Genomic DNA, 57,671 nt, shown 5'->3' with positions numbered 1-57,671 from the left:
ACCCGTGGACCCTGAAGGGCCCGCAGGTGCGACTCTCCACCCCGGAGTACGACTGGGAGTGCATCGGCTTCAAGGTCAACGAGGGCCCGTACGTCCTCAAACGCAACGGCCGCCTCTTCATGACGTACTCGGCCAGCGCCACCGACTTCAACTACTGCATGGGCCTGCTGACCGCCGACGCCGACAGCCACCTCCTGGATCCCCTGAGCTGGACCAAGTCGCCGACCCCGGTCTTCACGAGCAACGACACGACCAAGCAGTACGGCCCCGGCCACAACTGTTTCACCGTCGCCGAGGACGGCCGCACCGACGTCCTCGTCTACCACGCCCGCCAGTACAAGCACATCAACGGGGACCCGCTGAACGACCCCAACCGCCACACCCGCGTCCAGAAGCTCGGCTGGAAGCGCGACGGCACCCCCGACTTCGGCGTCCCCGTCGCCGACACGCAGGCGGCAGGTGAATGACATGAGACGTGCGTACGCCGCCCTTCTCGCCCTGTGCCTCGGACTGTTCGGCGCCCTTGCCACCGCCGGCCCCGCCCAGGCCGCACCCCAGAAGATCACCAACGGCACCCAGTTCACGGACACCTCCGGCAACCCCGTCCACGCGCACGGCGGCGGAGTGCTGAAGGTCGGCAGCTACTACTACTGGTTCGGTGAGCACCGCAACGCCGACAACACCTTCCGGTACGTCGACGCCTACCGCTCGAGCGACCTGAAGAACTGGGAGTTCCGCAACCACGTCCTCACCGAGGCCAGTGACCCGGAGCTCGCGACCGCCAACATCGAGCGGCCGAAGGTCATGTACAACGCCTCCACCGGCAAGTTCGTGATGTGGATGCACAAGGAGAACGGCACCGACTACAGCGAGGCCCGCGCCGCCGTGGCCGTCTCCGACACCGTCGACGGCGACTACACCTGGAAGGGCAGCTTCCGGCCGCTCGGCCAGCACATGTCCCGCGACATCACGGTCTTCGTCGACACGGACGGCGCCGGCTACATGATCTCCGCCGCCCGCGAGAACTACGACCTCCAGATCTACCGGCTCACCGCCGACTACACCGGCATCGCGAGCCTGGTCGCCAACCCCTGGCCCGGCGGCCACCGCGAGGCCCCGGCGCTGTTCAAGCGGGGCGGCGTGTACTTCATGCTGACCTCGGGCGCCACGGGCTGGAACCCCAACCAGCAGCAGTACGCCACCGCCACCAGCATCGCCGGCCCCTGGTCGGCCATGAAGAACGTCGGCGACTCGACGGCGTACGGCTCGCAGACCGCTTTCGTGCTGCCCGTGCAAGGCACCTCGGGTACCTCGTACCTCTACCTGGGCGACCGGTGGGGCAACTCCTTCGACGGGACGGTCAACGACTCCCGGTACGTGTGGCTGCCGCTGACCTTCTCCAACGCGACCACGATGTCCATGTCCTGGTCACCCGAGGTCACGGTCGACACGGCCGCCGGGTCCGTCACCGGTACCGCCGCCACGTACAACACGCTGATCGCCCGCCACTCCTCCAAGTGCGCGGACGTCACGAGCCAGTCGCTCTGGGCGGGCGCGCAGATCAAGCAGTACGACTGCAACGGCGGCGGCAACCAGAAGTACTGGTTCAAGTCCGTCGGAAGCGGTTACTACCAGCTGATGGTCAGGAACAGCAGCCTGTGCGTGCAGGAGAACGCGAGCACGGTCACGCAGGAGAACTGCAACTCCTCCGCGACGAACCAGCAGTGGTCGCTGACCACCACCGGTTCGTACGTGAACGTCACGTCCCGCGCGAGCGGCGAGTGCCTCGACGTGAACGGCGCGTCCACCGCCAACGGTGCCGCGCTCATCACGTACACGTGCAACGGAGGCACCAACCAGCAGTGGACGCGCGGAACATGACGACCCGGGCGGTCCGGACGACGCTCAGGCCAGCAGGTCGATCGCGTCGACGGCCGTCCCCGCGCTGAGGAACCCGCTCGCCCCCGACCCGCTCACCACGTCGATCCTGAGCACGTTGTACTGACTCGTGTCCGTCCTCCAGGCGGACGCCGGGACGCTGTACGTGAACGTGTGGTTGTTGCCCCGGTAGGAACCGTTGGTCAGCGACCGGGTGTCCGGCTGGGTGGGCGGGGCGGGGATCGCCGAGGTCCAGGCGTCGTTGACGGTGACCTGGGGCCGGCCGTTGGCGTACGCCGTCGTCACCCCGATGCGCAGGGTGTGCGCGGCGGCCGCCTGGGCCCCCGTCAGCTTGAAGTACACCAGGATCCCGCTGTTGACGTCCTTCCAGAGGTAGCAGGGGAAGGCCGCCGTCTCGCCGTTGCCGACGACCACGTTCCCGGTCCAGGACGCGGCCCGTACGTCGGACGGATGCGCGTACGTCATCAGGTCCGCGTTCTTGAACCCGCCCGGCGTGCCGTTCCAGTCGCCGATTCGCCAGATCGCGGCCGCGTTCGACGGGTCGTTGGAGGACGGGATCGCGATCGTGTTCAGGGTCGTCGTGCCGCCCGCGGACACGCTCACCGACGTGGTGTACACCGCCAGCTCGCCCTTGTACACGGTCAGCGTGTACGTGCCCGGCAGCACACCGGAAAGGGAGAACCAGCCGTCCGAGGAACGCGCCGGACCCCAGTACTGCGCCGACGGGTTGGCGAGCCCGACGGTGTACGGGTACGCCGTGTTCCGCCCGGAGATCCCGACGCCCGACACCTTGCCCCGCCCGCTCGCCGGCACGTACCCCGCGATGCCGAGCGAGTCGGCCCAGGGCGTCGTCAGCGTGCCCGCGTACAGTGCCGAGGAGGGCGCCCCGCCGTCCGTGAAGGCGATGACGTACGGCCCCTGGAGGCCGAAGCGCTGCGCCTCGGTCTGGTTCTGGCCGTAGTGGAGGATCTCGTAGAGACCCCCGCCGTCCGCGCTCTGGTGGCGCAGCAGGGAGCGGTAGAAGGGGCCGCCGGCGGCCTTCTCGTGGTTGCTGCGCACCATCCACAGGCCGACGCCGCCGGCGGACCAGCCGATGTGGTCGTAGTCCATGACGCGCAGCTTGGAGTAGTGCTTGGAGCGGGTCTGGCCGTCGGACTTCCGGAAGACGTCCGAGGCCTCGATGGTGGTGGGCGCGTAGGTGTAGGAGTCGGGCTCGTCGTTGAGGAAGGCGCCCTTTCGCACCCGCACGATGTACCGGCTCGCCGTGACGGACGTGTCGGCCTTGTTCGTCCACAGGTAGACGTTGTTCTCGCCGCCGCGGGCCGCGTAGTAGTGCCTCAGCGTGCCGTGCGTGACGGAGATCAGGATCGTCGTACCGGACTGCTTGATGCTCACGGTGGAGGCGCCGAGGCCGGACTCGATGTGCGAGTTCATGCCGCCGTAGCCCTGGTACTCCGTGCCCCGGTAGACCAGGGAGGTCAAGTCGCCGGTGGACTTGGCGACCTTGAAGACGAGCTGGGCGCCGGTGTCGACGACGTAGTTCGCGCCGTCGTCGGTCCAGCCGAAACCGGCGGCGTGCGCCGGGCGGGCGAGGGCCGCGCCGACGGCACCGGCCGTGGCGGCGAGGACGACCGCGCGGCGGCCGACCGGTCTGTTCGTGGCTCCGGGCATGGGGGGTGCCTCCTGCGAAAGGTGGGGGGAGTGCGGTGGGAGCGAGGGTGACAGTTGAATCGATTTCGCGAAAGGGCTTTCACTCATCCCTCGCCGCAGATCTGGTGAATGCTGTTCGAGGTCTAGAAAGCGCTTGTCCAGAGGGGTACGGTCCCCCTCCAGGTCTTGTCATGTGCCGGGAGGAGCCTGGAGTGAGACGATTCAGCATCGCCGTCGTCGCGGCGGTGACCCTGGGGACCACGTTGTCGTCCGTACCCGCCCACGCGGACGCGAGGAGCGGGGGCCGGGGCCTCGCCCACTGCGCCGCCGGCACCTGTCACTTCGACGTCCCGCCGGGCACGTACGACGTACGGGTCACCCTCGGCGGCAAGGCGGCGTCCAGCACGAGCGTCACCGGTGAGAGCCGCCGCTCCCTGCTCCCCGAGACGGCCGCACCGGCCGGACAACGCGTCACCCGCAGTTTCACGGTGAACGTCCGCACCCCCGAGGGCGAGCCCACCGGCCCCGAGGGAACCACCGGCCTCGACCTGAGGATCGGCGGGACCGCCCCGGCCCTCGCCGGGATCGAGGTCAAGCGGGCCCGGCACGCCCGCCAGATCTTCCTGGTCGGCGACTCCACCGTCTGCGACCAGCCCGGCGACCCCTACTCCGGCTGGGGCCAGCAACTGCCGCAGTACCTCCGCGAGGGCGTGTCCGTCGCCAACTACGCCGATTCCGGGGAGAGTACGGTCACGTATCTGGGGAACCCGCAGCTGTGGGCCACCGTACGGCCCCTGATCCGCCCCGGTGATGCGGTCCTGGTCCAGCTCGCCCACAACGACAAGAGCACGGACGAGGCCACCTACCGGGCCAACCTGGAAGCCCTGGTCGCGGGCGTCCGGGAGCGGGGCGGACAGCCGGTCCTTGTCACTCCCATCGTGCGGCGCTGGTTCAACCCCGACGGCACGCTGAACAACGGGACCGCGCTTCTGGTCAACGGCCTCGGTGTCGACCACCCGGCCGTCATCCGCTCGGTAGCCGCTGCGCGGGACGTCCCGCTGATCGACCTCACGGCGAAGACCAAGGCGCTGGTGGAGTTCCTCGGGGTGGAAGGCTCCAAGGCGCTCTACCTCACCAACGAGGCGCGGGACAACACGCACACGTCGGTGCGCGGTGCGACGGCCTACGCGGGCCTCGTCCGCGACGAACTCGTCACCCTGCATCTGGTGCCGAAGGGCACGGTGCGGGTGGGATAGACCCCTGGGGCGCCCCGACCGGAACCGGGGCGCTCCAGGTCTGATCCGTATCCACCGGCCCGAGCACGAAAGACATCCGATGCAGCTGCCCCCCGCCGACCGCACGACGTCCCCGTTCACCGGCTACACCCGCGCCCACTGGGAGGCGGCGGCCGACTCCCTGCTGGCCGCGGTCGAGCCGTACACGACCGAGGACCGCGCGCTGTACCACCTGCCCGGCGACCGGGCCAGTTGGTCGGGCCGCCTCTCCGACGGCCTCGAGGGCTACGCCCGCACCCTGATTCTCGCCGCGTTCCGCCGCGACGAGAAGGCCCTGGAACGCTATGCGACCGGCCTCGCCACCGGCGTCTCGGGCGTCTGGCCCCGCATCGAGGACCGCAGCCAGCCCCTGGTGGAGGCGGCCTCCATCGCCCTGGCCCTCCGCCTCACGCGGGACCTGCTCTGGGACCGCCTGGACGACGGCGTACGCCAGCGGACGGCCGCGTGGCTGGGCGACGCCCTCACGGCCGAGCCCTGGCCCTGCAACTGGGAGCTGTTCCCGGTCACCGTGGGCGGCTTCCTCGCCGAAATCGGTTACGAGCCGGACGCCTCCCGCGCGGCGATCGACCGCGGCCTGGAACGCATCGAGCAGTGGTACGTCGGCGAGGGCTGGTACACCGACGGCGACGGCCGCAAGTACGACTACTACAACGGCTGGGCGATGCACCTCTACCCGGTGCTGCACGCCTGGCTGGACAAGGACGAGCGCCTGCTGGCGCTGTACGGCGACCGCCTCTCCCGGCACCTCTCGGACTACGCCCGCCTGTTCGGCGGCGACGGCGCCCCCATGCACCAAGGCCGGTCTCTGACCTACCGCTTCGCCACGACGGCCCCGCTGTGGCTGGGCGCGCTGACCGGCCGTACGCCCCTGCTGCCCGGCGAGACCCGGCGGCTGGCCTCGGGCGCGCTGAAGTACTTCCTGGACCGGGGCGCGGTGGACGATCGGGGCCTGCTCTCCCTCGGCTGGCACGGCTCCGACGAGTCCGTCCTGCAGGGCTATTCGGGCCCGGCCTCCCCGTACTGGGCGAGCAAGGGTTTCCTGGGCCTGCTCCTGCCCGCGGACCACGAGGTCTGGACGGCGCCGGAGGAGGCGGCCCCCGCCGAACGCGCGGACCGCGTCACCCCTGTCGGGCCGCCCAACTGGCTTGTGCAGTCCACCCGTTCCGACGGTGTGGTCCGCCTCCACAACCACGGCAGCGAGGACGTCCGCTACGACCCGTACTACACGCGGCTGGCGTACTCCACGGTGACGACGCCCTCGGACGCGTACGACAACAGCGTCCTGGTCGCCGGCGACCCGAGCCGTACCGGCATCGAACCGCTGGGCGTGGGCGAGGGCTGGGCGGCGTCCCGGCACACCGCCGGCGGGGGAGCGCGGGTGACGAGCGTGGTGCTGGCGCGAGGAGCGGTGGAGGTGCGGGCGCATCTGGTCGAGGGGGCGGCGCCGGGAACGGCGGTCCGGATGACCGGGTGGAGCGCACCGGACGGTGCCCGGGCCGAACTGCTGCCCGCCGTCGGCCTCGACGACGACCTCACCGGCGTCACCACCGGGGACACCACCCTGTTCGTCGCCCTGGCCCGGCTCACCGCCGAGGCCGACCCCGGCCCGCTGGCGGAAACGGTCGCCGTAACCGCTTCCGGGGAGGGCGAGCTGTCGGTTCGCTGGAGCGGGGGGCCTGACGTACGCGTCCGGCTGGACGGGTCCGGCGTGCACGTCGACTGAGGTCTGCCGCCCTCCGACCGCCCTCGGACCGCGCTCCGTCTGCTTCTCCGGTTCGCCGGCGTCCGCCGTACTTCGGTCCGCGCCGAAGCGAGCCGGGCCTAGCGTGGCGGCATGACCGCAGATCCGCAGCAGAAGCCGTCCGGCCCGGCGGCAGCCGCCACCGACTTCGCCGGCCTGCACCACGCCGGGAAGCCCCTGCTCCTGCCCAACGCCTGGGACCATGCGTCCGCCCGGGCCCTTTCGGGGCGGGGGTTCCGCGCGATCGGGACGACGAGCCTGGGTGTCGCCGCGGCCGCCGGTCTCCCCGACGGGGCGGCGGCGACCCGGGAGGAGACGCTGCGGCTGGCCATGGCCCTGGGGCCCGAGCCGTTCCTGCTGTCCGTCGACGCGGAAGGCGGATTCAGCGACGACCTGGACGAAGTGGCGCGGTTCGCCCAGGAGTTGTACGCCGTCGGAGCCGTCGGCATCAACCTCGAGGACGGACTCGGACCGGCCGCCCGCCACGCGGCGAAGATCGCGGCGGTCAAGCGGGCCGCTCCCGGCCTGTTCGTCAACGCCCGCACCGACACCCACTGGCTGGGCGACGGCGACGGCACCCTCGCACGCCTCGACGCCTACCGACAGGCGGGCGCGGACGGGGTGTTCGTGCCCGGCCTCACCGACCTGCACGCCATCGAGGCCCTGGTACGCCACCTGGACGTGCCCCTCAACGTCCTCTACTCACCCGGCGGCCCGACCGTCCCCCACCTCGCCGACGTAGGTGTCAGCCGCATCAGTCTCGGCTCGCTGCTGTACCGGCGGGCGCTGGGCGCGGCCCTGGAAGCGGTTGCGGACCTCAGCGCGGGCCGCACACCGACGGGGCGGACACCGTCGTACGACGAGGTGGCGGGGCTCGCTTCGCCGGGTCGCGGGCCCGGCCAGGGGCATCCACGGGGGGTGATCTAGCCGACGGCCGCACGCATCGTGGCCGCGGTGGCCGCATCCGCCGGGAAGAACGTCTCGATGGCGATCTCGTCCAGGGTGACGTCCCGGGGCGAACCGAACACCGTCGTGGTGTACAGCAGAGCGAGTTCACCGAACTCGGTCGACAGCCGCAGCGGAACCACGAGGTCGTCCTGCCATCCGGTCGAGGAGTCCTCTCCCGTGTCCCCTTCGGGCACGGGGTAGCTCTCCAGCTCCGCGAGCAGGTCCGCCAGGCCGGCGGCCGAGGTCCGGTCCAGTTGGCGGCGGACCCGGCGCAGCACATGCGCACGCCACTGCGTGAGGTTCCGGATCCGTCCGGCCAGGCCGTCGGGGTGCAGGGTCGCCTTCAGCACGTTGAACGGCGGCCCGGCGGGCTCCACCGCCACGTCTCCGAGAAACAGCCCCATGGCCCGGTTCGCGGCCAGCAACTCCCAGCGCACGTTGACGGCGAGGGCCGGGTTCGGCTCGTGCCCGGCCAGGACGGCCTCCACCGCGTGACGTGCCGCGCCCAGATCGGCCAGCGCGCGCTCGCCGTGCACCGGGGCGAACCCGGCGGCCAGGTAGAGCGCGTTGCGTTCCCGCAGCGGTACGTCCAGCTCGTCGCACAGCCGCCGGATCATGTCCCGGCTCGGGTTGGCGCGGCCGGTCTCGATGCAGCTCAGATGCCGGGTGGACAGCTCGGCGGCGAGCGACACGTCGAGCTGGGAGCGGCGGCGACGCTCGCGCCAGCGCCGCACCAGCGCCCCGACCGGCTCGGTGGTGGTCGTCATGGGCTCCAGGCTGCCCGGCCGCGCGTAGGGCGGCAATGACCTCGCAGGTCATCGACAGCCCGCAGCGTCGGCCGCAGAGTCGGAAGCCGGAAACACGACGCGCCGCGAGGCGCCCGACGAAAGGGACACCAACCATGACCGAGACGACAGTGCCGACCGAGCCCCTCACCGAGCACCGGCTCGACCGGTACGTGCGGTTCTGGAACGCCGGCACCGAGCAGGAGCAGCGCGAACTCGCCGCCGCCACCTTCACCGACGGCGTCGAGTACCGCGCGGAGATCGGCGTCCTCAGCGGGGCACAGGCGTTGATGGACTTCCGGAACCGGTTCGTCGCCCACATGGGCCCGGCCGCACTGCGCCTGCGGGAGCGGCCCCAGATCCACCACCAGCGCGCGAGGCTCCGGTGGCAGATCCTCACCGAGGACGGCGACGGCGCGCCCTTCGCCACCGGGACCGATGTGATCCACCTCGACGAGGACGGCCGGATCACCTCCGTCACCGCCTTCCTCGACCGAGCCCCCGCGGGCTTCGACCCCGGGGCGCACCACTAGGGCGGCCCCCGGGCGCGTCCCGCTCAGGGGGTGTCGAGCGCGGCGACCAGCAGGGACACGGCGGCGAGGTCGGGCACGGTGCGCAGGCAGGTCACGGTCTGGCGGGCCGCGAACTCACGCTGTTCGGCGGTCACGGCGGGGTCGACGGAGGTCTCGGCCTGCACGTGGACGTAGTTCAGGGCCGTGGCGAAGAGCATCGAGAAGGACTCCGGGCCGGTGAGGACGGCTCGGCCACCGGCCTCGCGGTAGGCCCGGGCCAGGCGCCGCGCGGAGGCGATGTCCACGTCGTTGCCGCCGGACCAGACGAAGAGGGCGCGTGCGAACTCCCGTTCCGCACAGACAGGTCCGGCGTTGTCCCAGTCGAGGAGGACCGGCCCGTCCCGGCCGACCAGGACGTTCTGGGGCTGGAGGTCGAGGTGTGAGGTCACCAGGCCGCCGGGCGCCGACGGGGTCACCCAGTGGGCCAGTGGAGGCGCGGTCGTGGCGATGAACCGGTCCAGTTCCTCCGACCACGGCAGGCCGGCGTCGCGCACCTTCTTGAGGACGTCCTCCCAGTCGGCGTCGTCGGGGCACCGCTCGTACCAGTCGACCGGGGCCTCGACGGCCCCTTCACCGGCCTGGTGGAGCAGGGCCATGGTCCGGCCGAACCAGTCCAGGACGTCGGGATCGCCGGGGTCCGCCCGGTCGCCGTCGATCCAGTCGTACAGCTTCACCCAGGTTCCGCCGCCCGGGGAGTCGAGGCGGGAGACGTGCGCGCCGTGCCGGTCGGGGTGGAGCCGGGGCGAGGCGATGCCCAGGGCGGCCGCGGAATCCCGTAACGCCGCCTCGCGCGCGACCTGGGCCGGGTCGCATCCGAAGAGGAGTTCCTTCACGGCGTACGAGCAACCGTTTCCGGAGAGTTTCCAGATCTGGCCGAGGGCGCCCCGGGTGACGGGCGTCAGGACCCAGGGGCCGCTGCCGAGGGAGTGCATCTCGGCTATGGCACCGGCGGTGTCGTCGGATCGGGCGTGATCAGCCATCGGATGTCCTCTTCTCACTGGTTCTCACTGGGCCAGTTCCGCAGCAGCACGTGCAGGGCGTCGATCGCCCTGTCCCACGAGACCTGCACGTCACGGGGTGCGCCGAAGGCGCCGCTGGACTCCAGGGCGCAGTAGCCGTGGAAGGTGCTGCGCAGCAGGCGTACGGCGTCGGTGAGGTCGGGTTCCTCCAGGCCGTAGGCGCGGAGCATGCCGTAGGTGACGTCGGCCGTGCGGCGCATCGCGGGGGAGTCGGTGACGAGCTCCGGGTCGATCCGGAGCTGTGTCGCCGCGTACCGGCCCGGGTGCTCCAGGGCGTAGGCCCGGTAGGCGGCGGCGAAGGCGGCCAGCGTGTCCCTGCCGGGCGCCCGGCCCTCGACCGCCTCCGCGATCCGGTCGATCATCTCGCCGCCGGCGAGGAGGGCCATCCGGATCCGCAGGTCCCGCAGACTCCGGACGTGGGTGTACAGACTCGCGTCCTTCACCCCGAAGCGACGGGCCAGGGCGGAGAGGGTGACACCCTCGAACCCGGCCTCGTCGGCGAGATCGGCCGCGGCCGCGACGAGGCGCTCGGGGGTGAGACCGGCTCTGGGCATGGGGGTTCGGGGTCACCTCTCGAAGAGGGGCCGTGTCGTCGGTCAGGGCCCACGGGAGCTGGGAGCGATCGTAGCCGCCGGTGAGGGCGTGCGGACGCCGTACCTCACCGCTCACGCCGCACGGGTCCGGCCTCACGGGTCACACCCCACCGGTCACGCCGCACGGGTCCGGCCTCACGGGTCACACCCCACCGCCACCAGCTCCTGCGCGCGTCGGCCCCCGGCCCCCCCCTCGTGAGGTTGCCGTCGGTGCGCCCCGCTCAGCGGATCGGCGCGTACACCACCCCCAGCTTGTCCAGCTCGTCGCCCGCGCGGCCCGTGAAGCCCACGATCTGCCGGCCGGAGGGGGCCGTGAAGGTCCTCGCGTCGGACGTGGCCGTGCCGGCGGACAGGGTGCGGTCGCGGTCCGTCGTGAACGAAGCCGAGAACAGACGTGTACGGCCGTCCTTCTGACCTTGCGTCAGCTTGACCGAGGTCAGGTGCTCACCCGCAGCCAGGGTCAGGGAGGCCGCGGTGCCGCCCGTGCCGCCGTGGGTGAGGGTCGTACCGCCGTCGTGGGTGAGGGACACGGCGTCCAGGCGGGTGCCGCCGCGCAGGGTGAGCGTGCGCGGGGACGGGACGGACGGCAGGTCGTCCGCGTCGTTGAAGGCAGTGCCGTGCGGGCCGCCGAAGAAGTCGCTCGCGCGCAGCGACGGATCGAGCGTGTAGGAGAAGTCGACCGCGTGCGGGAAGTGGTCGGAGAGGTTGCCGCCGGCCGGGTCCAGGAAGGACGCCCACGCGTTGCTGTAACGGGTCGCGTTCAGGCTCAGCAGTCTGCTGCCGCGGTAGAGGACTTTGTCCACGACCTCGCAGTCGTCCGGCGGTGCCGTGGTGGGGCAGACGAGAGCGGCACCGCCCTGGGCCGGGGGCGTCCCGCCCTTCACCCGCTGGACCCATGCGTCGGTCAGGCCGTTCTCGCTCACGAGCGTGCGGATGTTGTCGCCGGAGCGCGTGTACCGCGTGTTCGTGTCGCCCATGACGATCACCGCGTTGCCGGACGAGTTCGCCTGGATGAAGTCGGAGAGCTGCTCGACGTTGGCACGGCGGGCGGCGAGCGCGTCGTCGGTGTCGTCCGCGTTGGTGTGCACGTTGTAGAGGTCCAGGAAGACGCCCTCGGCGAGCCGGACCCGCGTCAGGGAAAAGCCCTTCGGGGTGAGGCAGTTGGTGCCGGTGCACTTGTTCCACTTCACGCGCTGGAAGTCTTCGAAGGGATGGTCCGAGAGGGTGTTGAGGCCATCTCCGAACGGGACGCCGCCGCTGGTCGCGGTGCGGTGAGCGTGGTCGTCGCCCGCGTACAGGGCGGCGTGGTAGTTGAAGTCCTCCTGCACGTTGACGATGTCGTACGCCCCGAGGCGCGGCGAGATCAGCGGGGTGTTCTTCGCGGGGTTGCCGGAGCTCAGGCCCTCGGGGAGGCCTGCGACGTTGTAGGTGAGGACGCTGAAGGAGCCGGAGTCCGCGGCGACGGCGGGTGTCGCGCTGGTGGTGGCCAGGCCCGTGACGGTCAGGGCGGCGGCCACGACGGTGCCGATCAGTCTCTTCATGGGGGGTGTCTCCGGTCGGAGAGGCGGGGGGAAGAAAGGTGAACGGTGCTCAGGTTCGAGGGCAACGCCCTTGGTGCGCAAGGGGAACAGCGCGAACAGTGGGAGACGTCCTGGCGTCAGGAGTGACGCAGGAGGTCCAGATCCGCGCCCCAGGCGTCGAGGACCCCGCCGTGTCCGGCATCGCGCGCCGCCCCCTCGATCCCGGCGAAGAGCGCGCGCTGGGTGGACGGGTCGCCGTCGCCCAGGATGCGTCGCAGGACCGGCAGGAACCGGTCCGCGCTCCATCGGAGGTCGCCCAGCGGTTGCCGTTCCAGTTCCCAGCGCAGGTACTTGTTGTACGGCCGGACGCGGCGGTGCAGGGCGAACAGCACCTCCAGGGCGTGGGGGACGGTCTCGGCGGCGTCCAGGTGGCCGAGGCCGTCGCGGCCGTCGCGGTAGCTCTTCAGGGAGCGGTAGGCCTGGTTGACGTAAGCGTCGAGCCGGCCGGCGGCGGCGTCCCGGGCCTCGTCGGCGCCGAGGGTCCGCTTCTCGTCGAGGATCCGGGCGACGGTGCCGTCGAGCCGGTCGAGCAGTACCTCGGCGTGGACGTAGGAGTAACGCGCGAAGTGGTCGGGCCGACCGGGCATGCCGCGCACGCGGAACTCCGCCAGCTCGATGACCACGAGGTCGAGATGGGCGGAGCGGAACCAGTCCAGCCCGGCGAGCTCGGAGGCGTGCCGGTCCCGGAGGATCACGTGCAGGTCGTGGTCGGAGTGGCCGGTCGGCATGCCCTCGTGGACCCGTGAGCCGCTGAGGACCAGCCCCGCGACCGCGGGATCCTCGGCTCAAACCGACCACGCAGGTCCAGTGGCCAGCGCGCGGGTGGGGCCACGGCGTGCAGCGCGGCAAGCAGTTCTCCCCACTGCTGCGGCAAGGACGTCTGCGGCATGTCCTCGGCCTCGGTGCCGGGCAGGACCTCCTCCAACACCATCGCCCCGGCCGCCGCGTCGGCAGACAATACGGTCGGCACCGACCCGACAGCGCGAACACGCGCAGCATCTCCAGCTGCTTGGACAACAGTGCCCGATCCGGACTGAGCTTGAGAACCGCCGGCGTGCCGTCAGGCCATTGACAGCGCAAGACGACAGAGGAAGCTCCACTCTCGAACAGCTCACCGAGCACGAAACCCCACCGCGCGGCCAGACGAGCAGCGAGGTCCGGAACCTCAGCGAGCCAACCCTCTGTCTCGGGGCCGAATCGACCGACCAACCGAGCACGGACCTCTTCCATGTTCACCCCGGCAGCTTGCACCCCAAACCTCCGCCGTGCACACGCATATCGACAGAAGCGGATCTGGTCGGCCAGGCCGTCCGAACCGACGTGATATCGCCGTCATGGAGACCGGAGTCAAGACCTCCCCAGGCCAGCCCCACGGCCCACCAGTTACGGAACGTCACAGATCGTCGGTCGTGACACAGCTTCTGGGCTTGTTCTTCAAGATCGGAGTCGGTTTCGTTCGATGATGCCCTCGGCCCGTTTCACCGTTTTGTTCACGTCGCAGCGGGTGGCGGGCCGTCGGTTCTTCGAGCCGAGCGGCCGTCCCGGCCCGGCCGTGAGGGTTTGGGGGCACGGGCGGGGCAGGTGAGGTGCGGGCGGAGCATCCTCGTAGCGGTCCAGCAGGACCAGCCCATCGGCCAGCTACTGGGCAATTTGCCCCGAGCGGGCGTGTGCGCAGCCGCGCCGAGCCTCGGGTCACGGCCGGGTAGATCTTCAAAGCCGGTAAGTGGATGCGGGCATAGGACCCGGTCATGAACCGGCCGGAAGACGAGATCGAAGACGCGATCAAGGCCGCCGCCCGCTGACATCGTGAACGCCACCTTCGTCGACATCTTCAAGGCCCGGGCAGCAGCCAGGGCAGATGCCTCTGATCAACAAGTGTCGTTCGCTGCACAGAAGTCGACGTGAGGACACCGCTCGGGTCAGCATGTCGGACCTTGCCTCAGCTATGGCTAAAAATGATCAAATTGCGATGCTATGCATGCGCTTCCTGTGCTTGCATGACGTCAACGCGGCCGGGGGAGAGGCGAGTTGTACGCGTGACCCCTGCTGCCGACGACCAACACCGGGGGTGCAACTTGACATTCGCCAACAGCAAGCTGATCGCCACGGCGGCGACCCTGACCATCGCTGCCGCAGGCACGATCGCTGCTTCCGCTCCCTCAGGCCGGGCCAGCGGAAGTAACGAGATCATCGTCACCACCAGCTCTATAACGTCTGACTTCAGCGCCAACAACTTCAAGAGCGCGGCGGCCGCGCAGCGGGCGGGCGAGCCGGCCGGGTACTGCAAGCAGCCCAACCCCATGACCACTGCGGTCAACCGCACCATGGACTGCTACAGCGCGCCCGTGCAGGTCGACGTTAAGAAGAACGGCCGGACGGTGGGTACGGCCAAGTTCACCGCATGGCACGAGATCCACTTGAACCTCAAGAGCGTCAAGTGGTCTGAGAAGATCACTGTCAGCAAAGCGGCCATCACCGGCAACGCCAAGGGCATCCTCACCACCTTCCACCCCTCCTGCGGCTCCGGCTGCCAGGTCCGCGCAGGCGGCGGACTGGCCTCGCCGTTCACCCTGAACGGCTCCGCCCACACCGGATCGGCCAGCCACACCTTCACCGTCAGCAGGGGGCACCCGCGCTCCAGCCACACCCGCTACGAGTTCGACTTCAAGAAGCCCGGCTACACCGGTGGTGAAGCCGCCTACGTCGGCTCCACCTACCGCTGCGACGACGAGGACCGTCAGTACGGCGCAGGCTGCGTGTACCCAACCCGCATCTCCGTCGAGAAGGACTGGACCAAACTGTCCGACATGGCGAACCTGCCTGGGATCGGCGACAACATCCGAAAGGTCCAGCGCGCCGGCCTCCACATTGGTCGCCCCGGCTCCACCGTTCCGCTCACCCGGGCCACCAAGGCCAAAGCCGAAGAAAACCGCAAGGAAGTCTGCGGCCCCAGCGTCAGGCCCAAGCCGGGCGACATCTGGTGGACCGTCGACCCCAGCGACGACGGCACCAAGCCCTCCTGTGACGAGTACCCGTTTGCCGAGACCACGCAGGGCGGCAACACTTACAACCCGCCCAACCGATCCATCAAGTGGGTGCCGCTGAAGGAGAACCGCCAGCAGGGCGGCATCCTGCGAACCTTCTTCGGTCGCTACCACCTCCTGCCCGGAGACAAGTTCTACGTGCAGGCCGGCCAGTAGCACCGCACACCGGCACTGGCAGGCCCTCACGCCGTGCGGCGCGAGGGCCTGCCCCCGTGACAGAGGAAAGCAATGCCCATGGCAGAGATCCGGCCGGTGAACGAGTACACCGGAATGGCCACACTGAGCCACGCCTTCTACGTGGTGGACATGGGAGAACCCGAGGGCATCGCACTGCCCTCCATGACCTCCGAAACTCGGATCACCGCCACCGAAAGCGACAGCTGCCTCACCATCACCGCAGGATCAAGCGAGTGGGACCCCGTCAAGATCAGCTTCCTTATCTACGACCAGGAGCCGGAACCACTGGCTGGGGAGTGGAGGCACATCGAGGCCTTCACCTGCACCGCGACCGACGCCCCGGCCAGTTTCACGACAGGAACAGACCCCGACGACATGTTCCAGGACCCACCGCCAGAGGAACTGTTCCACAGGCCCGGCCTCGAACCGCCCTACCACTGGACCGGACGCCTGCTCATCGCATCGCGCGAAGCAGAGGAGCACGTCCTCCAGTTCTGGCCGCTGTAGAACGTCACCCACGGCTGAACACCGACCGGACGTCAACTCCGCCGAGACAGGGCCGCTCCTTTCGTAGCACTTCTCCTCAATCACTGCCACAGAACCGCCCACTCACCGGGTGTTGTCAACAGGAGGGGGAAGTCATGCCGGACCCGAAGGCCGGAGGCCCCATTGCGGAGCCACGAAGAAGGTAACGGGGGGCTCCTTCGTCGGCACCGTCGCCTTCGCCCGGTCCGTGATCGGCTGAACCGGTCCGGGCAAACAGCGCCATGGGCTGGGTCGCGGGCCGGTTCGCCCGGGTCGAACCGCGGCTGAAAGCCGGGCGGTTTGATGCTGGGCCTTCTGTCGGACCTGCCGCGTAAGAACTGCTGGACGATCGCGGAAGGGGCCGGGGAGACTAGCTCGCACTGCATGCTGCAGCATCTGCTGTGCCGGCCGTCTGGGATACTGACAGCGTCACGTGCGCGAGCACGTCGTCGAGCACATCTCTGACGAGGCCGCGGTCCTGGTGGTCGACGAGACCGGCGAGGTGAAGAAGGGCACTCACTCGTTCGGGGGCCAGCGTCAAACAGCGCAGTCAACGAGTTGACAGCCTTAGCTTGCTTTTTAACCTCAGGCGGCGGTGGTCAGGCTGTGTTCCCAGGTGAGTAGGTCGTAGGTCCGGCCCTTGTCGGTGACGGTCTCGGGGGCCGAGCTGGACGGGTGGAAGCCGGCCGATCGTGCGACGGCGATGCTGGGCTGGTTGTCAGGTTCGATCTCAAGGATCACCTTCGGCAGGGGAAGGGTGGTGTGTGTGAACTCGGTCATCGTTCGAAGAGCGCGCACTGCCAGCCGTTGCCCCCGGTGGGCGGCGCCGACGATGTATCCGATGTTGCCGGTGGCACGGTTGAGCAGGACTTCTCCCAGTGCCTGGTGTCCATCGGTGGTGATGGCCAGGTGGATCCGGTTGTTGTCCCGTCGGACCCGTTCTGCGCTGTGCAGGTAGCGCAGTGCGGCGTCCTGGCCGAACGGTGACTCCAACGGGGTCCGGTATGCGACATCGGGGTCGTCGAACAGCTGTTGCATGACGGCGAGGTCATCGCTCGTCCATTCGCGAAGCACGAGGCCGTGAGCGGCGAGCTGGAGAGGTTGCGTGTCCATGAGGACATCATTCTGTTCTGAGGCCGCCGTTGCGGTCGGGCCTCGAACAATACGCCGAACATGATCGCCCGTACGGGGATTTCGCGGACGTGAACACGGCCTTCGACTGATCCCGTGCTCCGACCAAATCAATGACCGGTACGGCACCGTGCAGGCTCGCTGGGACCGCATCCATCCGAGGCTGACCACCCGTTCCGCGTGGATTGCCCATGAGGGCGAACTTCCCCACATCGAGGGCACGTTGATCCGTCTCCAGGTTGATCACCTGCCCGGTGGACAGGAGCCGCTGCCCGTGTGGCTGTGGTCCTCCAGTACCGGCATGACCGGCGAGGACGTCGACCTGCGCTGGCAGGTCTTCCTGCGCAGATTCGACCTGGAGCACACCTTCCGCATGATCAAGCAAACACTCGGCTGGACCCGCCCGAAGCTGCGGACCCCAGAGGCCGCGGACCGGTGGACATGGTTCGTGATCGTCGCCCACACTCAGCTCCGCCTCACCCGCGAGGCCGCCGCCGACCTCCGCCGCCCCTGGGAGAAACCGGCCGAGCCCGCCCGGCTCACCCCGGCGCGGGTCCGTCGGGGGTTTCGGAGCCTCCGCCCGCACCTGCACTGCCCAGCCCGCGCACCGAAACCCTCAACACCCGGACCGAGCAGGCCGCTTGGCTCCAGGAACCGGCATCACGCTACTCTCCACGACGTGGGCAAAACGGCCCGACGCCCCGAGACCATCGCCGAACGTAATCGCCTCAAAGCTCGCAAAGGTTGAATGACAAGCTTAGAAGCCGTATCTCAACCGATTGTGGAACGCCTGGATCGAACAGGTTTCCTGGTCGGGTGACTTATCGGCGATAACCGCATGAAGGCCGGGCGAGCGCCCGCTTGTGATCGTTGCGAGATGAGTTGAGGGGGCTTTCGGTTCAGGTCGCGGTTGGCCTGACGGGCCCTGCTCGCTCGATTCTGAGGAGAGTAAGTGCCCACTCTGATCAACGCTGTTGATGTCCGGCCGCGCGTGTACTACAGGACCATCCAGATCGGCCCCATCCTCTTCGAACAAGCCCCGGCGGGGGACGATATTGTTCAGATCCCCGGGGAAGGCTGGAGTCTTACCTCCAGCGACAACGATTTCTACCCTTTAGTGCGTTTAGAAGTGTGGGACGGGCCTGCTCCCCAACCATCAGGCTCGTGGGAATATGAACGGGCTTTCCATGCTCCGATGACAGATCGCCTCGAGGTGGTCGACTTGCATGGCGTCTGCCACGGCGAGATTCAGCTGCGGCCGGGGCATTATCACCTGCGTTTGCTCTGCCGAGGGCGAGATCATGTTGAGGCTTCGCTGGCACTCGATCCCTTCCCGCCTGAAGGGCCGCATGAGGACCCCCTTGAGGCATGGGTAGTCCAGATTTGGCCTCATGTCGACTGAGGAGCCGCCCCTCAACCGATCTTGGAATGTGTGGATCGAACAGAGTTCCTGGTCGGGTGATCTTCCGGCGATACGCGTATGAAGGCAGGGCCTCCCGTAGCTCGGGGGTGCGACCCCAGTCCGAGCGGTTCCCGGAGGCCCTGTTGCCGTCGTTGTACGCGCCCCAGCCCGTTGAGTTCAACTCGCCTGCTGTGTCGTGTGATTGCCCCGCGCACGTGTACGGCAACGCGGCCGATCATCACGAGCGGGTGCGCCGGTATCCGTCGGACCTGACGGACGCGGAGTGGGCGGAGGTCCGGCCATCGTTGCCGGTGCCAGTCTGGCTTCAGGGGTGGGGCGGATGGCCCGAGGGCTACTGCCACCGCCAGCTGCTGGACGCGGTCCGCTACCTGGTCGCGGGCGGGATCTCCTGGCGGGAAGTGTCTGTGGACTTCCCCGATTGGGGCGGGGTTTACGCCTTCTTCCGCCGCTGGCGCGAGTACGGACTGATCGCCGAGTTACACGACTGGCTGCGCGGGAAGGTCCGTGAACGCGAGGGTCGCGAGGCCGAGCCCACGGCCGCTGTCATCGACGCGCAGTCGGTGCGGGCCGCCGCGACGGTGCGGGCCGCCGCGACGGTGCCGGCCTCCTCACGCGGCTACGACGGCGGGAAGAAGGTGCCGGGCCGCAAACGGCACATCGTGACCGACACCCTCGGTCTGCTCTTGGTCGTCGCGGTCACCGCCGCGAACATCGGCGACCGCGACGCCGCGGCGGACCTGCAGAGACGGCTGCGCCGCCTGCACCGCGACATCACCCTCGTCTGGGCAGACGGCGGCTGGTGGGGTTCTTCGCCCCCGTGCTGAGCAAGCTGGTGAAGAGACGCCCAGCGGTCCCGCGGTCGCGACCGCTGCCCGGCGCGGACTGGAACGCAAAAACCGGCTGCTGCGCGCACCGTGGCCGACGGCCGCCCAGGAAGCACCCGCCGAAGCTACGCCCAGCACTGAGCGAGCTGGACGAAGTTCTGCGCCGTCTCCGGAGTGCCCGTGATTGCCGTCATCCCGGGCATGCTGGTGACGTTCGTCGAGTGACTGTGGACCCAGCCCGGCGGAAGGAAGGGGACGTGCACCGCGCCGTCGACCATTGACCGGCGGATCTCCGGCACCGTGGTGACCGCCCGCGCCAAACACGGCGTGCGGCTGGGGGACGGCAAGGAGAAGGGGGAGACCCGCGGCCGGGGCCACGACCCGCCGCTGATCGTGGATCACCTGGTGAAGATCAGCGCCGTCTGCCCCGACAACCTCAGGGACATCCGCGACCGAGCCCTGGTGCTCATGCACTTCGCCGTCGCCGGCTTCCAGCACGAACTCGCCCTTCAACCGGGTCCGCGACTCGGCGGCATCAAGGCTGACCTGCGCGTGTCCAAGGTGCGCGCCCCGTGGCGTCCCGGTCCCCTACGGCTCCCAGCCCTCGATCTGCCAGAAGAGGGCCTGACAGGCGTGGAAGGAGGCCGCCGGCCTCACCGACCCGGACGGCTACGCCTGCCGTCGCCTGCACAACCGCTGGAACACCGTGATGGAGGGCGGCGGACTGCAGCCCGAGTCCATCGGTGACATCGTCACCCGCGTCGACAACCGCTACCCGGCAGGTCGCCAGCGGCGGAGCCGATTCGGGGGGCCCACCGAGACCGCACCAGCATCATCGGTGTCTGGTTTCGGCGAGGTCCGAGTCGTCAAATGACCTGTGCGTGGACGGTTGGAGCCGTATCTGGTCTGCACACCGTGATGACGGGCAGCAAACCCGCGGGGATCTAGCTCAGGGGGTGGTGATGGCATCCCAGAACTTTGTAAGCGCCGCTGTGGTTTCCTCCGGGCGATGGACATTCGGTGAGTGTCCGCCTCCGGGCAACGCGATGAGTTGTGCCGACAGAGCGTCGGCCATCTTCGCTACGCCTTCCGGAACCCAAGTGAGGTCGGGTGAGCCCGAAACGACGGCCTTGGGGAGGTCGATCGCCGCCAGGGCTGCCGTGTGGTCAGGCTCGGTAAGCAAGTGCTCGGCAGCTGCCTTGACGTGGCTGCGGTCATTGGCGAGCCAACGAGTCCGCATAAACGATCGAACGTCATCCGGCACTGTGGCGTCGTGGCCCCCCAGAAAGGGCCAGATCTCTTCTGGAGCCATTGAGTCAAGTACTGAGAGCAATAGCCGCAGCCGTTCGCGCTGTTGAGCGGACACTTCCGCCGGGCCAAAGTTCATGAGTGTCAGAGACCGCCAGAGGGACGGGTCTCCCTGAGTGTGCAGAACGGCAACCCGCGCCAAGAGACCGCCGTATGAATGGCCCACGAGGTGGACTGGCCCATCACCGACAGCCTCAACGACGGCAGTGAGGTCTTGAGCGAGCTCCTCCCTCGCATACGTTGCAGGGGGATGGATCCCACCCGTTTCGTACTGCCCTCGACCATCGATGGTGACAACACGGTAACCAGCTCGGCTCACCGGCGGCAGCATGGGCAGGAAGTCCTCCTTGCTGCCCATGAAGCCGGGAACCATGAGGGCAGTGCCCATGTGGGGTACAGAGCTCTCGGGTGCCATGTCGAGAGCAGCGAACGTGCCGCGACTGGTGACGAGGGATCGAGCACGGGCGCTAGATGGGACCGTCAGAGTGAGCAGTTGACTCATAGACGAACAGCATAGAGGGCCTCCCTGGTGCCCTTGTGCTCTGCTTGGAAGCAGAGGCCAACGGGCAGCTCTGATTACTCAACAGGCGTTCGAGCCTCCGTGCGAGCGTTCGGGCTGGTGCGTTGCCCAGGGAGTTCTTTAGTCGGCTTGCGCAGGTGCCAACCCCCGAAGATGCCGATCACCTTCCAGATCCAGCTCTCTCGTTCGCGCTGGCCCTGCCGACGATTTTCCCAGGAAAGAACCGGTCGCCCATAGACCTCGGTAGTAAGCGCGTTGATGTCCTTCTCTAAATCCTGCAGATGAAGTCCGATGCGCTGGATCCCCTTATTGCTGTCCCGAAGGTAGAGGGCCGAACCCAAAACAACCAGCGCCACGATGAGCCACCGCCACCAGCCTAGATTCCCGCCCAGCGTCGCGGCAATCGCGGTCAGCGCGGCGGCATACCCAGTCATCTGCTGCCGAGCAGCGATCCTTTGGATGATCTCAGTACGAAGCGTCTCGTACTCCTGCATCCGCAGGTCGATGACGGCGCGCGCTCGCTCGTGCTCTTCCAGTGCCATCAGGGGTCCCCTCCCAGCGTCCGACGGTGTTCCTATCCGGCCGGGCCATCCGAGCGGATCGCACCGGTGTTCCTGCGACGGTTCCTGCCGCTCGAGTCTGCAACCGAAGTCTTCCGCCGAGAGGTAGCTGCCCAATCCGATTTGAGCTAATTCTGCGCTTTGACGCACCAAGTCACCGGCTAGCTACCAGTGCTGACCATGCGAAGGTCCTGGCTACTCGCCGAATGGGCCTTGCCGAGACCTCGGTTACGGGGGGCGTCCAGCCGTCTGGGGTTGTCGGGGGCGTGGATGGGTCGCCAGAAGGTGCGGAGGTCCGTCGCGGAAGATGTCGGTCCGTACCGCGGCGAGGACGAGGCCTCCGGGCGGGGCAGTTGAGCCTAGTTGTCCGGTGACTGTGCAGGGCGTCGATCCGATCGTCGACGCTGGCCGGGCCGGCGTCGTTCAGACGAACAGCGGACGGGGGAGAGTCGGCTGGTACTCGGTCGAAGGGAGCCTGGTCATCGGGGAGTGCGGTTGCGGCACGTTCCACCGCCTAGTCGTCACGGGGAGAGACGCTGGTCGCGTCTGGTTCGACGATCCTGACTGGGGCGGCCTGACGCGGGGGCCGGACTTCCGAGACTGGTACTTGGCATGGCTGGCTACGCCCTGACTCGGTCGGTGCACCTCCGTGGACGAGACGCGTTCGCCGCCGATGGATCGGGGGAGCGAGGACGGAAGTAGGGCCGTGCGGCCGTCACCCTCATCGCCCGGAACAACCTCGCCTTCTGGCGGGGGGTGGGGGGCAAACGCCCGCGGTGCGGGTCCGTTCCGCGGCGGCTGCGGTGTCCGGGACACCGCGGGAGAGATCAGCTCACGGTGCGGACGCTACCCGCCCGTGCCGCCCGCCGGTACCGCTTTTCGCCCACGGCCGTAGGGTTGCCGTGCATCGGCGACGGGGGAGGTTGCATGACGCACGGGGCGGCACGGCGCGCTGATGAACCCGGCGGCGAGTCCGGCGGCAAGCCCGGCCGAGGGCCCTCGGAAGCCGCCGCCGACGACGGCTCACGCGGCGCCCGCCCGCTGTGGCGGCAGCGCGACTTCGGGATCTTCTGGGCCGCCCAGACCCTCTCCGTGCTCGGCGACTCGTTCGCGCTGATCGCCCTGCCCCTGCTGGTCCTGGAGGCCACCGGCTCGGTCGCCCGGATGGGGCTGCTGACCGCGGTGGGCGGGGCGGCATCCGTCGTGGCGGCGGTGTTCGCCGGGGCGGTCGTGGACCGGGTGGACCGGCGCCGGCTGCTCATCGCCTGCGATCTGGTGCGCATGGGGCTGTACGGGGTGATCCCGGTGGTGTGGCTGTTCGGGCCGCAGATCTGGCTGCTGTACGCGGTGCTGCCGCTGTGCGAGGCCGTCGGCATGCTGTTCGCGGTCGGCTACGTGACGGGCGTGCGCGCACTGGTCGGTACCGGGCAACTCACGGAGGCCAACGGGCGGTTGAACGCGACAGCCGCCGCGGCGGGTGTCCTCGGGCCGCTGTGCGCGGGGCTGGTCGCCGCGTGGTCCGGCCCGGCCGCGGCCGTCGGCGTGGACGCGGCCAGTTTCGGGGTGTCGGCCATGTGCCTGTTCTTCGTACGGTTCCGCTCCCGCACTCCGGACGAACGGCCGGGCAGGCGCACCGGACTGTGGCAGGACCTCCGCACCGGCATCGCCTTCCTCCACGGCCACCCCGTGCTGCGCTCGCTCACCGTCCTGCTGTTCGTCTTCAGCTTCCTCACCCTCGGCCTCAACGACCTGGTCATCTACCACCTCAAGTACGACCTCGGGCACGACGACGGCACCGTCGGCACCGTCATGGCGGCCGGTGCGCTCGGCACCATCGCCGGCGCCCTGCTCGTGGCCAGGATCCGCCGCCGCCTCGGCTTCGGGCCGACGTGGACCTGCTCGGTCGCGGGCTGCGGCCTCGCGTTCGCCGGTCTCGGCTGGGCCCGGGACGTGCCGGTCGTCGCGGCCCTGAGCGCCGTCTTCCTCGCCTGTGCCGCCATGGGAGGAACCTGCTCGATGTCGCTCCGCCAGGAGGTGACCCCGGAACACCTCCTGGGCCGGGTCACCTCCGCGTTCTGGACCCTCCACTACGCGGCGGCCCCCGTCGGCGCCGCCGTCCTCACCTGGGCCGCCGAGGAACAGGGCACAGCTCCGGTCGCCCTGGCGGCCGGAGCGACGTGCGTCCTGCTCGCGGCGACGGCCCTGCTCACCCCGATCCGCGGGGCGGGCCGGCCCTGACCCGGCCGGGACTCACCCGCGATCGCGGTCGCAGCCGTCCCGCAGCGCGGCCAGCGCGTCCCAGGCCGCCCCGGGCTCCTCCCGGGCAAAGACCACCGGGGCGAAGTCGGGCCCGAACACGACGTATCCCTCCGCCAGGAACGACAGGGCGCCCCACTCCTCCCGCCGGTGGGCCCGGGCCAGCACCCGCTCGCAGGGTGCGCACACGATCCACGGAACGAGCACCGCCCGGGCGAGCGGGTGCTCCGGCAGGACGAATCCGGCGGGCCGCGTCTCCTCCGCCCCGTCCTGGAGCACACGCAGCCGACCTGCCTCCTCGCCGACGTGGGGCAGGGCGGCGATCCGTGCGCCGAGCCAGTCCCACTCGCCCCACTGCTCGGCCATCACGGCGAGCTCGGCGCGGGCCGCCCCCTCGACGCCCGCGCCCTGCCCGAGCAGCCGCTCGACCAGCAGCTCCAGACCGGCCTCCTGCTCGCCGATGTCCCAGCACGCCTGGACCTCCTCGCGGTCGCCCGCCGCCGACAGCAGCCCGGCCAGCCGGCTCCACACGACGGCCTCGGCGGCGTACTCCTGCGCGCTCATCCGTTGATCCCGGTGTAGTGCCGCAGGCTCCACTTCCACAGCACCCGCGCCGCCAGGTACGCCAGCAGCCCGAGCAGCGGTGAGGCCGCCGCGAGCCAGTACGGGACTCCCGTCGAGTGGCCGTGGCCCGTGAGGACCGCTGCCGGGAAGTAGGCGACGAACGCGAGCGGAAGGCCGAAGGTGAGGAATCCGCCCACCGCCTTGGGCAGGACGTTCAGGGGGTAGCTGCCGAAGGTGCCGAGGAGTTCCTCCAGCCAGCGGCCCCACATGTCGGCGGCCGGGAAGCGCAGGGACGCACTGGCCACGACCGTGAACAGGGCCGCCTCCAGCAGCATGCCGCCGAGAACGGCCGCGACCAGGTACGTGATCCGGCCCGTCGTCCAGTCCAGGTCGCTGCGGGAGAGCGCCCCCACCATCAGGCCGGCCGCCACCGTCAGGTCCCCGATGGCGTTGGTCGGGAAGAACGCCAGCTGTATCTGGCGGTGGACCGGCATCGGACGCATCAGGTAGATGTCGATGCGGCCTTCCTGGATCTGCCGGCCGGCCCAGTGCATGCGTCCCAGGAACAGCACGAACAGCCCGTGCGCCAGCATCCGCGTCGCCGGGATCAGCAGCACGTCGGAGCTGTCCCAGCCGCCCATCCCGGCGAACCGCGACAGCAGTACCGTCGCGAACACGATCACCGACACCTGCCAGATCGCGCCGATCGCGATCATCAGCAGGAACTCGGTGCGGTACTCCATCTGCGCGCGGAAGTTGAGCGCCGTCACGCGCCACACGATCCGCAGAGCCTTCAACGACATCTCAGCCTCCCTGCGAGATCACGCGCCGGGCGGCCCGCCGCCACAGGAACCGGGTGAACAGAGCCAGCGCCACGACCCACGCGGCCTGCACGGAGAGCTGGAACGCCGCGTCGGACAACGGGATCCGGCCCACGTACAGCGACAACGGCACGCTCAGCGTGGCCTGGAAGGGGAGGAACGCGCTCATCGTCACGAACCAGTCCGGGAAGAACCACAGCGGCGCGTACACCCCGGACAGCAGGTTCTGCGCGAACAGCAGGATGAGCATCGCCGCGGTGTTGCGGACCGTCCAGAAGCACAACTGGTCGAGCATCAGCATGACGTAGTACAGAACCCATTGGCCGAGCAGCATGCTGAGCACGAACACCCCGGCCACCGCGGGCGATCCGGGCGGCTCGACGACACCGGCGGCCAGGCAGATCAGGTATCCCGTCAGCGCCCACGCCAGCCCGTACAGCTGCTCTCCGGCCGCCCGCAGGGCGTAGTAGCGCTGCGGCGGCAGCGGGCGCAGGTACCAGTACACGATGGTGCCGAAGTGCATGTGCTGCAGGACCGTGTCCCGGCCCGCGTACTGGTCCAGCTCCCGCAGCCGGGACGCCAGTACGGCCAGCACGGCGTACGTGACGGCCTGGTCGCGGCTCAGCCCCGCGGTCGTGCCGGACTGCGCGTACAGGCCCCTCCACAGCGACCAGACCAGCACCACCTGCACGGCCAGCCGCAGGGCGACGGCGGTCATCCGGGGCGGTGCGTTCAGCTCGCCGAGCGGGGTGACCCGGGCGGCGCGCCAGGCGTGGGGCACGGCCACGTCAGACCTCCCCGGCGTGCGCGTACGCGGCCCGCATCACGTCCTCGAGGTCCGCCTCGTCCAGGGCGATGTCCGTCACCTCGAACCGCTCGATCACCGCCTTCAGCGCCTGCTGGACGGTGGGCGCGTCCGGCCCGCCGGGGCCGAGGACGACCTGTCCGCCGGTGTGCCGCAGCAGCGTGGTGCCCGGCGGCGGGACGACCTCGGCGTGCGGATCCGCCAGCGTGGCCCGCACCTGCCAGGTCGAGCCGAACTTCCGGCGGATCTCGTCGAGCGAGCCGTCCAGCATCAGCCGGCCGTGGTTGACCAGCACCACCCGCTCGGCGAGCCGCTCGACCTCCGTCATGTCGTGCGTGGTCAGCAGCACCGTACGGCCGCGCTGCTCCACCTGGTGCCGCAGGAACTCCCGCACCTGCTCCTTCACCACCACGTCCATGCCGATGGTCGGCTCGTCCAGGAACACCACCGGCGGATCGTGCAGCAGGGCGGCGGCCAGATCGCTGCGCACCCGCTGGCCCAGCGAGAGGTGGCGGACCCGGGTGTCCCAGAACGACGACAGCTCCAGGATCTCGTCGAACTCCGCGAGCCGGGCGGCGTGTTCGGCCCTGGGCACCTCGTAGATGTCCCGCAGGATCGCGAACGACTCGCGCACCGGCAGGTCCCACCACAGCTGGGTGCGCTGCCCGAACACCGCGCCCACGTTGCGGGCGTTGCGTTCCCGCTCCCGGTACGGCACCACGCCCGCGACCCGGGCCTCGCCCGACGTGGGGGTGAGGATGCCGGTGAGGATCTTGATGGTGGTGGACTTGCCGGCGCCGTTCGGGCCGAGCAGGGCGAGGAGTTCACCCGCGGCCACGTCGAAGGTGATGTCGGAGACGGCGTGCTTGGCCACCCGCTCGGGGTTGACCAGGGAACGGACGGCGCCCGTGAAGCCGGGGCGGCGGACGGTGGTGTGGAAGGTACGGGACAGCCCGCGGACCTCGATGGCGACACTCAACGGACCCACCAACTCCCTTGTGGTGAACGCAGCGACGGCCGGTCGGCACGAGGGCCGACCGGCCGCGGATGACATCCCGACACTCTCGAAATGTCGATCAATCAGTCAATCGATTAATCGTCTTTCTTACCTGGTGGTCGAGAACACGAACGAGAACTCCGCCGGCTCCGCCTTCAGGAAGTACTGCGGCAGCGGACCCGGGCCGCAGGACTGCGAGCCGATGCCGTGCTGCCCGTGGTCGAGGTTGACCCACACCGTGTCGCCGGCCGTGAGGTCGGTGCGGTGCCGGGCCGCGTCCAGCTGCTCGGTCGTCCAGCGCCGCGCCGTGAACCAGAACTCCGGGTCACCCTCGATCCTGAGCCCGCCGAGCTCCACCCAGCGGACGTCGGCCCGGGCACCGTTCTCCTGCGGACGGACGTACGGCGTCTGCAGCCCGTCCACCGTCGACTGCCAGCGGCCGACCATGGACGCCTTGCCGGTGTCCGGGTACGCCTCGCCGGGACCGCCGCCGAACCACTCCACCCGGTCCGCCTCCGCCAGCCCGAAGCGGACACCGAGCCGGGGCAGCGGCACCGTCCAGTCGCCCTGAGGCGTCACGGACACGGTCAGCCGCAGCCGCTCGCCGTCGGACGTCCAGCGGTACACCGTGTCCAGACCCACCTCGCGGGCGGCGGGCGCCACCCGGGTCCGGACGGTCAGCGCGTCGTCGCCCGCCTCGACCGAGACCAGGCGGTGCCGCATCCGGTGCAGGCCGAGCGTGCGCCACAGCGTCCCGTAGCGGGTGTCGGTCTGCCACTCGGCGCCGTCGTCGTTGTCGGTCGGCGCCCGCCACACGTCCAGCCGCGGCGTCGCGCCGACCTCCACGTCGCCGATCGAGAGCAGCGCACCGGTGCGGGCGTCGAAATCGGCCGGGCCGAGGGTGATCCGGCCCCCGTCCGGCACGGGCCGGTCGGTCGCCGGGAAGGACGGCAGCGGCCGTGCCCCCACGGCGAACTGGCCCCAGGCCACCACGTGCCCCTTCGCGGCCCAGGACGTGTCGTCCGCGAGCAGCGCCCGCACCGTCCACTGCCGCTCGCCGCCCCGGCCGTCCACGGGCGGCTCCGGCAGCTTCACCTCGGCGCTCTCGCCCGGCGCGAGCGCCGGCACCGCGAGCGAGCCCGACTCGACGGTCTCCCCGTCCACCTGGCACGACCACTCGAAGGCCAGGGCCGACAGGTCCGCGAAGTCCTGCTTGTTGGTGACGTGCACGATGCCGTTGGCGCCTCCCCCAAGCTCTCGGCTTCGCTCGAGCAGGGGGGACCCCCAGCCCTCGATGCGGACCGGCTCGATGACCTTCTTGTACTCGATCAGGCCCGGCGACGGCGTCCGGTCCGGGAAGACCAGCCCGTCGCACACGAAGTTGCCGTCGTGCAGCTCCTCGCCGAAGTCACCGCCGTAGGCGTAGCCCAGCTCGGCGTGCCGGACGCCGTGGTCGATCCACTCCCAGACGAAGGCGCCCTGGAGCCGCTCGTACTTCTCGAACAGCTCCTGGTAGTCGGCGAGTCCGCCCGGGCCGTTGCCCATCGCGTGCGCGTACTCGCACTGGATGAAGGGCAGCTCGCGGCGCCTGTGCGTGCCGCCGTCGAGCTGCTGCCCGATCTTCTCGACCTCGTCGTGGAAGGCGTACATCCGCGAGTACACGTCCGTGTCGCGGCAGTTCCAGTCGCCCTCGTAGTGCACCAGCCGCTCGGGGTCGCGGCCGTGGATCCACTCGGCCATGGCGGTGAGCCCGCGGCCGGTGCCGGCCTCGTTGCCCAGCGACCAGAACACGATCGACGGGTGGTTCTTGTCCCGCTCGACCATGCGCGCCGCGCGGTCCAGCAGGGCCGGGGTCCAGCGGTCGTCGTCGACCGGGTTGTCCCGCCAGTCCTGCTCGGTGAAGCCGTGGGTCTCCAGGTCGCACTCGTCGATGACCCACAGCCCGTACTCGTCGCACAGGTCCAGGAAGGCCGGGTGCGGCGGGTAGTGCGAGGTGCGCACGGCGTTGAGGTTGTGCCGCTTCATCAGCAGCACGTCCTCGCGCATGGTCTCCAGGTCGAGCGCGCGGCCGTGCTCGGGGTGCCACTCGTGCCGGTTGACGCCCTTGAAGAGGACGGCCTTTCCGTTGACCTTGATCAGCCCGTCCTCGAGGACGACCGTACGGAAACCGATCCGCAGCGGCACCCGCTCCCCGTCCGTGACCAGCACACCGTCGTAGAGCTTCGGCGTCTCGGCGGTCCACGGCCGGACCGCGACCGTCACCGGCTCGCCGGTCGCGACATCGATGTCCAGGGCCGGCACGCTCACCCGGCCGTCGACGTCGGAGTCGACGCGCAGGGTGCCCTCACCGGTGGTGTGGTCGTAGGAGGCGTGCACGAAGAAGTCGCCGGCGCCGCCGGACGGACGGTGCAGCAGCGTCACGTCACGGAAGATGCCCGGCAGCCACCACTGGTCCTGGTCCTCCAGGTACGACCCCGCCGACCACTGGTGCACGCGCACGGCGAGCACGTTGGAGCCCGGCTTCAGCAACTCGCCGACCGTGAACTCGTGCGCGAGGCGGGAGCCCTTGAACTCGCCGAGCTCCGTGCCGTTCAGCCAGACGCGGGCGCAGGACTCGACCCCGTCGAAGCGCAGCACCGCCCCGCCGTCCGACGGCCAGTCGGACGGCAGATCGAAGACGCGCAGGTGGTCACCGGTGGGGTTCTCCGTCGGGACGTACGGCGGGTCCACCGGGAAGGGGTAGAGGTGGTTGGTGTAGATCGGGGAACCGAACGCCCCGTCGCCCTGGAGGACCCAGTGCCCGGGGACCGTGACCTCGGCCCAGTTCCCGGCGTCGTAGCCCTCCTCGGCGAACGAGTCGTCCTCGGCGCCGGCGGTGGCCGAGAGCCGGAAACGCCAGCTGCCGTTCAGCGACAGGGACCGCGCGTCCGAGGACGCGTACCAGGCGCGGGGCGGCAGGGCCCCGCTGCCCGGGGAGACGTCCTCGACGTAGTCGACGGATGGGGTCGTGCGGAAAGACATCGGTCTCCTAGCTCAGCCCTTGATGCCGGTCTGTGCGATCCCCTGCACCAGCCAGCGCTGGAGGAAGAGGAAGACGAAGATCAGGGGCAGGATCGAGATGGCGGTGGCCATGAAGATCAGGTGGTAGTTGACGGTCTGGTTCGTCATATACGACGACAGCGCCACCTGGACTGTCCAGGCACTCGGATCCTGTCCGATGACCAGGGGCCACAGGAAGGCGTTCCAGCCGTTGATGAAGGTGATCGTGGCGATGGCCGCGAAGAAGTTCAGCGAGTTCGGTACGACGATCCGCCAGTACGCGCCCCAGTAGCCGAGCCCGTCCACCCGCGCCGCCTCCTCGAGCTCCTTCGGGAACCCCAGGAAGTACTGCCGGAACAGGAAGCAGGTGAAACCACTGAAGAGGCCCGGGATGATCAGACCCCGGTAACTGTCGACCCAGCCGAGGGACGAGACCAGCACGAAGCTCGGCACGAAAGTGACGGCCGTGGGAACCATCAGGGTCACCAGGACGGCGTAGAACACCTTGTTGGCGTGCTTGTACGGGATGCGGGCGAGACCGTATCCGGCCATCGAGCAGATCAGCAGGATGCCCGCCGTGTGGAGGACGGCGACGACCACGGAGTTCCACAGGGACTGCGCGAAGTCGACGGTGACGTCGTCGAACGGCTCGGTGATGTTGCCCCACTGGATGGACGTGGGGAACCACTTCCAGGTCTCGCCCGTGATCTCCGGGTCCGTCATCAGCGCGTTGCGGACGATCAGGTAGAAGGGGATCAGGAAGAGGAGGGCGGCGACGCCGGTCGCGATGTACAGACCGGTGCTGCCCATGACGCCGCCGCCGCGCTTGGCCTTGGCCGGCTTCGTCGCCTTGGTGATGTCGGGTGCCGTGGTGGTCACTTGGACTCCTCACCCCTTCCGAAGCCCATGATCTTGCCCTGGAGCAGGGTGACGACGCAGATGAGCAGGGTCAGTACGACCGCGCCCGCGCTGCCCGCGCCGTAGTTCTGGTTCTGGCCGAGGGCCATCTTGTAGAGCTCGACGAGCGGGGGCTGGCCCCAGGTGGCCTTGCCGAGCAGGTTGAAGAACTCGTCGAAGGCCTGGTACGCGGCGACCAGCAGGAGCAGGATCACCGCGGTGGAGGTGGCCCTGAGCTGGGGCAGGGTGATGTGCCGGAAGGTCTGCCAGCCCGGCTTGGCGCCGTCGATGGAGGCGGCCTCGTACAGCTCCCGCGGGATGTTCTGCAGCGCCGCGATGAACAGGATCATGTAGAAGCCCGACTGGAGCCAGAGGCGGACGGTCACGATGACCAGCCAGTACCAGGGCGGGTCGGGGTTGGCCAGCCAGGCGATGTTGTCGACGCCGAACCAGCCGAGGACGGTGTTGGCCAGACCGAAGCGGACGCCGTTGAAGATGGACATCTTCCAGATCAGCGCGGCGGCGACGTAGCTGACCGCGGTCGGCAGGAAGAACACCGACCGGAAGAACGCCCGCATGAACCGCAGCCGGTTGACCAGCAACGCCAGGCCCAGCGAGAGGGCCCAGGTGGCGGGCACGATGAACGCGGCGAACACGGTGAACGTGACCAGCGAGTTCCGGAAGTTCGTGTCCGTGAGGATCTGCTTGTAGTTGTCGAAGCCGACGAACTCGCTCGGCGTGACGGTGAAGCGTGCCTCGAAGAAGCTGAGCCAGATGCTCCAGCCGATCGGCACGAAGACGAAGATCACCAGGCCGATCAGGAACGGCCCGGTGAAGAGCCAGAAGTTGAAGGTGCTGCTCGCCCTCAGGCCCCGCCGCGGCCGAGGCCGGGAGACCTTGGCCGGGGCGGGCTGGGCGACCCCGCGCGTGGTGGTGGTCGACATGTCGAGATCCGTCCGGTGGTCTATCCGAAGAGCTTCTTGAGTTCGGCGTTGACCTTCTTCTCGCAGGCGTCGAGCTGGGCCTTCGGGTCACCGTCCTTGCGGATGGTGTTGGCGATCACGTCCCAGAACGCGGCGATCATGGCCTGCGTCCAGCCGATGTTGTCGAAGTGACCGAACTCGTTGAAGAGCTTGACGCCCTCGGCCGGCAGGCCGGACTTCAGCTTGCTCGCGGACTGGGCGAGCGAGGTGCGCGGCGGGATGTGGAAGCCGTAGGAGGTGGCGAAGTCCTCCTGGTACTTCTTCTGGTCGATCCACAGCCACTTCACGTATTCCTTGGCCGCCTCGACGTTCTTGCTCTTGGCGTTGACGAACATCGACCAGCCGCCGTTGTAGACCGACTGCCTGCCGGCCGAACCGACCTTCGGGAAGGGGAAGATGCCGATGTCGTCGCCGAGCGCCTTCTGCATGGCCGGCATGGCCCACATGCCGCACCACTGGATCGCCGTCAGGCCCTGGATGAAGGCCGAGGGATCCCACGAGTCGGCGGGGGCGTCGAGAAGCAGGTTGCCGCTGGTGAACAGGCCACGCAGCTGCTTGAGACCCTCGGCGACGGCGTCGGTGTTGAAGGCGGGCTTGTTGTCCGCGGTGAGCGTGTCGGCGCCGGCCGACCAGATCAGCGGGCGGTCGATCGAGGTCAGGTCGTTGCCGAGGAAGATGCCCTTGACCTTGCTGGTGGTCAGCTTGTCGGCGGCCTCGATCAGCTCTTCCAGCGTGGTCGGCACCTCGACTCCGGCCTTCTTGAACAGCGAGGGCCGGTAGAAGAGGAACTGCGGGTCGTCGATCATCCGGACGCCGTATATCTTGCCGTCGACCGTGTGCGACTTGATGTCGGCCTGGTTGAAGTCGTCCTTGACCGGCTCGATGATGTCGGTCAGGTCCGCCACCTGGCCGCTCTTGACGAGCTGGATCTGCGGGTGGAACTCGAAGACGTCCGGCGCGTTCTTGGTGAGCAGCGCGGCGAAGAGCTTCTGCTCGTAGTTGTTGCCGGTGATCCACTGCGTGGTGACGTCGGCGTCCTTGTAGTCCTTCGCGTACCGCTTCACGGCCTGCTCGACGCCGGCCTCGCCGTACGCGTGGAAGTACTGGACCAGGCCGTCGCCCGAACCTCCGCTGCCCCGTCCGGTGTTGCTGCCGCACGCGGCGAGTCCGCCGGCGGCGGCCAGGCCCATCGCGGCCCGCAGTACGTTTCGGCGGTCCCAGTTCATGTTGCTCGATGCCGACATGCTGACGTCCTTGTCTCGAGTGCGGCTGCGGCTCTGCGGCTCACTGCCTGATGGCTCACGGCCCGGGGGCTCGCGCCAGATGGCTCAAAGAGAGGTGCGGTGCGGGACGCTAGAGCTTCGGCTAAGGCTTCGGCAAGGGGTTGGACGAAGTCTGTACGAAGCGTTGTGTCCGGTTCGTGATTTCGAACGCGTGGGGGGTGCGGAGGAGTTGGTTCCGCCGCTACGAAGGTGTGGTGGTACGGCTCCTCATGGGGGCGGCGCGTTTGCCGTTCTTCTGCCCGACGGTCTGGAGGGCGCCTTCGAGCGCGAACGTGGCCGCGCCCAGGCACACCGGGTCGGTGGGGATCGGGGAGAGGACGACTTCGGTGGCGGCCAGCGGCCGTGGCAGCGCGTGCCGGGTCACGGCCTCGCGCACCTCGTGCAGCAGCGGCTCGCCCAGGGTGCGGGCGACCCAGCTGCTCAGCACGACGATCTCGGGGTTGAACAGGTTGACCAGGTCCGCGACGCCGGCGCCCAGGTAGCGGGCGGTCTCGTGGACGACCCGGCGCGCCACGGGGTCGTCCGCCGCGACCCCGCGGGCCAGGGCGTCGATGGTCGCCGTCTGGTCCTCGTCGTGCAACAGCGGGCTGTCGGGGCTGAGTTCGCGCAGGTTCAGCATGATGCCGCGCGCGCCGACGTACGCCTCGACACAGCCGTGGTCGCCGCACCGGCACAGTCGTCCGTCCAGCACCATCGTGGTGTGGCCCCACTCGCCGGCGCTGTTGCTGACCCCACGGTGCAGTCCGCCGCCCAGGACGAGACCGGCGCCCACGCCGGTGCCGAGGTTGACCACCACGGCGTTCCCGTGCCCACGCGCGGCCCCGAACCACAGCTCGGCGACCGCGCTGGCGCGCAGCGGGTTGTCCAGGTACAGCGGGTAGGCGATGTGCTCGGTGAGCAGCTCGAGGAGCGGTACGTCGTGCCAGTCCCAGTTGGGCGCGTACTCCGAGGTGCCGGTCGCGCGGTCCACCTGCCCCGGCACGCTGACGCCGACCCCGAGCACCCGGGCGCCCTCGATGCCGGCCTGGGTGACCACCGAGCCGACGGCGGTGGCCACATGGCCCACCACCTGCTCGGGCAGGCTCTCGCTGGGCCGGACGTCCTCCTCGGCGCGGGCCAGCACGTTCAGCCCGAGGTCGAACAGCTCGACGTGGACGTACGTCTCGGCGATGTCGACGCCGATCAGCGCGCCGCCCGAGCTGTTGACCGCGACCAGGCCCCGGGGGCGGCCGCCCGCCGAGTCCTCGAAGCCGACCTCGGTGATCATGCGGAGGTCGAGCAGCTCGCCGACGAGGGTGGCGACCGTGGCGAGACTGAGGCCGGTGGCCGCAGCCAGCTCCTGCCGGGACGTGGGTGACTCCGCGATGATCTGGCGCAGCACCTCGTAGCGGTTCGCGGTGCGGATGTCACGTGATGTGCGCTTCACCGGGGTGCCCCATTCCTTCCCAGACCGGCCGGGCCGGTTCGACGTCGGCACCGGCGCGGCGCAAGGCTATGGTCTGCCGGGACTTTCGACAAGGGGTTTGGAAAGGGGCTTTATAAAGTGCCCGCCTGCTGAGGGCCGGTGGTGGCCGGGTGTGGCCTGCCCATGATGCCTCAGTGCGGGTGTGTCAGTCCCCGGTGGCTCGGTCCGCGTCCTCGGCGGGGGTGCCCGTGGGGGGCGCCGCCGCCTCGCCGGGACTGCTCGCGCCGGCGACCGCGGCGGCCAGCTGTCGCTGCACCTGCTCCGGCAGCGTCGTGCCGCGCACGGTGCCCACCAAGTCCTGGGCCAGGTGGTGCAGCTTGGTGTTGGTGTTCTGGGAGGTCCTGACCAGGACGCTCCAGGCCGCCTCGGGGCTCAGGCTGAAGGAGGCCATCAGGATGCCGCGGGCCAGGTCGATGGTGGGCCGGGTCTGCATGGCGCGGCGCAGCTGGGTGACTTCGGCGCGGAGGTCCTGGCCGTCCTCGTCCGGCGGGTCCGAGGCGGGCGCGGCCGGGGGCGGGGCGCTCTCGGGCCGGCCGGAATCCGCGAACAGCTCCCGCGCGCCGGTCAGGTCGAGCAGGCGCTCGACCGCGATGCCACAGGACTGGATGGTGACCGTCTTGCCCTCGTCGGCAGCGCGGGTGCGCAGATCCAGCAGCGCGTTGAGGCCGGAGCAGTCGCAGAAGCCGACCGCGTCCAGGCGCAGGTCGAGGCCGGTGCCGGACAGGGTGAGCATGTCGTACAGCTCGGGGAGCAACCGCCGGCTGCCCAGGTCCAGCTCGCCCCACATGGTCACGGTCATGCGGTCGCCGTCCGGGACGACGTCCATGGTCGCCATGCAGGGCGGGATCGCCGCCGGCGCACTGTCGACCGCCGTGGGTGCGGCGTGTTCCTGTGGGTGAGACCGCGCAGAGTACGCAGGCTCCGGCATGGCCCTGTTCTCCCTTGCTCCGTTCGCCTTGCCTCCGCTTCCAGCGTTGCCTCTCTACCCCACACCCGTCAACCGATACATGAAACGAAGTACGTGTTTTTGGGTGCGTGAATGTTCTGTCGCTAGAGTTGGGGCATGGATGGAGTGCCCGAGCCACACACCGGATGGACGTTCCTCACCAACCATGCCCGCGTGCTGGCCGCCATTGCCGACAATCACAGTGCTCGGATCCGGGACATCGCGGCCCACTGCCGGCTCACGGAGCGAGCCGTGCAGAAGATCATCGCCGACCTGGAGCAGGACGGATACCTCTCCCACACCCGGGAGGGGCGCACCAACACGTACCGGATCGACCCCGGCAAGGTGCTGCGCCACCCGGCCGAGGCGGGCCTGACCGTGGCTGCCCTGATGTCCCTGCTCGTCAAGGACGAGGCGGCCCGCGTCACGACCTCCGCGACCCGGGGCCTCCCGCGCGCGGCGACCTGACCGGCGGGGCACGCGGGCAGTCCCTGCCCCGGCGCATGCATTCCCCGGCACGGGTGTGGGCGGCCCCTGGTCCCGTGCGGGCGGTTGCCGTCCCGGCTCGGGCAGTCCTGCCTCTGGTGCGTGGTTCCGGCTTCGGTGTGGGTGTTTCCCGGCACGGGTGTGGGCGGCCCCTGGTCCCGTGCGGGCGGTTGCCGCTCCGGCTCGGGCAGTCCTGCCTCCGGTGTGTGGTCCCGGCTTCGGTGTGGGTGTTTCCCGGCGCGGGTGTGGGCGGCCCCTGGTCCCGTGCGGGCGGTTGCCGTCCCGGCTCGGGCAGTCCTGCCTCCGGTGTGTGGTTCCGGCTTCGGTGTGGGTGTTTCCCGGCGCGGGTGTGGGCGGCCCCTGGTCCCGTGCGGGCAGTCGCCGCCCCGGCTCGGGCTGCCCCCGCCCCATTGCGGGCAGCACCTGCCCTCAGCGAGGGCGACTCCCGCCCCCCTTGGTGCGGGCAGTCCCCGCTCTCAGTGCGGCAGCAGCCCCCGCCCCCTCTCGCGTACGCCTACGCTTCCGTCCCCGCCAGCACCCCTCGTACGAAGGCGTTGGCGAACTTGCCCCGCGGGTCCAGCTCCTGTGTCAGCGACCGGAAGTCGCCGAGTCGCGGGTACAGCCCGGCCAGGGCGGTCGCGGGCACGGTGAACACCTTCCCCCAGTGCGGGCGCGCCCCGAAGGGCTCCAGCGCCTCCTCGACCCGCCGGACCACCGGCAGTACCGCCTCCGTGTCCTCGACCCACGTGAAGTGCGCCGCGACGGTGTCCCGGCCGTGGGAGGGGCTGAGCCACTGGTCGTCACCGGCGACCGTGCGCACCTCGCAGGTCTGCAGGACGGGCGCGATGGTTTCCCGGATCGCGTCGAGCGCGTGCAGCATCTCCACCGCGTGCCCGCGCGGCAGCAGGTACTCCGACTGCAGCTCCGCCCCGCTGCTCGGGACGAACTCCGCCCGGAAGTGCGGCAGTCGCTGGTGCCACGGCCCCGGCACGCCGAACTGCTCGGTGCAGTTGACCGCAGGCATGCCCGGTACCGGGTGCATCTTCTCCGTGGCGGGAGCGGCCCAGGGGAAGGCGGGCAGCGGCTGGTCGGTGCGCCGCTTGAGCCACACCTGCCGGAAGCCCGGCTCACGCCAGTCGGTGAACAGACTGACGCTGTACCCCGTGGCCATCACCGTCTCGAACACCCCGGAGTCCAAGCCCTCCAGCGGCAGTTCGGTGAACACGTGCTGCTCGACCTCGTAGGCCGGCTCCAGGTCCAGGGTGAGTGCGGTGACGACCCCCAGCGCGCCGAGTGACGTGACGGCCCCGCCGAACCGCTCCTCTCCTCGCCCTATGGTCAGCGCCGAGCCGTCCGCCGTGACCAGCTCCACCTCGCGCACGGACACCGACAGCGGCCCGTTGAGCACCCCCGAACCGTGGGTACCGGTCGCCACCGACCCGGCCACCGAGATGTGCGGCAGGGACGCCATGTTGTGCAGCGCGAGCCCCTGCCCGTGCACCCGGCGGGCCAGTTCCGCGTAGCGCACGCCGCCGCCGACCCGGACCGTGCGGGCCGCCGTGTCGACGTCCACCTCCGGGGGCAGGTCGGCCAGCGACAGCAGGACGCCCTCGGGGCCCGGTTCGGCGATCTCGTTGAACGAGTGCCCGCTGCCCAGCACCCGCACCCGGTCGCCGTCCGCGACGAGCGCCCGCAGCGCGGTGAGCGACCCGGGCCGGTGCAGTTCCTTGGCCGCGTAGGTGATGTTGCCCGCCCAGTTGGTCACGGTCCCGTTCATCGCGTCGTCCTTCCCCGAGACAGCGGGGACCGGGAAGCCCCCGGCCGGAACCTACCCCGGCCCGATGTCCGTTGCCGCCGCCGCCCGGCCGGGCCTACCGTGGAGAGGTTGTAGAGAGCGGTTTCTATCTCCTCAGCCTCCCCATGTGCCGCCGAGCCGGAAGGTCACCTCCTTGAGTCAGCGCCCCCAGGCACTGTTCGCCATGACCGCAGAGAACGTGCCGCAGGTCTTCCCGCCCGAGGTGCTGGCACGCCTGCGCACGTCCGTGGACATCGATCCGGACCTCGTGGCCGAGGACTTCACCGACCCGCGCGTCCTCGACGCGCTGGCCCGGACCGAGATCCTGGTGACCGGCTGGGGCTGCCCCCGGCTCGACGAGACGGTTCTCGCCGCCGCTCCCCGGCTGCGGGCGGTGCTGCACTCGGCCGGCTCCGTGAAGTCCTTCGCCACCCCCGGCATCAGGGAGCGCGGCATCGCCGTCTCCTCGGCGGCCGTCGCCAACGCACTGCCGGTCGCCGAGTACACCCTCGCCATGATCCTGCTCGCCGGGAAGGACGTCCTCGCCGCCCGCGACCGGATGCGCACGGCCCGAACCTCCACCGGCTGGGGCGTCATCCCCGGCATCGGCAACCACGGCCGCCGGGTCGGCGTCATCGGCGCCTCCCGCATCGGCCGCCGCGTCCTGCAACTGCTGCGCCCCTTCGACCTGCGGCCGGTCCTCGCCGACCCGTACGTCGACGAACGGCAGGCCGCGGCGCTCGGCGTCCCCCTGCTGCCCCTGGATGAACTGCTGCGCACGTCCGACGTCGTCACCGTCCACGCCCCCGAGACGCCCGAGACGCACCACATGATCGGCCGCCGCGAGCTGGCCCTGATGCCCGACGGCGCCGTGCTGATCAACACCGCGCGCGGCCCGCTCGTCGACCACGACGCCCTGGTGGCGGAACTGCGCGCCGGGCGCCTGACCGCGATCCTCGACGTCACCGACCCGGAGCCGCTCCCCGCAGACTCCCCGCTCTACGACCTTCCCGGCGCGTTCGTCACCCCGCACCTCGCGGGCTCCCAGGGCAACGAGCTGGCACGGCTCGGCCTGGCGGTCGCGGAAGAGGCGGAGCGGCTGCTGGCCGGGGAGGAGCCGGCGTACGCGGTCGACTGGGCGGCGCTGGCCCGCGAAGCCTGACAGCACCCGGCAATACGCCACGAACGGGGCATTCTCCCGTCTCGGGGGGACCCGGTACCCGCCCCGCACACCCATGGGCATACCGTGAGGAGTCGTACGTCCGAACCGGGAGGAGACACGGGATGGGCAGCCGAACCGCGCTGGTCGAGGATCTGATGGAGCGGTTCCCGCACGTGCCGCGGGAAGCCGTCTTCAAGGAGGACCTGCTCCGCGGCGGCGTCGCCTTCGACCCGTCCGCGCTCAGCGACAACGAGGGCGGCGAGGTCAAGCCGAAGTCGTACTTCATCTTCTCCTTCGACCACGGCACCCTGCCCGAGCTGGGCGAGGCGGCGCTGCGCCGGCCGCCCGAGGAGATCATCCTCACCGGCGGCCCCTACGACCTGCGCCGCACCGTCGTCTCGGTCCGGGTGAACCCGTCCTCGCCGTACCGCGTCGCGGCGAACGACGACGGCGTGCTCGGCCTGTACCTCGACGGCAAGAGGATCTCCGACGTCGGGGTGCCGCCGATGCCCGAGTACTACCGGCACACCCTCGCCAACGGGAAGTCGGTCATGGAGGTCGCCCCGACCATCCAGTGGGGCTACCTGATCTACCTGACCGCGTTCCGCGTGTGCCAGTACTTCGGTGCCAAGGAGGAGTGCCAGTACTGCGACATCAACCACAACTGGCGCCAGCACAAGGCGGCGGGCCGCCCGTACACGGGCGTGAAGGACGTCGACGAGGTCCTCGAGGCGCTCGAGATCATCAACAGGTACGACACCGCGAAGGTGTCCACCGCGTACACGCTCACCGGTGGAGCGATCACGTCGAAGGTCCAGGGCCTGGACGAGGCGGACTTCTACGGGCGGTACGCCAAGGCCATCGAGGAGCACTTCCCGGGCCGCTGGATCGGCAAGGTCGTCGCCCAGGCCCTCCCGCGCGACGACGTCCAGCGGTTCAAGGACTACGGCGTGCAGATCTACCACCCCAACTACGAGGTCTGGGACGAGTACCTCTTCAAGATGTTCTGCCCGGGCAAGGAGCGGTACGTCGGCCGCGACGTGTGGCACAAGCGCATCCTGGACTCGGCCGAGGTGTTCGGGGCGCGCAACGTCATTCCCAACTTCGTGGCGGGCGTGGAGATGGCCGAGCCCTTCGGTTTCAAGACGGTCGACGAGGCCATCGACTCCACCACCGAGGGCCTGCGGTTCTTCATGTCGCACGGCATCACGCCCCGCTTCACCACCTGGTGCCCGGAGCCCACGACGCCGCTCGGCAAGGCCAACCCGCAGGGCGCGCCGCTGGAGTACCACATCCGCCTGCTCCAGGCCTACCGGCAGACCATGGAGGACTTCGGCCTCTCCTCGCCTCCCGGCTACGGCCCGCCCGGCGCCGGCAACGCGGTCTTCTCGGTCAGCTCCTTCATGGACAGCCTCCCGGCCGACGAACCCACCGCCGTTTGATAACACTTCGATGACGTCGTGCCTTTTCGCGGCACGGCATTGAGTCGCCTGGCGGCCGCACCCGTATGACACTCCGAGCGTGGAGTCATGGGGTGCGGCCGTCCTGTCGTGATATCTGAACAGGGCGCTTGTCAGTTGTGTGGGAGGCGTGAAAAGCTCTCCCCCTGCCGCGAGGTTCCCCCCAACTCCAATGCCGATGTGGTGAGTTGACCTCGCTTGTGGATGCAGGAGACTCATGCCCGACCTGCCGACCCCTCAGGACGCCACCGAGGCCGCGCTGTTCTCCGAGTGCTGGGACGCCGTCCTCGCCTACGCGGACCTGTGCACCTCCGGTTCCACGGCCGCCGCGCAACTCGGCCGCGAGGCGTTCGCACACGGCATACGCGAGGCCCGCGCCGCCGGCACCGGCCCGGTCCGCGGCACCGCCCGCCGCCCGGCCCGGCTGCCCCGCATACCCCTGCTGCTGACCTCCGTACGCACCACGGCAGCGGCCTGGGAGGAGCAGGGGCAGGGCCACAAACTCGACCCCGACCTGCGCCTGTGGCTCAACTCGGACAAGGCCGCCCGCTACACCGGCCCGCCCCTGCAGCGCCCGCTCGCGCTGCGCGGCCTGCGCGATCTGCAGCAGGCGGACGCGGAACTGCTGTGGTTCACCGAGGTGGAGGCGCTGCCGCTGTCCCTGGTCGCCCGCCGTCTCGGCCTCGACCCGGCCGGCGCCGCCGAGGAACTCCAGCAGGTGCGCACCCTGTTCCGGGACCGCTGCCACCGCAACCACCTCGACACACCGATGGACGCACAGTGCCGCAGCTACGCCCGGCTGCTGGACGCCGTCACCCGCTCCTCCGCCGCCGAGACCCCCGGCGACCTCTCCCGGCACCTCGCCACCTGCGTGCAGTGCGCCGAGGCCGCCGCCTGCCTGCGCCTGCACGGCGGCTCCCTGCCCGGGGCGCTGGCCGGCGGGGTGATCGGCTGGGGCGGCCTCGCCTACCTGGAGCGCCGCCGCCGCGCCGCCGAGGTGCGGCTCGGCGCGGGCCGCCCCGGCTCGGCGGACCAGGCGGCCGGTGAACCGGAGGACGGCGAGCAGAAGGCGCGCGTCGCCCGCAACGGCCTCCTCGTCGCCGCGGTCCTGGTGTCCGTACTGGCCCTCGGCGTCTCACTGATGCCCTTCGGCGGCGCAGGCGACGACCTCGGCGCGCCCGGCGGCGCCGACCGCCAGCCGGTGGCCGATCCCGCTCCGCCCCTGCCGTCCGCCCCGTCCCTGCCGCCGGCCACCTCCAAGCCGGCCGAACGGACCACCCAGGGCACGAAGCAGCCGGAGAAGCCCGGCAAACCGGAGGACAGGAACCGCCACACCGAACCGCAGGGCACCTCCTCGCCCACCGACCGCACCGATCCGGACGAGACCGGGGACCCCGTCTGCCGGGTCGAGTACGACCTGGTCAACCAGTGGCCCGACGGCTTCCAGGCCACCGTGACCGTCACCAGCGCCGAATCCCTCGACTCCTGGCGCGTCGCCTGGTCCTTCCGGGACGGCCAGAAGGTCGGCCAGATGTGGGACGCCTCCGTCTCCCAGGACGGCTCCCGCGTCACCGCCACCGCCGCCGACTACAACAAGTCGGTCCCCGCCGGCGGCGACCTGGCCTTCGGTTTCCTCGCCTCCTGGCACGGCAAGAACTCCCCGCCGTACGACTTCGAGGTGAACGGGCACGCCTGCGCGATGGGCAGTTGACGCACCATCTGTCGTCACGCCGCGAGCGGCACCTGCTCGCCCTCTTCCACATTCTGGTATCGAGCCCAGATCTGGTTCAGCTCATGCTGGTAGTAGAGCGGGAACAGCACGGCCACGATGTAGAGGATGAGGCCGATCCAGGGATTGCAGCTCCGTTCCATCCCGGCCGACTGCTGCATGCGGGCAACGCGCAGACCGGTGTTGTAGACCGACACGAAGGGGGGAACGATGATCAGCCAGCCGACGGTGACGGCCACTACGGCCAGCGCCGGGTTGACCTCGATCCGTGAATCGAATTCCCGGGCTTCGCGATTCACTTTGTAGTACCAGACCAGGTGGTAGATGCCCAGTGTGATCAGCGGCCAGACCAGCCACACGAGAAAGATATTGCGGGTTTTGCCTGCGCGACCTGACATGCTGCACCTCCCGTCATTCCAGTGCACCACGCCCGGCCACCACGTGCGCGTCGTGCACGAGGGGCGGTGAGGAGCCGTCCCCGCCGGTCCCGCGGGGGTGGGGTGACGGCCCCGCGAGGGTGGGTTAAATTCCGTGGCGCCCGAGAGGCGCACGCCTCTAAGGTGGGGGCGAATCGCGCGGCGGCCTGTTGCTGCCGCCGTCGGCTGTGTGACGTGCAGGAGGTGTGATCGATGGCTGTCTCTGAGATGGGCGCTGCCCGCATCCGGAAGTTCATCAAGTCCACCTCCGTGGCCTCCGGCTGACCTCCTCCTCTCAGCGCCTTCGAGCGCCGTGCCGGGGCCACCCTTGTGAAGGGTCACCCCTTGTCTTTCTCTTCTCTTTCGGGTTCGTCCTCGTCTGCCTCGCATCCGCTCGAGCCGTACGGCTGGGACGCGGGCTGGGAGGCCGAGTTCGCCCCGTACGAGGCCGAAGGCCTGCTCCCGGGCCGGGTCGTACGGGTCGACCGCGGGCAGTGTGACGTCGTCACCGCCGACGGGCCGCTGCGGGCCGACACCGCGTTCGTCACCCCGCACGACCCCCTGCGGGTCGTGTGCACCGGCGACTGGGTCGCCGTCGAACCCGGCGGGAACCCGCGCTACGTCCGCACCTGCCTGCCGCGCCGCACCGCCTTCGTCCGCTCCACCTCCTCGCAGCGGTCCGAGGGGCAGATCCTCGCGGCCAACGTCGACCACGCCGTCATCGCCGTGTCCCTCGCGGTCGAGCTGGACCTCGGCCGCATCGAGCGCTTCCTCGCGCTCGCCTGGGAATCCGGGGCCCAGCCCGTCGTCGTCCTCACCAAGGCCGACCTCGTGCCGGACGCCGTGACCCGCGCGTACCTCGTCCAGGACGTGGAGACGAGCGCGCCCGGCGTGCCGGTCGTGCCCGTCAGCTCCGTCGACGGGGACGGGCTCGACGTGGTCGCCGCGCTCGTCGGCGGGGGTACGTCCGTGCTGCTCGGACAGTCCGGCGCGGGCAAGTCGACCCTCGCCAACGCGCTGCTCGGCGAGGACGTCATGACCGTCCAGGCCACCCGCGACGTCGACGGCAAGGGCCGCCACACCACGACCACGCGCAACCTGCTCGCCCTGCCCGGCGGGGGCGTCCTGATCGACACTCCCGGACTGCGCGGCGTCGGACTCTGGGACGCCGGGACGGGCGTCGGGCAGGTGTTCTCCGAGATCGAGGAACTGGCCGAGCGCTGCCGCTTCCACGACTGCGCCCACGAGGCGGAGCCGGGGTGTGCCGTGCTGGCCGCCATCGACAGCGGCGGCCTGCCGGAGCGGCGCCTGGAGAGCTACCGCAAGCTGCTGCGGGAGAACCAGCGCATCGTCGCCAAGACCGACGCCCGCCTCCGCGCCGAGATCCGCAAGGACTGGAAGCGGAAGGGGGCGATGGGGAGGGCCGCGATGGAGGCGAAGCGGGGCGCGCACCGGCGCGCGTAGCCGCTTCGTGCTGCGGCGCCGGCCCGCGGCGCGTGCTCGCGCCCGCGCGCCGGGCCGCGCCGCGCTGTCGGGCTCGTGCCGCACCGTCGGGCCTGCGGCGGGCTCGTTGTCCGGTGGCGGTACCCGCATCGCGCCCCGTCAGGGGCGCGGGGAACTGCGGCGACCACGACGGGCCCGCAGCGGGCCAATCACAGAACCCGGCGCACGAGAAACCTGGGTCAGCACCTCGGCCCGGGTCGTCGCCGCCCGGCAGCGCCGCCCCGCACCCCCGATCGCGGTGTCCGATTTCCGCCAGCGGCCCGTCGGGCGACGGCGGAGACTGTAGCTGTGACAGACCAGGGAACGGACGAGGACACCAGGTACGGGGCCGTGCGCAGCCGTGACGCCCGTTTCGACGGCGTGTTCTTCTTCGCCGTCGAGACGACCGGCATCTACTGCCGGCCGAGCTGCCCCGCGGTCACCCCCAAGCGGGCCAACGTACGGTTCTTCACCACGGCCGCCGCCGCGCAGGGCTCGGGCTTCCGGGCCTGCCGGCGGTGCCGACCGGACGCCGTACCCGGCTCCGCCGAGTGGAACGTCCGCGCCGACGTGGTGGGCCGGGCCGTGCGGCTGATCGCCGACGGCGTGGTCGACCGGGAAGGCGTCGCCGGGCTCGCCGGACGCCTCGGCTACAGCGCCCGGCAGGTGCAGCGGCAGCTCACCGCCGAGCTCGGCGCCGGGCCGGTCGCCCTCGCCCGGGCCCAGCGGGCCCACACCGCACGCGTCCTCGTGCAGACCACCGGGCTCCCGATCACCGAGATCGCGTTCGCGTCGGGCTTCGCCAGCGTGCGCCAGTTCAACGACACGATCCGGGCGGTGTACGCGTCGACCCCGAGCGAGCTGCGCGCCGCCGCGCCGAAGCACGGCCGGGGCCGCCGTACGGCCACCCCGAACGCCGGCATCCCGCTCCGGCTCGCCCACCGCGGCCCCTACCGGGCCGGACCCGTCTTCGACCTGCTCGAACACGAGGCCGTACCCGGCATCGAAGAGGTCAGCGGCCCGCCCGGTGCCCGCACCTACCGGCGCACCCTCCGCCTCCCCTACGGCACCGGCATCGTCGCCGTCGACGAACGCCCCGGCACCACCAGGACCGGACTCGGCGCCCACCCGGGCGGCTGGCTCGACGCCCGGCTGCACCTCACCGACCCGCGCGACCTGACCACCGCCGTCCAGCGGCTGCGGCGCCTCTTCGACCTGGACGCCGACCCCTACGCCGTCGACGAGCGCCTCGCCGCCGACCCGCGGCTCGCCCCCTTGGTCGCCGCCCGGCCCGGACTGCGCTCGCCGGGCACCGCCGACCCGGAGGAACTCGCGGTGCGCGCACTGACCGGCCGCACGGAGGCGGAACGGCTCGTACGCCGCTACGGCAAGGCCCTCGACGCCTCCTGCGGCAGCCTCACCCACCTCTTCCCCGAGCCCGCCGTGCTCGCGGGCGCCGAGCCCGGCGGTACCCTCGGCGCGCTCACCGCCGCCCTGGCAGACCACGCCGTACGCCTGGACCCGGGCGCCGACCGGGACGACGCGCAGGACGCTCTGCTGGCCGTGCCCGGCCTGGACGCCCGTACGGTGGCCGAGATCCGCACCCGCGCCCTCGGCGACCCGGACGTGGCCCCGCCCGGCCTGGACGTCCCCGACAGCTGGCGCCCCTGGCGCTCGTACGCACTGAACCACCTGCGCGCAGCAGGGGAGTGGGAGTCCCGATGACCTGCCCGATCTACTGGACGAGTGTGCCCGGTCCCCTCGGGCCGCTGCTCCTCACCGCCGTCCCGACCGGCGAGCTGACCTCGCTGTCGGTGCCCGGACAGAAGGGCGGACGCGAGGTGCGGGAGGAGTGGCGGCGCGACCCCGGGCCCTTCCGGGAGGCCGAGGAGCAGCTCGCCGCCTACTTCGCCGGGGAACTGAAGGAGTTCCGCCTGGCGTGGCGCACCGAGGGCACCGCCTTCCGCGAGAAGGTCTGGGCCGCGCTGGACGACATCCCCTACGGCTCGACCACGACCTACGGCGAGATCGCCGCGCGCATCGGGGCGCCCCGGGCGGCCGTGCGGGCCGTCGGCGGTGCGATCGGTGCGAATCCGCTGCTGGTGGTCCGCCCGTGTCACCGGGTGATCGGAGCGGACGGCGCACTGACCGGATACGCGGGAGGCCTGGACCGCAAGGTACGGCTGCTGACGCACGAGGGTGTCCTCCCCGCCTGACGTCCCGCCCTGCTTTCCTCCTGAGGGATGCCGGCTCAGCCCCAGACGACCGCGCCCACCCAGGCCGCCGCGATCAGCTGGCAGGTGAACAGTTCGGCCAGGATGCTGGTGCCGCCCGCGCGCATGACCGTGCGCAGGGCGGCGACCGCGTCGGCGTGACGGCCGAGACGGGACCGTTCGAAGAGGTAGACACCGGCGAGGAATCCCGGGATGGCGCCGAGGACGGGGACCAGGACGAAGCCGAGGACGGATCCGGTGCCTGCGCAGGCCAGCATGCGGCGGGTGGTGCGGTTCATCCGCAGCCGCCGGGGCGGCAGCGCCCAGCGGACGGCCTGGGAGACCAGCAGCAGGACCGTGGCCCCGACCAGCACCCACCATGCGACGGGCTGCGGATCCGTCAGCGCCCACCACATGACCGCGGCCCACACCAGCAACGATCCCGGCATGGCGGGCAGCAGCACTCCGCACAGCCCGAGCAGGATGACCAGCCCGACCAGCAGGAGGTCCCACACTCCCATCTGACCAGACTGCCGGAACACCGGAGAACACGCAGGTCAGGAGCGTGGCCGGGCCTCAGACCCGCAGGTCAGCCGCTCGCGCCCCGCCGGGCCCCGGATTTCGGATGACCGTTCTACGGCTCACCCGACGTGCCGATCACCTGCCCTTGGCCGGCCGGTTTTTTCCACAAGCCCCGTTTTCATCCGGCTCGTGCGGTGGACAATTACGGGCATGAGCCAGCAGGGGGGAAGGCCCACCGGTCGCGAGGACGACTGGTGGAGGGAGTTGTACGACGGCTCCACCGACGACACGGGCCCCACACCGGCACGGGATTCCCTGGACGACCGGTTCGCGTCGGCGTCGGGGGCGGTGGGGGACGGGGCGGAGGCGCGGACCGGCTCCTCGGACCGGCCGGCGGCGCGGCACCCCGGCGCGGAGCCGGTGGTCCCGGCACCCCGGACCGGAGCCGATGACCTCCCGGCCACGCCCCGCCCGAGCACCCGGGCCCCGCAACGCGCCCCCTGGGAGCCACCACCGCCCCGGCCCACCGGGCCCATGAGCTTCCCCCCGACCGCACCGAAACCGCAGGGCCGCCCGGAGCCGACCCGTTCCGGGGGCCAGCCGGGCAGCGCGTCTCCGGGCGCGGCCGGGACCCGTCCGCCCACGGCTGAGCGGGCGGACGGCCCGCCCCCGCCCACAGCGGCCCCGCGTCCGTCCTCGGATGAGCGGCCGGGCAGTGCGGCGCCGGCCGGGGCGGGCTCTGATCGGCCCTCGGGGGAGCGGACCGGCGGCACGCCACCGCCCACCTCCACCCCGCCCCCGCCCACAGTCGCCCCGCCTCCGCCTTCGGAGCGCCCGGGGCAGTCCCCGGCCCCGGCGTTCCCCGCCTCCGGGACGCCCCCGGTTCCCCCGCCCCCCAAGGCCCCTCCCGCCGGGCCGGACCCGGAGGCGCACCCGGCCACGGCGTCGGGGCCCCTCGCCAGTCCCGCCCCACCGGCCACCGCCGCCGAGTCCTATGACGCCGCGCCCCCCGCTCCGACCGACCGGCCGCCCGTACCGCCGCGCCCCGCCGAGCCGCCGTCCACGGACTCACGCACCGCGGGTCCCCGCACCACGGAGCCGCCTGCCGCCGGGCCCGGGCCGGTATCGCCGCCCCCCGTCGGCACTCCGCCCCCCACGAACCCCTCTGCCGACCAGGACGACCCCCGGATCGAGCGCCCCGCCCCCACGCCCCGGCCGCGTGGTCATGTGGGCACCCGGCCGCCCACGTACGACGCCGAACCCACCGCTCTCCCGGCCGCCGACCCGGACGACCTCGACGATCTCGTGGCGGACACGGTGCTGGACGGGGCCCGGTACGGGGCCTGTACGCTGCGGGCCGTTTCCGTACGGGGGGACTCCGCGCGGTATCGGGGTGAGCCCCGCAGGGACTCGCTGCTCACCGCCCGGTTCGGTACGGGCGAGCACGCGCTGCTGCTGGTGGCGATGGCGACCGGGGCCCGGGCCACACCGGGTGCGCACCGCGCCGCCGCCGAGGCCTGTCACTGGATCGGACGGGCCGTAGGACGCAGCCACGCGCGCCTGGTCGAGGACATAAGGGACGGCCGCCGCGGCGACCTGAAGTCCGGGCTGCACCGGCTCACCGACCGCAGCCTCGGCAAGCTCCGGGCCAGCGCCTCCGAGCAGGGCGTCGACCCCGAGGAGTACGCGGCGAGCCTGCGCTGTCTGCTGCTGTCGGCCGACCCCGGGTGCCGCACGCGGGTGTTCTTCGGGGTCGGACCGGGCGGACTGTTCCGGTTGCGGGAGGGGGAGTGGCAGGACATCGAACCGCAGGTCGCAGACATCAAGGGCGACCCCGTCGTGGGCTTCGGCTCACCGCCCTCCGAGACCCCCGAGGGCGACCGGCTCACCATGGACCTGGGCATCCCGACCCCGCCCAGCCCGTACGAACCCGCCCCGGAGCCGCCCCGCGAACCGTTCCGCTTCCGGACCTCCGTCGCCCGCCCGGGTGACACGCTCCTGATGTGCAGCGGCGGCCTCGCCGAGCCCCTGCGCGGTGAGCCCGAACTGGGCGAGTACCTCGCCGAGCGGTGGTCCCGCCCCGAACCGCCCGGCCTCGCCGCGTTCCTCGCCGACTCCCAAGTACGGGTCAAGGGTTATGCGGACGACCGTACGGCCGCCGCGGTATGGGAGGCGTGAGCGCGATCGGTGTGACTTGATGGAACCCGGAGGGATCCCAGGAGACCGAAGGGGCAGACGAGAACCATGGCCAAACAGAACGTCGCGGAACAGTTCGTCGACATCCTGACCCGTGCCGGAGTCAAACGTCTCTACGGAGTCGTCGGCGACAGCCTCAACCCGGTCGTCGACGCCGTCCGCCGCAACTCCGCCATCGACTGGATCCACGTCCGGCACGAGGAGACCGCCGCCTTCGCCGCCAGTGCCGAGGCGCAGATCACCGGCGGACTCGCCGCCTGTGCCGGCTCCTGCGGTCCCGGCAACCTCCACCTCATCAACGGCCTCTACGACGCCCACCGCTCCATGGCCCCGGTCCTCGCCCTCGCCTCGCACATCCCGTCCAGCGAGATCGGCCTCGGCTTCTTCCAGGAGACCCACCCCGACCGGCTGTTCACCGAGTGCAGCCACTACAGCGAGATGATCTCCAGCCCGGAGCAGATGCCGCGGCTGCTACAGACGGCCATCCAGAACGCCGTCGGACGCAGCGGCGTCAGCGTCGTCACCCTGCCCGGCGACATCGCCGACCGGCCCGCCCCGGAGAAGGCCGCCGAGACCGCCCTCGTCACCTCCCGCCCGACGGTCCGCCCGGGCGACGCCGAGATCGACCGGCTCGTCGAGATGATCGACGAGGCCGGCAAGGTCACCCTCTTCTGCGGCAGCGGCACCGCCGGCGCGCACGCCGAGGTCATGGAGTTCGCCGGGAAGATCAAGTCCCCGGTCGGGCACGCCCTGCGCGGCAAGGAATGGATCCAGTACGACAACCCCTTCGACGTCGGCATGAGCGGCCTGCTCGGCTACGGCGCCGCCTACGAGGCCACCCACGAGTGCGATTTGCTGATCCTGCTCGGCACCGACTTCCCCTACAACGCCTTCCTCCCCGACGACGTCAAGATCGTGCAGGTCGACATCCGACCCGAACACCTCGGCCGCCGCTCGAAGCTGGACCTCGCGGTGTGGGGCGACGTACGGGAGACGCTGCGCTGTCTGATCCCGCGGGTGAAGGAGAAGAAGAACCGCCGCTTCCTCGACCGGATGCTGAAGAAGCACGCCGACGCGCTGGAGGGGGTGGTGAAGGCCTACACCCGCAAGGTCGAGAAGCACACGCCGATCCACCCCGAGTACGTGGCGTCCGTGCTCGACGAAGTCGCCTCCGACGACGCCGTGTTCACCGTCGACACCGGCATGTGCAACGTCTGGGCCGCCCGCTACATCTCGCCCAACGGCCGCCGCCGCGTCATCGGTTCGTTCTCCCACGGCTCGATGGCCAACGCCCTGCCGATGGCGATCGGCGCGCAGTTCACCGACCGCAAGCGCCAGGTCGTGTCGATGTCCGGCGACGGCGGGTTCTCCATGCTGATGGGCGACTTCCTGACGCTGGTGCAGTACGACCTGCCGGTCAAGGTCGTCCTCTTCAACAACTCCTCCCTCGGCATGGTCGAGTTGGAGATGCTGGTCGCCGGGCTGCCCTCGTACGGCACGGCCAACAAGAACCCCGACTTCGCGGCCGTCGCCCGGGCCTGCGGCGCCTACGGCGTGCGCGTCGAGAAGCCCAAGGACCTCGCCGGCGCCCTGAAGGACGCCTTCAAGCACAAGGGGCCGGCCCTCGTCGACGTCGTCACCGACCCCAACGCGCTGTCCATCCCGCCGAAGATCAAGGCAGAGATGGTGACCGGATTCGCCCTGTCCGCCTCGAAGATGGTGCTGGACGGCGGAGTCGGCCGGATGCTGCAGATGGCCCGCTCCAACCTGCGCAACGTGCCCCGCTTCTAGCTGTAGGGCACCCACGCGCGTGCGGAGGTCTCGTACACGTAGCGGGACAGCCCCTTGATGCCGCTGGTCCGGAACGGGCGGCCGTGGTCATCGATCCGGACCGTGCCCGTGCGGCCCTGCGAGGACCAGTCCAGCTCCAGGTACCAGCGGCAGTCGCACCCCTGGGTCCTGGCGTTGACCAGCAGCACCTCGGGATCCCGCGCGGAGACGCGGTACGGCATGCGCACCGCCGGGATCGGCGTGCCCGCGTCGCTCCCGGCGACCGCACGGGCGATGGGGCGGTCCTTGTCCAGGTTCACGTCGAAGGAGCGTGGCGTGATCGAGCCGCCGCAGCCCCGGTCCATGGCGTAGGCGTTGCCCTGCGCCGGGGCTGTCCGCCCCACCACGCGTACGCGCAGAGCCTCCAGTACGACGGCCGTGTCGGTTCGGCCCTGCACGGTCAGCTCCACGAGCGTCTCGCCGCCGTGCACCGCGTTCTGCGATGCGGCCCAGACCCCCGCGTCCTGCGGGACGGGCGGCGGTGCCACCTGCGCGGGGGGCCTGGCGATGACGTAGTCGTGAGCGCAGCCGAGCTCCCAGGCCTGGGAGTTGGCCGACCAGGTGAGGGGCGGGGCGGTGGCGGAGCCGCCGGTGGGCGGGGTGGTGCGGGGGGAGGGCGACGGGGAGGGCTTCGGCTGCTTCGGGGTGGCGGAGGGAGCGGACCGCCGGGGGGTCGCGGAGCCGCCGCTCGGAGTGGGGGAGGCGCCGCGCCGGTCCGGTGCCTTGGTCTCCGTCATGGCTGAGGGGGCCGGGCCGGCCGCGTCGGCCCGGTCGCGGGCGGGCGTACGCCGCCCGTCCGGCAGCGCGGCGAGACTCCCGAGTGCCGCGAGCACCACGCAGGCGGCGGCCAGTCCGACCGCGACGCGTCTGCGGCGGTACCAGGGCCGACGGGGGAGCGGCGGGTCTTCCTCAGGGTCGTCCGCAGGGCCGTCCGCCGCGTCGGACACCGAGTCGTCCACCGGGGCGGATACCGGACCGTTCGTCAGGCCGTCGACGGCGTCCGGTGCTTGCTCCGGTTCGTCCGCCCCGGCGGCGACCTCGCCCCCCTGCGCCGTACCGGACGTATCGGCCGTGCCCGCCGTCCGGGGCCGCTGCCGGGCCGCCACCGCCAGGAGCCAGCGGCGGTGCAGCTCCAGACGTTCCTCCGGGGACGCCCCGCACAGGGCGGCGAAGCGCTCCACGGGCGCGAAGTCGACGGGGACGGCCTCGCCCGCGCAGTAGCGGTGCAGGGTCGAGGTGTTCATGGCCAGACGCCGGGCCAATGAACCGTAACTGCGGTCCGTGCGCTCCTTCAGCGTCCTCAGCAGCGCCGCGAACTCCCCGACGTCGTCGACGTCGCTGTGTGCCGACACCGTTCCCCCCGTCCTCGTAGGTCCGACCCGGCCCGGAACGGCATCCCAGGCACCCCATGTACCTGCACGTCAGACGGGCTGGGATGGTTCCACCGTGCCCGATCGAATGCCGGCTGTTGCGCCCGCCCGGTGTGACCGCTGATGCTTTTGGTGTCGCACCGAGCAGGTCCGGGCCGACCAGCCGGCCTCGCGGCGGCATCCGGCATCCATGCCTTCGGCATTCATCCACGCACTCATCCACGGGGGAACACCCATGCCCAAGCACATCCGAGCGAGCGCGCTCACCGCACTCACCGTCGCCGCCCTCGCGGCGGGCACCGTCCTCACGGCACCGGCTGCCGGCGCCGCGCCGAAGGCCGCCGCTCCCAAGTTCCTGTCGGCGTCCCAGCTGCCGCCGCACCCGACCTCGGCCTGGACGGCCGGCCCGGTCACCGAAGGGTTCCCGGAGGGACTCGGCTCCTGCGTGAGCACGGAGGGCGTGCCCTCCTACGACTACCGGCACCGGGAGTTCCGGACCGACCTCGACACCGGCGCCGTGCAGCTGACCGTCGTGGCGGACACAGCCGCCCTGGCCAAGGCCCTGGCGAAGCACTACGACGACCTGATCCGCACCTGCGCCGACCGCATCGAGCAGAACGACCCCGACGTCGAGGCCGAGGGCCGGGACTACGGCACCCTGCCCGTCGAGGAGGGCGCCCGCGTCCGCGGCCTGCACACCGAGACGTCCTGGGGTGCCACGGACATCTCGCTGCTGTCCGTCGGGCGGGACGGCAGGACCGTCACCGTCGTGCAGTGGGGCCAGATGGGCGACTTCGGCGACGCTCCCGTGGCCGCCTTCAAGAAGACGACGACCACCGCCGTCAACAAGCTGTACTGACCGCGCCCGACGGAAGACCGGGGCCGTCCTCCCGCTACGGGGGTGGGGGAGGACGGCCCCGTACCGGTCTCGGCGGATGTCAAGACCGTCGTACTTCGGCCAACTTCACCGGAGCGCCGTGCACGGGCACCCGTCGCCCCTGCCCTTCACCGTGTACGCAGGGATCGGCAGCCGGCCATCGGCCCATCGTCCGATCTCCGGCGGTCAGGATCCACTCGCGGACACTGACCGGCTACCCTCTTGTCCCCCTCTCCCTCACCGTCGTACCGCTCGGCGGCCCGCCGCCCGGGCCGCCCGTCCCGTTCCGGTGGCCGAACACCCGGTCGTTGACAATTCGACATGACTGCCGCGTTCCCGTTGGGGCATGGATCCCCGTGAACGTGTTCGAGCAGGAGGGGAACCGAACATCGGCGCGCGGGCGGGGGTCATGGAGAGGCAGGCACGACGAGGCGGTCCCATAGCGATCGGGAGCTTCTCGACGAGGACGGTGGAGGACGGGGCCGACGACATCACGGAGCAGGATTCGGCACCGCAGTTGAAGCGCAGACTCGGGCGGGCGGACCTGCGGGCCGTCCCGGAAGCCCGCAGGGCCCTGCGGGAACTGCTCGGGCAGTGGGGGAAGCACGGGCAGTCGGACGTGGCGGAACTGCTCACCAGTGAACTCGTCACCAACGCGATCGTCCACACCGACCACGACGCGGTCCTGACGGCCACCGTCGGCCCCCACGGACTGCGGGTGGAGGTACGGGACTTCGTGGCCCGCAGGCCCCGTCTGCGCGTCCCGGTCGCCGACGAGGGGACGAACGGCAGGGGCCTGCTCCTGGTGCAGTCCCTCGCGGACGCCTGGGGGGTCCGGCCGCACGGCGTGGGCAAGGCCGTCTGGTTCGAACTGGAGGCGGAGGCGGCGTGAACGCCGAGGGGGCGCGGCCCGCAGGCCACGCCCCCTCGCTGCTTCCCTCCGGCTCGGCTAACCGAACTGCTGCTCGAGGTCCTTGAGCTTGCGCTCCAGGGAGTCCAGCCGCGGCAGTGCCATGGTGTCGTCCTCCGCGGTGAGGTCGACCGTCACGGGGTCAGCTCCTTTGCGCATCGGCTGGAGGGAGGGACGCGAGCGCGCGGGCAGGGGCTCCGGCGCCGATATGGCAGGCTCCGCGGTGACCTGCGAGGAGCCGCGCTCCACCTGCACCTCCAGCTGGCGTCCGCCACCCCGGCCGAAGTGGCCGCGGTGACCGCGGCTGATCGCCTTCAGCTGGGCCCGCTCCACGCGCTGCTGGTCGCGCCGCCGCTGCCGGGTCTCTTCCTTCTTGCGCCGGTCGTCGCGCACCTCGTCGACGGCCTCGTCCAGGCTGCGCACACCCTCGAGGAGCATCAGCGACCAGGCGCGGTAGGTCTCCCTCGGGGCCCGCAGCCAGCGCACCATACGGATCTGCGGCAGCGGGCGGGGCACCAGGCCCTGCTCCCGCAGGGCGGCCCGGCGGGTCTGCTTCAGCGCGCGGTCGAAGAGGACCGCCGCCGACAGGGACATGCCCGCGAAGAAGTGGGGGGCACCCGCGTGCCCGATGCCCCGGGGCGCGTGCACCCAGTTGAACCAGGCCGCGGCGAAGGCGAACGTCCAGACCAGTATCCGGGAGCCGAGCGCCGCATCACCGTGGCTGGCCTCGCGCACCGCGAGGACGGAACAGAACATCGCCGCGCCGTCCAGGCCGAACGGGACGAGGTACTGCCAGCCGCCGGAGAGCCCGAGGTTCTGCTCGCCGAAGCCGACCAGTCCGTGGAAGGAGAGGAGGGCGGCGACGGCCGCACAGCAGAACAGGAGGAGGTAAGAGAGGGTGCCGTAGAGGGCTTCCTTGCGTCTGCGGCGTTCCTCGCTGCGCTCCCAGGAGTCGTCCGCGCTCGTGTCCTTGACCGAGGAGCGCTTGCCGCGCGCGAGCACCGCCACCGCCGCCAGCATGCCCAGGAGAAGCACGGCGCCCGGAAGCAGCCAGTTCAGCGATATGTCGGTCAGTCTCATCTGGGTGGTCCCTTGCATTGGGATAGGGCGTAACGCCCGCCATAGTGGCCCAATCCCATCGGCCCTCAGGGGGTTTCGGGGCAAGAGGCCGCCAAGGAAGTGCAAGGGAATGCCCAGGGCGGCGTTCTGCTCGAACTGCCGCTTGAGGGGCGGGAGTTGAGTTCGAACAAGACTACCCGTACGAGTGGTTACCCGGAAAGTTCCCGTGACGCGTGAGGATGATGTGAATCGCCTGTGGGCGTGCGGGTGTCCGGTTTCGCGATGATCTTACGGGACGGCGGGGGCCGGATCCGTCCCCGCCGGAGCTCAACCGGCCGTTGCCAGAAGCTTGGTGACACGGTCCGTGTCGCAGGTGCGTGGGCAGGTGGCGCAGGTGTCCTCGGGGCGGAGTGTGTAGAACATGCAGCAGCTCGCGCGGTCCCGGGTGAGCAGGGGCTCGCCGCCGGGGCCGGCCAGTTCCCGGAACGCCGCCGTGCCGACGTACGGCTTGGTCGCGCCCGGCAGGAGCAGCTCCAGCTCGCGCATCGCGCGCCGCTCCTCGATCTCGCCGAGCAGCTGGGCGATGTACCAGACCCCTTCGACGATCTCGTCGGTCGCCATGCCCCACAGGGCGCGTCCGCGGCGCCGCATCCGGGGGCCGAAACCGGTCAGCACCGGCTCCAGGTGCTCGGCGACCGCCGACCGCACCTCCGCCCGCAGCGCCTCCTCGTCGGGGACGACCCGGGCGCCGGGCAGCGCGGCCGCCTCGTCGCCGGGCAGGCAGGCGAAGCCGGCGGGGCGGACGGCGAGGCGTCCGAGGGCGTGGCCCGCGGCGGTGCGGTCGTACGAGACGTGCGTCACGGGGTAGCGGGGGACGCGGCGGTGCAGGAACCACGGCACGGTGATCAGGAGGCAGGCGGGCCAGGCGTAGCGGTGCAGGCCGAAGGTGGCGACGACGTCGGGGCGGGCCTGGCGGCCGTAGTCCCGTTCGATCTGGTCCACGTCCCACGCGAGGAAGCGGTCGAGGGCGGGGCCCGCGGCCGCGAGGTCGGCGGCCGTGGTCCAGCCGCCGCCGCGCGGGGTCTCGGCGCCGGCGCTCAGCTCGGTGACCGCCAGCCCCGGGAGGACCTCGGCCAGGCGGGTGTAGGCGCCGGAGACGGCCGAAACGGGCGCAGGCATGTGATCACCGATCCGTCGGATGAAACGGGGCTCTTGAAGGTAAGCCTAACCTTACTCAAGATCTCCGGAAATTGAACGGGGATGTGAACTGGGGGCCGGGGCGCTTATGGTGCTTGACGGACGAGTAACAACCCGCCGCAATGACGCCAAGTACCGATACGTCCGGAGGAGGACCTGTGAGACAGGGAGCGCAGGGCTCCGCGGACCCGGGGGCTCCATGGGCGGCGGCGGGTCGGGCCGGGTCGGGTGTGCCCTCCGGGCGAGGGCAGGAGCAGGGCCAAGCGCGAGCGCAGGCGCGGGTGCCGCAGCAGGGCGGTGCGGTGCGGGGGGAGCACACGCACAGTGAGCCGCCCGTGCCGGTTGTGCCGGTCGTCCCGGTTGTTCCGCGGGTTCGGCCGGTGGTCCAGCGGGCCTCTGTGCGGGGGCAGATTCTGGACGCTCTGCGGGCCGCGCTGGTGGCGGGAGATCTACGGCCCGGTGAGGTGTACTCGGCGCCGGTGCTGGGCGAGCGGTTCGGGGTGTCGGCGACGCCGGTCCGGGAGGCCATGCAGCAACTGGCCCTCGAGGGGGCCGTCGAGGTCGTGCCGAACCGTGGTTTCCGGGTGGTCGAGCGGGGCGTGCGGCAACTGGCGGAGCTGGCCGAGGTCCGGGCGCTGATCGAGGTCCCGGTGATGCTGCGGCTGGCCCGTACCGTGCCCGCCGAGCGCTGGGCCGAACTGCGGCCTCTCGCCGAGGCGACGGTCCGCGCGGCGTCCTCCGGCTGCCGCGCGACCTATGCGGAGTCCGACCGGGGGTTCCACCGGGCCATGCTGTCCCTCTCGGGCAACGAGCAGCTGGTCCAGATCGCGGAGGACCTGCACCGCAGGGCGCAGTGGCCGCTGGTCGGGGGTGGGCCGGGGATCCGGGGGCGGGCCGATCTGGTCGCGGACGCGCACGAGCACACGGCGTTGCTGGACGCGTTGGTCGCACGGGACCTGGATGTGGTGCGGGCGCTGGTGGGCGAGCACTTCGCGGGCGCGGCCGCTGCCGGCTGAGTGACGGTGCCTGCGCCTTCTCGCCGGGTGGGGTGCGCGTTCGTATCGCCTGCGCCGAGTGGTGGGTCGGGTCCGCGCCGGGGGGTGTCCGTCCTCGGAACGGCGCGATGGGGTGCCACACCGACTGACTCCCCGTTGACGCGCCAACCGCTGCGGGCGGACACCCCCCGACACGGCCCCTTCTCGCCGTACGCGGCTGCGGGAGCGTCCCGCCCCAGCTGCGGGCATGCGTGCCGCTAGGTGTATTGATCACGAGCGTTGTTGACAGTCGCAGGGCTTGATCATGGCGAAGACCTCCGGT

48 protein-coding genes and 3 pseudogenes (1 of these 51 running past the window's edge) are annotated in these 57,671 nt (G+C 70.7%); 25 read left to right on the top strand and 26 right to left on the bottom strand.

From position 1 onward, the window contains the following. Both IE153_RS17690 and IE153_RS17685 read left to right on the top strand, forming a co-directional pair. Positions 1–467, top strand: partial view of a glycoside hydrolase family 43 protein gene (locus IE153_RS17690; protein WP_189590645.1) — the final stretch only. Its footprint begins 655 nt before the window's first position; only the last 467 of its 1,122 coding nucleotides appear in the window; its start codon lies off the left edge, out of view; the stop codon is at positions 465–467. Between the two features lies 1 nt (position 468). Beyond that, positions 469–1,881, top strand: a complete 1,413-nt coding sequence (locus IE153_RS17685) for an RICIN domain-containing protein (protein ID WP_189590644.1) — start codon at positions 469–471, stop codon at positions 1,879–1,881. A gap of 24 nt (positions 1,882–1,905) precedes the next feature. On the opposite strand, the gene IE153_RS17680 is transcribed toward IE153_RS17685, so the two are convergent. Further along, on the bottom strand, positions 1,906–3,570 hold the full coding sequence (locus tag IE153_RS17680; RefSeq protein WP_189590643.1) for a rhamnogalacturonan lyase B N-terminal domain-containing protein: 1,665 nt from the start codon (positions 3,568–3,570) through the stop codon (positions 1,906–1,908). Between the two features lie 191 nt (positions 3,571–3,761). On the opposite strand from IE153_RS17680, the gene IE153_RS17675 reads away from it, so the two are divergent. From IE153_RS17675 to IE153_RS17665, 3 genes are all read left to right on the top strand, one after another. Next, positions 3,762–4,805 carry a rhamnogalacturonan acetylesterase gene (locus IE153_RS17675; RefSeq protein WP_189590642.1) on the top strand — a complete coding sequence of 348 codons (1,044 nt, stop codon included), beginning with the start codon at positions 3,762–3,764 and terminating at the stop codon, positions 4,803–4,805. A gap of 79 nt (positions 4,806–4,884) precedes the next feature. Beyond that, positions 4,885–6,567 (top strand): DUF2264 domain-containing protein, encoded by a 1,683-nt coding sequence (locus IE153_RS17670; protein ID WP_189590641.1) that lies wholly within the window; start codon positions 4,885–4,887, stop codon positions 6,565–6,567. Between the two features lie 111 nt (positions 6,568–6,678). Further along, complete coding sequence (locus IE153_RS17665) at positions 6,679–7,512, top strand: isocitrate lyase/PEP mutase family protein (protein WP_189590640.1); 834 nt, start codon at positions 6,679–6,681, stop codon at positions 7,510–7,512. Here IE153_RS17665 and IE153_RS17660 read toward each other — a convergent pair. Beyond that, positions 7,509–8,300, bottom strand: coding sequence for a helix-turn-helix domain-containing protein (locus tag IE153_RS17660; protein ID WP_189590639.1), 792 nt, complete (start codon positions 8,298–8,300; stop codon positions 7,509–7,511). The genes IE153_RS17665 and IE153_RS17660 overlap by 4 nt on opposite strands. A 134-nt stretch (positions 8,301–8,434) precedes the next feature. Between IE153_RS17660 and IE153_RS17655 the strand changes: the two genes are divergently transcribed. Beyond that, on the top strand, positions 8,435–8,851 hold the full coding sequence (locus IE153_RS17655; RefSeq protein ID WP_189590638.1) for a nuclear transport factor 2 family protein: 417 nt from the start codon (positions 8,435–8,437) through the stop codon (positions 8,849–8,851). A gap of 23 nt (positions 8,852–8,874) precedes the next feature. On the opposite strand, the gene IE153_RS17650 is transcribed toward IE153_RS17655, so the two are convergent. The 5 genes and pseudogenes from IE153_RS17650 to IE153_RS41640 form a co-directional block, all read right to left on the bottom strand. After that, the gene (locus IE153_RS17650) at positions 8,875–9,870 is read right to left on the bottom strand and encodes a phosphotransferase enzyme family protein (protein ID WP_189590637.1); all 996 of its coding nucleotides are present in this window, start codon (positions 9,868–9,870) and stop codon (positions 8,875–8,877) included. Between the two features lie 14 nt (positions 9,871–9,884). Continuing rightward, complete coding sequence (locus IE153_RS17645; protein WP_189590636.1) at positions 9,885–10,463, bottom strand: TetR/AcrR family transcriptional regulator; 579 nt, start codon at positions 10,461–10,463, stop codon at positions 9,885–9,887. A 260-nt stretch (positions 10,464–10,723) separates the two neighbouring features. Next, a complete protein-coding gene (locus tag IE153_RS17640) occupies positions 10,724–12,043 on the bottom strand; it encodes a jacalin-like lectin (protein WP_189590635.1) in 1,320 nt (439 codons plus the stop codon). A gap of 116 nt (positions 12,044–12,159) precedes the next feature. Continuing rightward, complete coding sequence (locus IE153_RS17635; protein WP_308432190.1) at positions 12,160–12,810, bottom strand: hypothetical protein; 651 nt, start codon at positions 12,808–12,810, stop codon at positions 12,160–12,162. 706 nt (positions 12,811–13,516) lie between these two features. Beyond that, a pseudogene (locus IE153_RS41640) lies at positions 13,517–13,686 on the bottom strand (NF041680 family putative transposase); the annotation flags it as partial. 471 nt (positions 13,687–14,157) lie between these two features. Between IE153_RS41640 and IE153_RS17630 the strand changes: the two are divergent. The 3 genes and pseudogenes from IE153_RS17630 to IE153_RS17620 form a co-directional block, all read left to right on the top strand. Then, a complete protein-coding gene (locus IE153_RS17630) occupies positions 14,158–15,282 on the top strand; it encodes a NucA/NucB deoxyribonuclease domain-containing protein (RefSeq protein ID WP_189590634.1) in 1,125 nt (374 codons plus the stop codon). Between the two features lie 78 nt (positions 15,283–15,360). Then, on the top strand, positions 15,361–15,810 hold the full coding sequence (locus tag IE153_RS17625) for a hypothetical protein (RefSeq protein ID WP_189590633.1): 450 nt from the start codon (positions 15,361–15,363) through the stop codon (positions 15,808–15,810). A gap of 260 nt (positions 15,811–16,070) precedes the next feature. Further along, positions 16,071–16,369: pseudogene (locus IE153_RS17620) on the top strand (transposase); the annotation flags it as partial. 44 nt (positions 16,370–16,413) lie between these two features. On the opposite strand, the gene IE153_RS17615 reads toward IE153_RS17620, so the two are convergent. Beyond that, entirely contained in the window at positions 16,414–16,941 is a 528-nt protein-coding gene (locus tag IE153_RS17615) for a GNAT family N-acetyltransferase (protein ID WP_189590632.1), read from the bottom strand. A 124-nt stretch (positions 16,942–17,065) separates the two neighbouring features. On the opposite strand from IE153_RS17615, the pseudogene IE153_RS17610 reads away from it, so the two are divergent. The 3 genes and pseudogenes from IE153_RS17610 to IE153_RS17600 form a co-directional block, all read left to right on the top strand. Continuing rightward, positions 17,066–17,707: pseudogene (locus tag IE153_RS17610) on the top strand (NF041680 family putative transposase); the annotation flags it as partial. Between the two features lie 204 nt (positions 17,708–17,911). Then, complete coding sequence (locus IE153_RS17605) at positions 17,912–18,361, top strand: hypothetical protein (protein ID WP_189590630.1); 450 nt, start codon at positions 17,912–17,914, stop codon at positions 18,359–18,361. A gap of 311 nt (positions 18,362–18,672) precedes the next feature. After that, positions 18,673–19,206, top strand: a complete 534-nt coding sequence (locus IE153_RS17600; RefSeq protein ID WP_229829032.1) for a transposase — start codon at positions 18,673–18,675, stop codon at positions 19,204–19,206. A 949-nt stretch (positions 19,207–20,155) separates the two neighbouring features. Here IE153_RS17600 and IE153_RS17595 read toward each other — a convergent pair. Together IE153_RS17595 and IE153_RS17590 are read right to left on the bottom strand one after the other, a co-directional pair. After that, positions 20,156–21,016 carry an alpha/beta fold hydrolase gene (locus IE153_RS17595; protein ID WP_189590629.1) on the bottom strand — a complete coding sequence of 287 codons (861 nt, stop codon included), beginning with the start codon at positions 21,014–21,016 and terminating at the stop codon, positions 20,156–20,158. A 74-nt stretch (positions 21,017–21,090) separates the two neighbouring features. Further along, positions 21,091–21,576, bottom strand: coding sequence for a hypothetical protein (locus IE153_RS17590; RefSeq protein WP_189590628.1), 486 nt, complete (start codon positions 21,574–21,576; stop codon positions 21,091–21,093). 945 nt (positions 21,577–22,521) lie between these two features. Between IE153_RS17590 and IE153_RS17585 the strand changes: the two genes are divergently transcribed. After that, positions 22,522–23,832, top strand: coding sequence for an MFS transporter (locus IE153_RS17585; protein ID WP_189590627.1), 1,311 nt, complete (start codon positions 22,522–22,524; stop codon positions 23,830–23,832). A 12-nt stretch (positions 23,833–23,844) separates the two neighbouring features. On the opposite strand, the gene IE153_RS17580 is transcribed toward IE153_RS17585, so the two are convergent. The 10 genes from IE153_RS17580 to IE153_RS17535 form a co-directional block, all read right to left on the bottom strand. Beyond that, positions 23,845–24,414, bottom strand: a complete 570-nt coding sequence (locus IE153_RS17580) for a hypothetical protein (RefSeq protein WP_189590626.1) — start codon at positions 24,412–24,414, stop codon at positions 23,845–23,847. Next, the gene (locus IE153_RS17575) at positions 24,411–25,217 is read right to left on the bottom strand and encodes an ABC transporter permease (protein ID WP_189590625.1); all 807 of its coding nucleotides are present in this window, start codon (positions 25,215–25,217) and stop codon (positions 24,411–24,413) included. The genes IE153_RS17580 and IE153_RS17575 overlap by 4 nt, the downstream gene beginning before the upstream one ends. A gap of 1 nt (position 25,218) precedes the next feature. Further along, complete coding sequence (locus IE153_RS17570; RefSeq protein WP_189590624.1) at positions 25,219–26,022, bottom strand: ABC transporter permease; 804 nt, start codon at positions 26,020–26,022, stop codon at positions 25,219–25,221. Between the two features lies 1 nt (position 26,023). Beyond that, positions 26,024–27,019 (bottom strand): ABC transporter ATP-binding protein, encoded by a 996-nt coding sequence (locus IE153_RS17565; protein WP_189590623.1) that lies wholly within the window; start codon positions 27,017–27,019, stop codon positions 26,024–26,026. Positions 27,020–27,145: 126 nt separating this feature from the next. After that, positions 27,146–30,058 (bottom strand): glycoside hydrolase family 2 TIM barrel-domain containing protein, encoded by a 2,913-nt coding sequence (locus tag IE153_RS17560; RefSeq protein WP_189590622.1) that lies wholly within the window; start codon positions 30,056–30,058, stop codon positions 27,146–27,148. A gap of 12 nt (positions 30,059–30,070) precedes the next feature. Further along, positions 30,071–30,955 carry a carbohydrate ABC transporter permease gene (locus IE153_RS17555; RefSeq protein WP_142158138.1) on the bottom strand — a complete coding sequence of 295 codons (885 nt, stop codon included), beginning with the start codon at positions 30,953–30,955 and terminating at the stop codon, positions 30,071–30,073. Continuing rightward, a complete protein-coding gene (locus tag IE153_RS17550) occupies positions 30,952–31,917 on the bottom strand; it encodes a carbohydrate ABC transporter permease (protein WP_189590621.1) in 966 nt (321 codons plus the stop codon). The genes IE153_RS17555 and IE153_RS17550 overlap by 4 nt, the downstream gene beginning before the upstream one ends. 20 nt (positions 31,918–31,937) lie before the next feature. Beyond that, positions 31,938–33,200 carry an ABC transporter substrate-binding protein gene (locus IE153_RS17545; protein ID WP_189590620.1) on the bottom strand — a complete coding sequence of 421 codons (1,263 nt, stop codon included), beginning with the start codon at positions 33,198–33,200 and terminating at the stop codon, positions 31,938–31,940. Positions 33,201–33,420: 220 nt separating this feature from the next. Then, on the bottom strand, positions 33,421–34,665 hold the full coding sequence (locus IE153_RS17540) for an ROK family transcriptional regulator (protein WP_189590619.1): 1,245 nt from the start codon (positions 34,663–34,665) through the stop codon (positions 33,421–33,423). A 184-nt stretch (positions 34,666–34,849) separates the two neighbouring features. Next, complete coding sequence (locus IE153_RS17535) at positions 34,850–35,539, bottom strand: ANTAR domain-containing protein (RefSeq protein WP_229829030.1); 690 nt, start codon at positions 35,537–35,539, stop codon at positions 34,850–34,852. Between the two features lie 228 nt (positions 35,540–35,767). Here IE153_RS17535 and IE153_RS17530 point away from each other — a divergent pair, with 228 nt between their 5' ends. Next, positions 35,768–36,118 (top strand): helix-turn-helix transcriptional regulator, encoded by a 351-nt coding sequence (locus IE153_RS17530; RefSeq protein WP_189590617.1) that lies wholly within the window; start codon positions 35,768–35,770, stop codon positions 36,116–36,118. Between the two features lie 532 nt (positions 36,119–36,650). Here the strand turns inward: IE153_RS17530 and IE153_RS17525 are convergent. Next, a complete protein-coding gene (locus IE153_RS17525; protein ID WP_189590616.1) occupies positions 36,651–37,913 on the bottom strand; it encodes a D-arabinono-1,4-lactone oxidase in 1,263 nt (420 codons plus the stop codon). Between the two features lie 172 nt (positions 37,914–38,085). Between IE153_RS17525 and IE153_RS17520 the strand changes: the two genes are divergently transcribed. The 3 genes from IE153_RS17520 (at position 38,086) to IE153_RS17510 (ending at position 42,264) form a co-directional block, all read left to right on the top strand. Then, positions 38,086–39,093 (top strand): hydroxyacid dehydrogenase, encoded by a 1,008-nt coding sequence (locus IE153_RS17520; RefSeq protein WP_189590615.1) that lies wholly within the window; start codon positions 38,086–38,088, stop codon positions 39,091–39,093. A 122-nt stretch (positions 39,094–39,215) separates the two neighbouring features. Next, positions 39,216–40,535 (top strand): radical SAM protein, encoded by a 1,320-nt coding sequence (locus tag IE153_RS17515; protein WP_031108437.1) that lies wholly within the window; start codon positions 39,216–39,218, stop codon positions 40,533–40,535. Positions 40,536–40,770: 235 nt separating this feature from the next. Then, positions 40,771–42,264 carry a cellulose-binding domain-containing protein gene (locus IE153_RS17510; protein ID WP_189590614.1) on the top strand — a complete coding sequence of 498 codons (1,494 nt, stop codon included), beginning with the start codon at positions 40,771–40,773 and terminating at the stop codon, positions 42,262–42,264. Between the two features lie 14 nt (positions 42,265–42,278). Here IE153_RS17510 and IE153_RS17505 read toward each other — a convergent pair whose 3' ends face one another. Continuing rightward, entirely contained in the window at positions 42,279–42,680 is a 402-nt protein-coding gene (locus IE153_RS17505; RefSeq protein ID WP_189590613.1) for a DUF4234 domain-containing protein, read from the bottom strand. 363 nt (positions 42,681–43,043) lie between these two features. Here IE153_RS17505 and rsgA point away from each other — a divergent pair, with 363 nt between their 5' ends. The 3 genes from rsgA (at position 43,044) to IE153_RS17490 (ending at position 46,396) form a co-directional block, all read left to right on the top strand. Further along, positions 43,044–44,162 (top strand): ribosome small subunit-dependent GTPase A, encoded by a 1,119-nt coding sequence (gene rsgA, locus IE153_RS17500; protein WP_189590612.1) that lies wholly within the window; start codon positions 43,044–43,046, stop codon positions 44,160–44,162. 327 nt (positions 44,163–44,489) lie between these two features. Further along, on the top strand, positions 44,490–45,905 hold the full coding sequence (locus tag IE153_RS17495) for a DNA-3-methyladenine glycosylase 2 family protein (RefSeq protein ID WP_189590611.1): 1,416 nt from the start codon (positions 44,490–44,492) through the stop codon (positions 45,903–45,905). Then, entirely contained in the window at positions 45,902–46,396 is a 495-nt protein-coding gene (locus tag IE153_RS17490) for a methylated-DNA--[protein]-cysteine S-methyltransferase (protein WP_189590610.1), read from the top strand. Before IE153_RS17495 ends, IE153_RS17490 begins: the two co-directional genes overlap by 4 nt. A gap of 35 nt (positions 46,397–46,431) precedes the next feature. Here the strand turns inward: IE153_RS17490 and IE153_RS17485 are convergent, their stop codons facing one another. Next, positions 46,432–46,914 (bottom strand): DUF456 domain-containing protein, encoded by a 483-nt coding sequence (locus IE153_RS17485; protein ID WP_189590609.1) that lies wholly within the window; start codon positions 46,912–46,914, stop codon positions 46,432–46,434. A gap of 1,228 nt (positions 46,915–48,142) precedes the next feature. On the opposite strand from IE153_RS17485, the gene IE153_RS42895 reads away from it, so the two are divergent. Continuing rightward, a complete protein-coding gene (locus IE153_RS42895) occupies positions 48,143–49,093 on the top strand; it encodes a protein phosphatase 2C domain-containing protein (protein WP_435811949.1) in 951 nt (316 codons plus the stop codon). Between the two features lie 66 nt (positions 49,094–49,159). Continuing rightward, positions 49,160–50,902: a pyruvate dehydrogenase gene (locus tag IE153_RS17475; RefSeq protein ID WP_189590607.1), complete on the top strand. Its 1,743-nt coding sequence runs from the start codon at positions 49,160–49,162 to the stop codon at positions 50,900–50,902. On the opposite strand, the gene IE153_RS17470 is transcribed toward IE153_RS17475, so the two are convergent. Then, positions 50,899–52,293 (bottom strand): helix-turn-helix domain-containing protein, encoded by a 1,395-nt coding sequence (locus IE153_RS17470; RefSeq protein ID WP_189590606.1) that lies wholly within the window; start codon positions 52,291–52,293, stop codon positions 50,899–50,901. The genes IE153_RS17475 and IE153_RS17470 overlap by 4 nt on opposite strands. A 253-nt stretch (positions 52,294–52,546) precedes the next feature. On the opposite strand from IE153_RS17470, the gene IE153_RS17465 reads away from it, so the two are divergent. Both IE153_RS17465 and IE153_RS17460 read left to right on the top strand, forming a co-directional pair. Further along, positions 52,547–53,170 (top strand): hypothetical protein, encoded by a 624-nt coding sequence (locus tag IE153_RS17465; RefSeq protein WP_189590605.1) that lies wholly within the window; start codon positions 52,547–52,549, stop codon positions 53,168–53,170. Between the two features lie 487 nt (positions 53,171–53,657). Next, positions 53,658–54,080 carry an ATP-binding protein gene (locus IE153_RS17460; protein WP_189590604.1) on the top strand — a complete coding sequence of 141 codons (423 nt, stop codon included), beginning with the start codon at positions 53,658–53,660 and terminating at the stop codon, positions 54,078–54,080. A 57-nt stretch (positions 54,081–54,137) separates the two neighbouring features. Here the strand turns inward: IE153_RS17460 and IE153_RS17455 are convergent, their stop codons facing one another. Together IE153_RS17455 and IE153_RS17450 are read right to left on the bottom strand one after the other, a co-directional pair. Then, positions 54,138–55,178, bottom strand: coding sequence for a DUF2637 domain-containing protein (locus tag IE153_RS17455; RefSeq protein ID WP_189590603.1), 1,041 nt, complete (start codon positions 55,176–55,178; stop codon positions 54,138–54,140). Positions 55,179–55,484: 306 nt separating this feature from the next. After that, the gene (locus IE153_RS17450; protein ID WP_189590602.1) at positions 55,485–56,336 is read right to left on the bottom strand and encodes a (2Fe-2S)-binding protein; all 852 of its coding nucleotides are present in this window, start codon (positions 56,334–56,336) and stop codon (positions 55,485–55,487) included. Positions 56,337–56,512: 176 nt separating this feature from the next. Here IE153_RS17450 and IE153_RS17445 point away from each other — a divergent pair, with 176 nt between their 5' ends. Next, on the top strand, positions 56,513–57,370 hold the full coding sequence (locus IE153_RS17445) for a GntR family transcriptional regulator (RefSeq protein ID WP_438817923.1): 858 nt from the start codon (positions 56,513–56,515) through the stop codon (positions 57,368–57,370). The last annotated feature ends 301 nt before the right edge of the window (positions 57,371–57,671 follow it).

This window comes from Streptomyces massasporeus, assembly GCF_014648995.1.
Lineage (GTDB): Bacteria > Actinomycetota > Actinomycetes > Streptomycetales > Streptomycetaceae > Streptomyces > Streptomyces massasporeus.
The sequence above is the reverse complement of the archived record's forward strand: the minus strand, read 5'-3'. Positions and strand labels throughout refer to the sequence as shown.

Bases quoted from the DNA above. Each gene is read 5' to 3' on its own strand.
- IE153_RS17685 (WP_189590644.1), top strand. From the start codon at position 469: ATGAGACGTGCGTACGCCGCCCTTCTCGCCCTGTGCCTCGGACTGTTC.
- IE153_RS17680 (WP_189590643.1), bottom strand. From the start codon at position 3,570: ATGCCCGGAGCCACGAACAGACCGGTCGGCCGCCGCGCGGTCGTCCTC.
- IE153_RS17670 (WP_189590641.1), top strand. From the start codon at position 4,885: ATGCAGCTGCCCCCCGCCGACCGCACGACGTCCCCGTTCACCGGCTAC.
- IE153_RS17665 (WP_189590640.1), top strand. From the start codon at position 6,679: ATGACCGCAGATCCGCAGCAGAAGCCGTCCGGCCCGGCGGCAGCCGCC.
- IE153_RS17660 (WP_189590639.1), bottom strand. From the start codon at position 8,300: ATGACGACCACCACCGAGCCGGTCGGGGCGCTGGTGCGGCGCTGGCGC.
- IE153_RS17655 (WP_189590638.1), top strand. From the start codon at position 8,435: ATGACCGAGACGACAGTGCCGACCGAGCCCCTCACCGAGCACCGGCTC.
- IE153_RS17650 (WP_189590637.1), bottom strand. From the start codon at position 9,870: ATGGCTGATCACGCCCGATCCGACGACACCGCCGGTGCCATAGCCGAG.
- IE153_RS17645 (WP_189590636.1), bottom strand. From the start codon at position 10,463: ATGCCCAGAGCCGGTCTCACCCCCGAGCGCCTCGTCGCGGCCGCGGCC.
- IE153_RS17640 (WP_189590635.1), bottom strand. From the start codon at position 12,043: ATGAAGAGACTGATCGGCACCGTCGTGGCCGCCGCCCTGACCGTCACG.
- IE153_RS17635 (WP_308432190.1), bottom strand. From the start codon at position 12,810: ATGCCGACCGGCCACTCCGACCACGACCTGCACGTGATCCTCCGGGAC.
- IE153_RS17625 (WP_189590633.1), top strand. From the start codon at position 15,361: ATGGCAGAGATCCGGCCGGTGAACGAGTACACCGGAATGGCCACACTG.
- IE153_RS17615 (WP_189590632.1), bottom strand. From the start codon at position 16,941: ATGGACACGCAACCTCTCCAGCTCGCCGCTCACGGCCTCGTGCTTCGC.
- IE153_RS17595 (WP_189590629.1), bottom strand. From the start codon at position 21,016: ATGAGTCAACTGCTCACTCTGACGGTCCCATCTAGCGCCCGTGCTCGA.
- IE153_RS17590 (WP_189590628.1), bottom strand. From the start codon at position 21,576: ATGGCACTGGAAGAGCACGAGCGAGCGCGCGCCGTCATCGACCTGCGG.
- IE153_RS17585 (WP_189590627.1), top strand. From the start codon at position 22,522: ATGACGCACGGGGCGGCACGGCGCGCTGATGAACCCGGCGGCGAGTCC.
- IE153_RS17580 (WP_189590626.1), bottom strand. From the start codon at position 24,414: ATGAGCGCGCAGGAGTACGCCGCCGAGGCCGTCGTGTGGAGCCGGCTG.
- IE153_RS17575 (WP_189590625.1), bottom strand. From the start codon at position 25,217: ATGTCGTTGAAGGCTCTGCGGATCGTGTGGCGCGTGACGGCGCTCAAC.
- IE153_RS17560 (WP_189590622.1), bottom strand. From the start codon at position 30,058: ATGTCTTTCCGCACGACCCCATCCGTCGACTACGTCGAGGACGTCTCC.
- IE153_RS17550 (WP_189590621.1), bottom strand. From the start codon at position 31,917: ATGTCGACCACCACCACGCGCGGGGTCGCCCAGCCCGCCCCGGCCAAG.
- IE153_RS17545 (WP_189590620.1), bottom strand. From the start codon at position 33,200: ATGTCGGCATCGAGCAACATGAACTGGGACCGCCGAAACGTACTGCGG.
- IE153_RS17535 (WP_229829030.1), bottom strand. From the start codon at position 35,539: ATGGCGACCATGGACGTCGTCCCGGACGGCGACCGCATGACCGTGACC.
- IE153_RS17530 (WP_189590617.1), top strand. From the start codon at position 35,768: ATGGATGGAGTGCCCGAGCCACACACCGGATGGACGTTCCTCACCAAC.
- IE153_RS17525 (WP_189590616.1), bottom strand. From the start codon at position 37,913: ATGAACGGGACCGTGACCAACTGGGCGGGCAACATCACCTACGCGGCC.
- IE153_RS17515 (WP_031108437.1), top strand. From the start codon at position 39,216: ATGGGCAGCCGAACCGCGCTGGTCGAGGATCTGATGGAGCGGTTCCCG.
- IE153_RS17510 (WP_189590614.1), top strand. From the start codon at position 40,771: ATGCCCGACCTGCCGACCCCTCAGGACGCCACCGAGGCCGCGCTGTTC.
- IE153_RS17505 (WP_189590613.1), bottom strand. From the start codon at position 42,680: ATGTCAGGTCGCGCAGGCAAAACCCGCAATATCTTTCTCGTGTGGCTG.
- IE153_RS17490 (WP_189590610.1), top strand. From the start codon at position 45,902: ATGACCTGCCCGATCTACTGGACGAGTGTGCCCGGTCCCCTCGGGCCG.
- IE153_RS17485 (WP_189590609.1), bottom strand. From the start codon at position 46,914: ATGGGAGTGTGGGACCTCCTGCTGGTCGGGCTGGTCATCCTGCTCGGG.
- IE153_RS17475 (WP_189590607.1), top strand. From the start codon at position 49,160: ATGGCCAAACAGAACGTCGCGGAACAGTTCGTCGACATCCTGACCCGT.
- IE153_RS17465 (WP_189590605.1), top strand. From the start codon at position 52,547: ATGCCCAAGCACATCCGAGCGAGCGCGCTCACCGCACTCACCGTCGCC.
- IE153_RS17455 (WP_189590603.1), bottom strand. From the start codon at position 55,178: ATGAGACTGACCGACATATCGCTGAACTGGCTGCTTCCGGGCGCCGTG.
- IE153_RS17450 (WP_189590602.1), bottom strand. From the start codon at position 56,336: ATGCCTGCGCCCGTTTCGGCCGTCTCCGGCGCCTACACCCGCCTGGCC.